The organism is Actinomadura sp. 9N407 (genome assembly GCF_044326315.1).
Taxonomy (GTDB): Bacteria; Actinomycetota; Actinomycetes; order Streptosporangiales; family Streptosporangiaceae; genus Spirillospora.
This window is the reverse complement of the sequence record NZ_JBIRAW010000004.1, coordinates 167,805-225,475: the sequence shown is the minus strand read 5'-3', so window position 1 is coordinate 225,475 and position 57,671 is coordinate 167,805. Positions and strand designations below refer to the sequence as shown.

The window sequence follows — 57,671 nt, the reverse complement described above, 5'->3', positions numbered from 1 at the left end:
GACCGAATCCGTCTTCCGCGAATACCTGGAACTGCGCCGCGTCCAGCCCCGTTTCGCCAACGCCCGTTCCGTACGCAACGCCATCGAACGGGCCCGCCTCCGCCATGCCGACCGCCTGGTCGCGGAGGGTGGCGAGGTCACCCGCGAGGACCTCACGACCCTGCGTCCCGAGGACTTCCGAGGCAGCCGCGTGTTCACCCGCTGAGCCCCGCAGGAATCGGAGGACGGATCTCAGGCTTTAATCTGGAGACTGTCCGATGAACATGTGGGGGAGACGGTGCTGAACCCTGAGGATCTGTACGAGCTGGACGCCGACCTCCCGGAGATGGCGGGGCCGGTGCTGCTGCACAGCCTCGACGGCTTCGTGGACGCGGGTTCGACCGGCCAACTCGTCCGCGAGCACCTGCTCGACGCCCTGGACCACCGCGTGGTGGCCCGCTTCGACGTCGACTCCCTGATCGACTACCGGGCCCGGCGCCCCCTGATGACCTACGACCGCGACCACTGGTCCTCCTACGATGCCCCCGAACTGGTCCTGCACCTGGTCAGGGACGAGGTCGGCAGCCCCTTCCTCTTCCTCACCGGGCCCGAGCCCGACCGCCTCTGGGAGGCCTTCGTCGCCGCCGTCCAGTCCCTGGTCAAGCGGCTGGGCATCGGCCTGGTGGTCGGCTTCCACGGCATCCCGATGGGCGTACCGCACACCCGCCCGGTCGGCCTGACCTCGCACGCGACCCGTCCGGAGCTGATCACCAGGACCTCCTGGTTCGACAAGGTCCAGGTCCCCGGCAGCGCCTCGGGCCTGCTGGAGTACCGCCTCGGCGAGGCCGGCCACGACGCCCTCGGCTTCGCCGTCCACGTCCCGCACTACCTCTCCCAGTCCGCCTACCCCGCCGCCGCCCTGGCCGCCCTGGAGGCCGTCGTCACGGCCACCGGCCTGGTCTTCCCCACCGACACCCTCCGCGAGGCCGCCGCCAAGACCGACGCCGACATCGCCGAGCAGGTCTCCGGCAACGACGAGGTCGAGAAGGTCGTCCGCGCCCTGGAGCAGCAGTACGACGCGTTCGCCGGCGCCGCCGACCGCGGCGGCCTCCTCGCCGAATCCCAGGACATGCCCACCGCCGACGAGCTGGCCGCCCAGTTCGAACGCTTTCTCGCGGAACAGGACGGCCCCGACACCCAGTCCTGAATCGACCGTTTCGCGATCGCCCCCGGGAACCCGGTACGCTGTCCCGGTCGCCGGGGCGCGTAGCTCAGGGGTAGAGCACTCGCCTTACAAGCGAGGGGTCGCAGGTTCGAAACCTGCCGCGCCCACCAGCGCAGGCCGACACAGAGACCCCGTTCCTGATCAAGGAAACGGGGTCTTCGTGCCATTAGCGTGCCATTTGCCCACCCGTGCGAGCACTCCCGACGGAGCGTACGGCGTGGGCGCCGGTCACCGGACGGCCGCGCCGGGCCGGGCATCGTGCCACCGCCGCCCTGTCCGCCGGCCGCCGGCGGTCACAGGGTCCGCGCCGCCGTCCAAAACCGCCTGGTCCCCCAAACGTACGGCTGCGACGATTGAGCGATGAGCGAGGAGTTCGACCAACTCGATGAGCTGATCGTCAAGGGCCGGGTGCTCGGCGCCCTGCTGTGGCTCAGAGAGGTGTTCGACTGCAGCCTCAGCGAGGCCATCGAGTTCTTCGATGCCCGGTATCGCAAGCTGCGCGACACGCGACCGAACGACTTCACCAAGAGCCCGGAAGAGTACGGCCGCGGCGTCTACACCTGAAAGCCATGCCTCCGGCGGGGGCACTCCGCCGTCCATGGCGATGACCCGCCGCATACACCCAGTGGTGAATTCATCCGTTCCCCACACGACGGCTCCATCCCGTACATCGGGATCCGTCGTCGTCACCCTGCCGGGCCATGCGATTCTGCCGGGCGATCGGGCATGTGCCCCGACTGGCAGAGGGGGAGTTCCGATGGCTCACACGCCGGCAGGTTTCCGAGTCGGATGCGTCGCGGTGGGCGTCCTCACCACACTGGGGATGGTCGTTCCCGCCGCCTCGGCCGACCCAGTGCGGTCTCCCGGAAATCCACCGTTCTCGCAGGTGTCGGTCGTTCGCGCGGCGGACGGTGCGTACCAGCTCGACTGGAGGGCGCGCAGGCCCGGTACGGCCTTCGTCTACGCCGCCACCGACGCGGGCGACCCCTCGCGCACCGGCGGGCTGGTCAGCGTGACGCCCTCCGGCCATGCCCGGGTCACCGGGCTCGACCCGGCGCGGCGCTGGTTCTTCGAGATCGCCCCCCGGCGTTCGGACCGGGCGCACGGCCAGATCGCCGGAGCCCGGCACATCGCGACACAGGGCGCCGACAACCTGCGAGACCTCGGTGGCTACGAGACCACGAACGGCCACAGGGTGCGGTGGGGTCTCGTCTACCGCTCGGACGACCTGGCCGGACTGACCGACGCGGGCGTACGGACACTGTCCTCTCTCGGCCTGGCGACGGCCGTCGACTTCCGTGGCCAGGAGGAGATCGACAGCGCCGGCCCCAACCGGCTGGCCGCCGGCACCGCGGCCGTCCACCTGCCGCTGCTGGACGAGAGTGGCAACGCGCTGTCCGCGGCCATCCAGCGGGCGCTGGCTTCAGGCGACCCGAGCGTCATCGAGGAAATGCTCGGGGACGGGAAGGCGGTGCAGATTCCCCTCGACGGTTTCCGGAGACTGGCCACCGACTCGGTGGCACAGCAGGGATTCAAGGACGTCCTGCAGCGGCTCGGCGACGGCGCCCAGACACCGCTGCTCTACAACTGCACGGCGGGTAAGGACCGTACCGGAGCGATGTCCGCGGTCATCCTGCGCCTACTCGGCGTCCCGGAGAAGACCGTCGTAGAGGATTTCCTGCTTTCCAACCAGTACCTGGCGGCCTCCCACGAGAGGACCTACGCCCATCTGGCCGGCAAGGGCATCGACATCGAACTGATCCGTCCCCTCATGGAGCAGCGGGCCGAATACCTTGAGGCCTTCTTCGACGGGGTGCGCGCCGAATACGGAAGCTTCGACCGCTACGTACGCGATGGGCTCGGCCTGGACCGATCGACGATCGCCGGTGTGAGGCGGGCCCTGCTGACGCGTTGAGGCGCGCCGGGTCGCCGCTCCATGGTGATCGTTTCGGGTATGACCGGGTTCCATGGACGTGAGGGGCATGTCATATCGACCGGGATCGGTTAAGGGAATGTGAAGGGCCTGGTCCGCGAACTGCGGGTCAGGCCCCTTCGCCGAAGCCATGGGCAAAGATCATCTTCTGGCGTCGTGAACATCGTCAGGGCACCGGGATGGGGTGCCCCTGCGGGCGCCACTACCGTCGTACGGGTGCGACTCGACCTGATCACGATCGTTGTGGACGACTACGACCAAGCCATCGAGTTCTTCACCGCCGCTCTGGGATTCGAGCTGGTAGAGGACTCGCCATCACTGACCGGCGGCGGCCGTCCGAAACGCTGGGTCGTCGTCCGTCCGCCGGGCGCCGAGACCGGCATCCTGCTCGCCCGTGCGGACGGCGAGCGTCAATCCGGCGCCGTCGGAGACCAGGTCGCCGGCCGCGTGGGGTTCTTTCTTCACGTGGACGACTTCGATGCCGCCTCCCAGCGCATGGCGGCCGCCGGAGTCGAATTCGTCACCTCGCCGCGCACGGAGGCCTACGGGCGGGTCGCCGTGTTCCTCGACATCGCCGGCAACCGCTGGGATCTGCTCGGGCCTGCTGGAAGGGAGCGCGGCAATGGTTGATCGTTCGAGGGACTGGTATCCGCCGGTCGAGCCGTACGACTCGGGGATGCTCGGGGTCGGGGACGGCCACGAGATCTACTGGGAGACGTGCGGGAATCCCGAAGGAAAGCCCGCGCTGTTCCTGCACGGCGGGCCCGGTGGTGGGCTACTGCCCGACAACCGGCGGTTCTTCGATCCGGACGCGTACCGGATCGTGCTGTTCGACCAGCGCAACTGCGGCCGGAGCCTGCCGTTCGCCGGTGATCCGACGGTGTCCCTGGAGCGCAACACCACCCCGCATCTGGTCGCCGACATCGAGCGGCTCCGTGAGCATCTGGGGATCGACCGCTGGCTGGTGTTCGGCGGGAGCTGGGGCACCACGCTGGGGCTGGCGTACGCGCAGGCTCATCCCGATCGGGTCACCGAGCTCGTGCTGCGCGGTGTCTGGCTCATCCGGCCGGCCGACGAGGCATGGGCGTTCACCCCGGCGGGCGCGGCGCACCTGTTCCCGGCGGAGTGGACGGCGTTCCGCGACGCGATCCCGGCCGGCGAGCAGGACGATCTCGTTGCCGCGTACGGCCGCCGGATCACCGACCCTGACCCCGCGGTGCACGTCCCTGCGGCACGGGCCTGGATGGCGTGGGAGCTCTCGGCGAACACCCTGCTGCCCGTGACGCCGCCCGACCTGGGAGACGACATGCTCCTGGCGTTCGCCCGGATCACCCATCACTACATCAGCAATGGGGGATTCCTGCCCGAGGAGGGACTTCTGGCGGGCGTGGACCGGCTGCGGCACATCCCGGCGGTGATCGTGAACGGCCGGTACGACATCAAGACGCCGCCGGACCAGGCCTGGGACCTGGGACGGGCCTGGCCCGAGGCCGAACTGCACATCGTCGAGGACGCGGGCCACGGCGGCTCCGAGCCCGGGACCCGCCACCTGCTCATCCAGGCCACCGACCGCTTCCGCTGAATCCGCGGGACGGCGAACGGAGCGATTCCCGCGCCGCAAGGACGTGAAGAACGTTCGTATTTTCGCGGCTCGAGGTCTTTACCGGGTGCGGCCGGCGATGGAGATTGGCAGGGAGATCATCCATCGGAAGGCGGAAGGACGATCATGCGGATCTCCCTGGTGGTCGCGGCGGCGGTGACGGCGGGTGCTCTGGTGGTTCCCGGGGTGGCTCGGGCGGAGGCTGGGGGGAGTCTGTCCCTTCTGACGTACAACGTGGCGGGGTTGCCGGGGGTGATCTCGGGTGGGGATCCGGAGCGGAACACCAAGCCGATCGGCGAACGGGTCAACGCCTACGACGTGGTCAATGTGCAGGAGGACTTCAATTACCACGCGGACCTCTACAGCACCGACCGCCATCCGTACCGGACGCCGACGAGCGGCGGGGTGCTGTTCGGGAGCGGGCTCAACACGATGTCCGATCATCCGTACAGCGATCTGAGGCGGGTGAAGTGGAACCGGTGCAACGGGTTCGACTGCTTCACGCCCAAGGGGTTCACGTTCAAGCGGATCGAACTTGCGGAGGGCGTGTTCGTCGATCTGTACAACCTGCACGCCAATGCGGGGACGACCAGTGCGGACCTCGCGGCGCGGCGGGACAACATCAGCCAGATCTCGGGGTACATCTCGCAGAATTCACCCGGGAACGCGGTGATCGTGATGGGCGACACCAATACGCGCTATACGCGGGCCGAGGACAACATCCGGGAGCTGGTGAACACGGGCGCCTTCACCGACGCCTGGGTGGCGGATGTACGGGGCGGGACGCCGCCGGCGGCGGGCGATCCGGCGCTGGTGTGCGATGACGCCGATGTGACCGATGCGTGCGAGGTCGTCGACAAGATCCTGTTCCGGGGCAGCGCGCGGGTCGGGCTGCGGCTGGTCGAGTACGCCAACGAGAACGCGCGGTTCCGTACCGACGGCGACGAGATGCTCTCGGACCACTACCCGATAGCGGCGACGCTGGCCTGGACGCTGAACGGGGCCTGAGATCGCCGGTCGGTGTAGAGTGATCTTGCCGGAGGCCGTAATTCGGTGGATGTGACCAGGGTCTCAGTGGCGTTCGGGCAGCTCAGCGGGCAATTAACACGGCGTTCACATACGGGCAACAGGTCCGAAATGGCCGGTTGTCAACCTCGTCAAGGCCGAAACCTGACGAAGGGACCCGACGTTGAGCTACAAGGCCGAGTACATCTGGATCGACGGCACCGAGCCCACCGCCCGGCTCCGTTCCAAGACCAGGATCCTTGCCGACGGCGCCGAGCTGCCGGACTGGGGTTTCGACGGCTCCAGCACCAACCAGGCGCCGGGTGACAAGTCGGACTGCGTGCTCAAGCCGGTCTTCAGCTGCCCCGACCCGATCCGCGGCGGCGACCACAAGCTGGTGCTGTGCGAGGTCTTCCTGGTCGACGGCACGCCGCACCCGACCAACACCCGGGCGCAGCTGCGCCCGATCGCGGAGAAGTACGCCGCGCAGGAGTCCTGGTACGGCATCGAGCAGGAGTACACCTTCTTCAAGGACGGCCGTCCGCTGGGCTTCCCCGAGCGCGGCTTCCCGGCCCCGCAGGGGTTCTACTACTGCGGTGTGGGCGCCGACGAGGTGTTCGGCCGCGAGATCGTGGAACGGCACATGGACGCCTGCCTGGACGCCGGGCTGAAGCTGTCCGGCATCAACGCCGAGGTCATGCCCGGCCAGTGGGAGTTCCAGATCGGCCCGGCGGAGTCGCTCGAGGTCGGTGACCACATGTGGGTCGCCCGCTGGCTGCTCTACCGCATCGCCGAGGACTTCGACGTCTCGGCCACGCTCGACCCCAAGCCGGTCGAGGGCGACTGGAACGGCGCCGGCGCGCACACCAACTTCTCCACCAAGGCCATGCGCGAGGGCTACGACGCCATCATCACCGCGTGCGAGGCCCTCGCCGTCAAGGCGCAGGACCACGTGACCGGGTACGGCGCCGACATCGAGCGCCGGCTGACCGGGATGCACGAGACCGCCCCGTGGAGCGAGTTCAGCTACGGCGTCTCCGACCGCGGCGCCTCGGTGCGCATCCCGTGGCAGGTCGAGGTGGACAAGAAGGGCTACATCGAGGACCGCCGTCCGAACGCCAACGTCGACCCGTACGTGGTGGCCCGCCTGATCTCGGGTACCTGCTGCGAGGCGCTGGAGAAGGCCGGCCAGGTCTAGTCATACGGCAAAGCGAAGGGGACCCCGGGACGCTCCCGGGGTCCCCTTCGCTTTGCCTAGGGCAGCGGGCGGCGGCCGGCGAAGCCGAGATCGGTCCGGTGGTACCAGCCGAGCTCGGTGTCGCCCTCCAGCCAGCACAGCCGGACCGAGCGGCCGTCCAGGGTCGCCGGGAAGTCGACCAGGAACGGGGCCAGGCTCTTCACCTCGATGCCCTGGGCGGTGAACCAGGCGATCTCCTCGTCCAGCCGGGCCTCGGACGCCTTCACCTCCGGGATCCCGCCCCGCTCGGACACGCCGCGCACGCGCAGGTCGAGGGTCAGTTCGGCGAGGTCGGCGCGCCGCCGTACGATCTCCGCCGCCCGGTCCCGCACCTCGGGGATCAGCGCGCGCGCCTCCGCCACGGTGAACTCGCGTTCCGTGGTCTCCATGGTCACTCCCGGGGGTCGTGGGCCGATCCCGCCACGTTACCCAGGGCTGGCGTACGCGGCGGAACCGGCGGGAGCGCGGACTTCGCCCTAGCGTGACAAAAAGTCCACAAACATCTGAACCGGCGTGGAGTCCCCCCAACGGGACCGGGTAGCACACTGAGCATGGGGGAGACGCCGTTCGAGTCGTTCTTCCACGATCCGCGCCGGCGGGGCAACGGGCGGGGATCGGGACGCCGGCCGCTGGAGCGATCGTTCCGGTGCCGGGCATCGCTGCGCGGTCACGCGGTGGCGCCGATGGCACAGTACGAGGAGTTCGTCCGGCTGCACGAGGAGATCTCGGCGCGGCCGGGCGTGCACGCCCGGCGGCTGTGGCTGTGCGGGCTGGGCGCGGCGACGATCGTGGCCGCGCTGATGTTCGCGGGTGTGGGGCTGATCCGGGGTGTCCTGGGCGTCCCGATGCCCGTGTTCATCGGGAGCGGGGTCGGCACGGACGCCGCCGCACTCGCCTACGGGCTCTGCGCCATCGTGGGGGCGCTGCAGGCCACGGCGCTGCTGCATCTGCTGATCGGGGTCGCCGAACGGCCCGTACGGGCGTTTGTGTGGGTCGGCGGCATGGCGGTGGCCCTGGCGACGCTGCTGCCGCTGACGCTGCGGGTCCCGGCCGCCGCCGCCCTGACGACGTCCGCGCTCCACCTGACGGGCGGTACGGCCCTCGTCGGCCTGCTGGCGGCGGTCGCGCCGGCCTGCATGCACCCCAGACGGCCCCGGCAGCCACGTAACCGGCGCCGGCGGCGGTGACGAGAGTCCCCTAAGCTCGCGCCTTGCCCACGATGATCGTGAGCGGCTCGGGGGCGCGGGTGGACGCGATCCGCACCGGGATCAGCCGCCGCCGTACGCGCAGCTCCAGCGGCCGGTCCGGTGCCAGGACCCGCAGTTCCCGGTGCATGCCGGAGAATCCGAGGATGAGGTAGGCCTCCCAGGCCCCGCGCGGCAGCGGATCGTCGATGAACGCGCGGGTCATCGGGACGGCGGCGGTGTAGCCGAGCCGCCCGGGCGCGTCCTGCAGCGCCGCGATGACCTCGAAGACCCGCTGCGAGCGGCGCTCGCGGAGCGTGAGCGTCGCCGAGATCGGGCTGCTCAGGGCGTCCAGCGACAGGTGGCCGGTGATCGTCAGCTCCTGGTCGTGCCCGTTCCAGGCCAGCTCGTCGGCCTGGATGGCGCGGCCGGGATGCGACTCGCCGCCGACGTCGATCGCCAGCGGCCCGTCCAGGCTGAAGTACGCGGTCACCGTGGTGTCGTCGGGCCGGAACCGGCGCTGCGGTACGAGGTCGAGGCCGGGGTCGCGGGACGGCCCGAGCGGCCGCCGCGTACCGTCGCCGGCCGCCAGCTCCACGTCCCACAGGCCCGTGGGCAGGGGGTCGCCGCTCGCCGCCGTGGCGGTGTCGACCTCCGCCTCGAACGCCTGCCCGCCGGCCGGTGCGCGGGCGGGGACGCTGAAGCGCCGCTCGCCGTCCCGCTCGCGGAGCAGGATCGACGGCTCGCCGGCGGCGGTGGTGCAGCGGCCGCGGATCCGCAGGGCGCTCCCGTTCCAGCTCACCTCGGTCAGGCAGGGTTCGTCCATGGCGGTGCCCTTCCCCATTGCGTGCGGTGGAACCGGAGGCGTCACGGTACGACGGTCACGGGCCAGTGCCCGGCGCGTACCAGGCGTACCGCCACCGAGCCGATCAGGCGGTGCCCGGCCTGCGCGGACGCGCCGACGACCACGACGTCGGCGCGGACCCGGTCGGCGACGCGGGCCAGCATCGTGGCCGCGTCGCCCTGCTCGACCACGAACTCGTACCGGACGGCGGGCCGGCCCCGGCTGATCGCCCGGTCGACCTCCGCGCGCAGCTCCCTCGCGGTCTCCTCGGCGGCCTCCCGCATGATCGCGGCACCGCCCGGGGTGAGGCTGGACAGCGAGGAGATCGGGGAGACGTGCACCAGCAGCAGCCGGGCGTCGTTGCGGCGGGCCAGGCCCCAGGCGTACGCGCCGGCGCGCATCGAGGTGTCGGACCCGTCCACCCCGGCCACGATCATCCTCGGGCCGTCGGTCCTGATCTCGAAGGACCGCTCCTCGCTCATCCGATCACCTCGCCGCCAGCCTAGCGACGGCCTTCCCCGCGCACCGGGCGCGGGGGAGCCAGGGCTTGTCTCAAAGTGGCCTCAGCCACCGCGCGAGCGCGCTACCTGGCCGGCGAGGTAATGCCGGAGGTGAGCCTCACCGGCCAGATCGCGAAGCGATGCCGCGCTCGCACAAGGCACGGTCACGGTGCGAGCCGCCAGGCGAGCACTGTGGGCCGGGTCTTATGAACACAGACGGTTAGGCGCGGGCGAACCGCGCGAGGAGATCGTCCAGGGCCAGCGAGCCGGCCGACAGCGCCGCGTACATCTCGTCGACCTCGCCGTAGCCGAGGTCGCGGGCGACCGCCAGCGAGTCACCGCGGGCCTCGGCGGCGAGCAGGTCGATCCGGCGGCCGGCCAGCGCCCGGACGAGGCGGCGGCGCCCGCCGGCGGCGGCCTCCTCGGCGCGGCGGCGGGCCAGCGACCGCTGGATGTGCACCCGGGCGCGGGCGGTCACCGCGAAGTCCAGCCAGTCCTCGGACGGGGCGCCGCCCGGCTCGGTGAGGATCTCGACCACGTTGCCGCTGCGCAGCTCGGCCGACAGGGCCGCCAGCCGGCCGTTGACCAGCGCGCCGATGCACAGGTCGCCGGTCTCGGAACCGAGCGCGTAGGCGAGGTCGAGCGCGGTGGCGCCGGCCGGAAGCGCCACGACCTCCCCGGACGGCGTGAACACCGCGAGGTCGCCGGCGGCCAGGTCGGCGCGCAGGCTGTCGAGGAACGCGGCGGACGGGGCGTCGGACTCCCAGGCCAGCAGCCGGCTCAGCCACACCAGGTCGCGCCGGCCCGCCACGGCGCCCGCGGCGGCCGCGCCGGTGCCGGCCTCGCGGATGTGGGCGACGATGCCGTACTCGGCCACCGGATGCATCGCCTGGCTGCGGATGATGACGTCGAGCAGGTCGCCGTCGGGGCTGATCACCCGGGTGTGCAGCGACCGGTACATGTTGAACTTGGGCAGCGCGATGAAGTCCTTGACCCGGCCCGCGATCGGGTGCAGCGCCGCGTGGACGGCGCCGAGCGCGATGTAGCAGTCCTGGTCGTCGCCGTCGACCAGGAGCAGCAGGCGGGCGGCGTCGCACGGCCGCAGCCCCGCGAGCTGGCCCTCGCGCTCCTGGTGGACCGCGTACAGGTGGCGGGGCCGGATGGACACGCGGGCGGGGACCCGGTGCGCGGCCAGCGAGGCGCGCAGCAGGCCCAGCGCGGCACCGAACGCGGGCCCGGCGCCGCGCAGCGCGGCCGTCACCGCGCGGGCGGTGGCCGCGTGGCCCTCGGGGTCGCGGGCGGCGAAGGCCAGATCGTCCATCTCCCGCTTGAGCATGTGGATGCCGAGCCGCTCGGCGAACGGGATCAGCAGCTCCTGTGAGGCCTTGGCGTACCCGGCCCGCTTGTGCGCCGGCCGGAAGCCCAGCGTGCGCAGGTTGTGCAGCCGGTCCGCCAGCTTGATCACCAGGACCCGCAGATCGGCCGCGGCGGCCAGCACGATCTTGCGCAGCGTCTCGGCCTCGGCCCGCTCGCCCCAGCGCTCGCCGTCGAGCTTGGTGACCCCGTCGACCAGCACCGCGACCTGCTCGCCGAAGTCGGCCCGCACCTCGCCGAGGGTGTACGGGGTGTCCTCGACGGTGTCGTGCAGCAGCGCCGCGACGAGCGTGGTGGTGTCCATCCCCATCCCGGCCAGGATCAGCGCCACCGCGAGCGGATGGGTGATGTAGGGGGCACCGGACTTGCGCAGCTGGCCCCGGTGCAGCCGCTCGGCGACCTCGTAGCCGCGCAGCAGCTCGCCCTCGTCGGCCGCGGGGTAGGCGGCGTGGTGGGCGGCCACCAGCGGCGCCACGGCGGGCATGACCCCGCCCGCCCGTGCGGAACGCCGGTGCTGGGCCCCGTACAGGGGGCGGCCGGGCTTGGCCGGGCGACCGGCCTTGGACGGGCCGGGCGCGGAGCCCGCCGGATCGAGAATCGTCATCGCCTACCCCGCCTGGCGGCGTGTCCCGCGCGTGCTCGCTACGGGCTGTGACCGACATTATGCGCGATGTCGCCGGGCGACGCGAGGGGGCGGGGCGGGCCGCACCCGGCCGGACGCCGTCCCGGCTGACCGGCCGGTCGCTTTTCCGGTCCCATTCCAGAGCGCCGGAGCCGCCCTGTCAAGCCGAATGAACATTGCCTTCACAGGCCCGCGATATCGGCCCTGCCGTGCGCGGTGTAAGAATGCGGGAAGCGAGCATGAACGATCGGGTCACCGCCCCCCGCAAGGTGATTGATCCAATTTCCTCGGGGCCCATCGAACGGAGCTGGATCCTCGGATGATGCCGTCCCCCCGGAGCCTGCGCGCCGCCGCGTCCAACGTCGCCCGCAAGCTGGTGCACGGCCAGGTGGCCGACCTGCGCCCGACGCCGATGGAGGTGATCGAGGAGGGGCCCGGCCGGTCGGTGCACCGCTACCGGGGCCCGCGCGAGCTGATCGCGGCGGGCCCGCCGGTGCTGTTCGTACCGCCGCCGGCCGCGCCGGTGCGCTGCTACGACCTGCGCCGGGGGTGCAGCCTGGCCGAGCATCTGGTGAACGCGGGACGTCGCAGCTACCTGCTCGACCAGCGGCCGGACGGCGATGAGGGGGCCGGGGCGGGGCTGCCGGAGGCGATCGGCGCGGTCAGCCGGGACGCCGGGGGCCAGCCGGTGCAGCTGGTCGGCTGGTCGCTCGGCGGGATCCTGGCACTGCTGGCCGCGGCCGCCGATCCGCCGCCGCCGGTCGCCTCGGTCGTGCTGGTCGCGGCACCCGCCGACCCGGCCTCGGTGCCCGTACCGGGATCCGTGCCGGGGTCCGCGCCGCGGTGGCCGGCCGCCCGGCCGGCCGGGAGCCTGGAGGCGGCGGTCGCGGGCGCGCTGTTCGGCGGCCTTGCGGTTCCCTCGTCCGATACGGCCCGCGGGCTGCTCGGCGTCGAGAAATACCTGCTGCGTCCTTACCAAATGTTGACTCACCTTGACGACGCCGATTTCCTGGCCCAGATCGAGGCGCTGGATCATTTCGCGAACGCGATGATGGCCTCTTCCGGCCGCCGCTCGGAAGGGCTTCGCTCGGCCTTTCTGCGCGAGACGGGAGAGGCCGGCGGCGAGCTGGAGGTGGACGGCCGGCGGATCGGCCTGGACGGGGTACGGGTACCGGTTCTGGCCATCGCGGGACGTGACGACCGGCTGGCGCCCGCGAGCGCGGTGCGCCCGCTGACCCGGCTGCTGCCCAACGCCCCCGAGGTGCGCTTCGAGGTCGCGCCCGGCGGGCACGTGGGCGTGCTGACCGGGTCGGCGGCGCGGACGACCACGTGGGCGCATCTCGACCGGTGGCTGGACGAGGGCATCGTCCGGCACGGGCTCCGGGCGCACCGCCGCCGTCCCGCCGCCATCTGACCCCTGGTTTCCCGGCCCCCGGCGGCGACGCGCGCGCCCGCAGGGACATTTCGGGATGCGGACCCGGGTGATCGTCGGTCACCCGGGTCCGCACCGTGTCATCGAATCCCCAGGCCGTGTCATCGAATCCCCAGGCCGTGTCATCGAAGCCCCAGGGTCAAGGGAAGCCCCAGGGATGCTTTTCGGTCCCCGTAATCGGCCCCGTCCCTGGTGTGTCGCCTGAGTGACGACCCGATCGCCGAACGTAGTGTGGCCCAGCGTTGTAGCAGCCAGGCGGTCAGGGGGCAGCGCATGACGGCTGGGATGGGTTCGGGCGGCGCAGGCGGCCCTGCGGGCGATCGCCCGGTGCCCCAGATCATCGGAATCTGCCCGTTCGGGCGGCCCGCTCCGCATCTGGTGGTGGCGGTGGCACGGGCCGGCGGGCTCGGCGTCCTGGATCTCGGAACGGACCGGGCGGCCGCCCTCGCGGCGCTGGCCGACGCGCGCCGCTGGTGGCCGGGGCCGTTCGCGGTCCGGATACCGGCGGGCTGCGGTGTACGGCCCCGCGACCTTCCGGACGCCGTCGACACGGTCGTGATCGACGCCGCCGCGCTCGCACCCGAGCCCACGCCCCGTACCGCGCCCGTCCCGGAAGCCCCGCCCGTGCCGGAGCGTGCGGTGCCGGAGCGCGCCGTGGCCGAGCCCGTCCCGGACGAGGAGCCTGAGGACGGGGACTGGACGGTACGGGTCATGCCCTCCGTCCGCGTCATCCCGCCCCCCAAGAAGCCTGCGGCCGACACCGCACCCGCCCGTCCGGAAGCGCCCGAGTCTGGACCGCCCGCACCGGAGGACGACGAGGCACCGGCGGACGGGCTGATCGACGCCGAGGCGTTCGCCCGGGGCCGCCGGCTGCTGATCGAGGTCGTCGATCCCGAGGAGGCGGCCGGGGCCGTCCGCAGGTTCGGCGGCACGGCCGGCGGCTGCCTGCACGGGATCATCGCGCGCGGCCGGGAGGGCGCCGGCCGGGTCGGCGATCTGACCACGTTTGTGCTGCTCCAGCGGCTGCTCGGGGACGCCAGGGTCGGCGTGCCGATCTGGGCCGCCGGCGGGATCGGCCCGCACACCGCCGCCGCCGCGGTGGCGGGTGGCGCTGCGGGCGTCGTGCTCGACTCCCAGCTCGCGCTGGTCCGGGAGATGGACCCACCCGCCGGTGTCGCCGCCGCGCTGGCCGCGATGGACGGCGGCGAGACCCGCGTCGTCCGGGACCACCGCGTGTACGCGCGGCCCGACCTGCCCCCGTTCGATCTGGAGGGACTGGACCTCGCCGGGATCAACGCCGCGCTCGGCGCCGGGGGCGGCCTGCGGGACCGGCCGATCGCGATGGGGCAGGACGGCGCGCTCGCCGGGCCGCTGGCCCGCCGCCACAAGACGGCGGGCGGCGTGGTCCGGGCGATCCGCGACCAGATCGCCGCGCACATCCGCGCCGCCGTCCGGTCCGAGCCGCTGGCCCCGAGGGACCTCCCGCCGGGCGCCGCGATCAGCCGCGCGTACCCGGTCGTCCAGGGCCCGATGACGCGGGTCAGCGACCGGGCGGTGTTCGCCGAGGCGATCGCGCAGGACGGCGGGCTGCCGTTCCTGGCGCTGGCGCTGATGAACGGCGAGGAGGCGCGCGAGCTGCTAGCGGAGACCGCCGGGCGGCTCGCGGACCGGCCGTGGGGCGTGGGGATCCTCGGCTTCGCGCCGCCGGAACTGCGCGCGGCGCAGCTGGAGGCCGTCCGCGCGGCCCGGCCCCCGTACGCGCTGATCGCGGGCGGCCGTCCCGCCCAGGCCGAGCCGCTGGAGGCCGCCGGGATCAGCACGTACCTGCACGTCCCCTCGCCCGGCCTGCTGGACCGCTTCCTCGCCGAGGGCGCCCGCAAGTTCGTGTTCGAGGGCATGGAGTGCGGCGGTCATGTCGGCCCGCGCGGCAGCTTCCCGCTGTGGGAGGCCCAGGTCGAACGCCTCCTCGGCTTCTGCGAGGACGGCGACGCCGCCGAGCTTTCGGTGATGTTCGCGGGCGGGATCCATGACGAGCGCTCGGCGGCGATGGTGGCCGCGCTGGCCGGGCCGCTGGCCGAGCGGGGCGCGGAGATCCGCGTCCTGATGGGCACCGCGTACCTGTTCACGTACGAGGCGGTCGCGGCCGGGGCGATCATGCCGGAGTTCCAGCGCGCCGCCGTCGACTGCGACGGGACCGCGCTGCTGGAGACCTCGCCGGGGCACGCCACCCGGTGCGCGCGCACCCCGTACGTCGAGGCGTTCGAGGCGGAGCGGCGCCGCCTGGAGGAGGCCGGGACGCCGCGCGAGGAGATGTGGCGGCTGCTGGAGGAGATCAACCTCGGCCGGCTGCGGGTGGCCAGCAAGGGCCTGCGCCGCGACGCCGACATCGATCCGCTGCCCGGCGGGTCCGGCCCGGCCGGCTCGACCGGCTCGGCCGACCTGAACGGCCTGGTCCCGGTCGACGCGGACGAGCAGCGCCGCGAGGGCATGTACATGCTGGGCCAGGTGGCGGCGCTGCGTTCGGCCACCACCAGCATCACCGGCCTGCACGAGCAGGTCAGCACCGGCGCCACGTTCTTCCTGGCCACCCGGGCGGCCAAGCTGGGCCTGATCACGCCCGCCGACGCCGCCGGGGACGCGGCCGGCACACCGGAGGACGCGGCGGGGCCGATGGACATCGCGATCGTCGGGATCGGCTGCGTGTTCCCGCAGGCCCCCGACGCGCCGTCGTTCTGGGCCAACGTCGTCGGCGGCGTGGACGCGATCACCGAGGTCCCGCGCGAGCGCTGGGACCCCGACCTCTACTTCGACCCGGCGGCCGTCGGGGACGGCGCGGGCGAGCGGACCCCGTCCAAGTGGGGCGGGTTCCTGCCGGACGTGGCGTTCGACGCGCTCGCGTACGGCATCCCGCCCCAGTCGCTGGCGGGCGTCGAGCCGGTGCAGCTGCTCAGCCTCGAGGTCGCCGCGCGGGCACTGAAGGACGCCGGGTACGACGAGCGCCCGTTCGACCGGTCGCGTACGTCGGTGTTCTTCGGCGCGGAGGCGGGCACCGACCTCGGTACCGCGTACGGGACCCGCGCGCTGCTGCCGATGTACTACGGCGAGGTGCCGCCCGGCCTGGACGAGCAGCTGCCGAGGCTGACCGAGGACTCCTGCCCCGGCGTGCTCACCAACGTGATCGCCGGGCGGATCGCCAACCGGCTGGACCTGGGCGGTGCCAACTACACCGTCGACGCCGCCTGCGCCGCGTCGCTGGCCGCGCTCGACTCCGCCTGCAAGGAGCTGGTGTCGGGCGCCAGCGACATGGTCCTGTGCGGTGGCGCCGACCTGCACAACGGCATCTACGACTACCTGCTCTTCTCGGCGGTGCACGCGCTGTCGCCGCGCGGCCGGTGCGCCACGTTCGACGCCTCCTCCGACGGGATCGCGCTGGGCGAGGGCGTCGGCTGCGTGGTGCTCAAGCGGCTGGCCGACGCCGAGCGCGACGGCGACCGGATCTACGCGGTCGTCAAGTCGGTCGCCGGGTCCAGCGACGGCCGCTCGCTCGGCGTCACCGCGCCGCGCGCCGAGGGGCAGCGCCGCGCGCTGGACCGGGCGTACCGGCGGGCCGGCGTCTCCCCGGCCCAGGTGGGCCTGGTCGAGGCGCACGGCACCGGTACCGAGGTCGGCGACCGTACGGAGCTGGCCACGCTGACCGAGACGTTCGAGGCGGCGGGCGCGCGGCCGGGCGGTACGGCGCTGGGCTCGGTGAAGTCGCAGATCGGGCACACCAAGTGCGCCGCCGGGCTGGCGGGGCTCATCAAGACGGCGTACGCGCTGCACACCGGCGTCCGGCCCGGCACCCTGCATCTGGAGCGGCCCAACCAGGCCTTCGACGCGGCCACCAGCCCGTTCCAGTTCGGCCGTACGGCACGCCCCTGGGCGGCCGCGCCTGGGGAGCGGTACGCGGGGCTCAGCGCGTTCGGGTTCGGCGGCGCCAACTTCCACGCGGTGCTGGCCGGGTACGACGGTGCTCCAGAGCCGGTCTCCGGGGTCGCCGAGTGGCCCGCCGAGCTGTTCCTGATCCGCGGGGCCGGGCGCGCTGAGGCCCGGGCGGAGCTGGACCGGCTCGGCGAGCTGCTCACGGCGGGCTCCCAGGAGCCGAGGCCGCGGCTGCGCGACCTCGCCCGCACGGTGGCGGGCGACGGGCACGGCACCGTCCAGGTCGCGCTGGTGGCGTCCGATCTCGACGACCTGGCCGCCAAGCTGGCCGACGCCCGCGAGTTCCGTACGGTGCCCGGCGTGTTCGTCGCGGAGGAAGGGCTCGGCGGGCAGGTCGCGTTCCTCTACCCGGGCCAGGGCAGCCAGCGGCCGGACATGCTCGCCGACCTCTTCGTGGCGTTCCCGCGCCTGCAGCGCCTGCTGCGGCTGGGCGGCGGGGGCTACGCGGACGCGATGTTCCCGCCCGTCGCGTTCACGCCGGAGGAGTCGGAGCGGCAGCGCCTGGCCCTCACCGACACGCGCGCCGCCCAGCCGGCCCTCGGCATCGCCGGGCTGGCCGTGCACCGGCTGCTCGCCGACCTTGGCGTACGGCCGGACCTCGCCGGCGGGCACAGCTACGGCGAACTCGTCGTAGCTGTGCCCGCCGGTGCCTTCGGTGAGGAGGACCTGATCGGCCTGAGCGCCGCCCGCGCCGAGGCGATCCTGGCCGCCGCCACTGAGCCCGGTGGTGGTGAGCCCGGTGGTGGTGAGCAGGGCGGTGGTGAGCAGGGCGACGTGGGTGAGATGGCGGCGGTCACGGCGCGCATCGAGGACGTGCGGGCCACGCTGGCCGATGTCGCCGGAGTCGTGATCGCCAACCACAACGCGCCCCGCCAGGTGGTGATCTCCGGTTCCACGGCGGGCATGGCGGAGGCCCTGGAGATCCTGGGCGAGCACGGGATCGCGACCCGGCGGCTGCCGGTCGCGTGCGCGTTCCACAGCCCGCTGGTCGCGGGCGCGTCCGCCGCGCTGCGCGCCGAGCTGGACGCGCGCCCCGTACGGCCGCCCGCGTACCCGGTGTGGTCCAACTCCGCGGCCGCCCCGTACGGCACCGACCCGGTGGAGCTGCGCCGGACGCTCGCGGGCCAGGTCGCGGCGCCGGTCCGGTTCGCCGAGCAGATCGAGGCGATGTACCAGGCGGGCGCGCGGGTGTTCGTGGAGGCCGGGCCGGGACGCGTTCTGACGCAGCTGACGGGGGCGATCCTCGGCGACCGGCCGCACACCGCCGTCGCCGTCGACGCGCCCGGCGAGGCGGGCCTGGAGCGGCTCCTCCTCACCCTGGCCGAGCTGGCCGTGGCGGGCGTCCCGGTGGACGCGCCGCGCCTGTTCGCCGGACGGGACGCGCGGATCGTCTCCGACGGCGGCGCGCCGCCCGCCCCCGGCTGGATCGTCAACGGCCACCTCGTCCGTACGGCCGACGGCGTCCATCTGCCGAACGGGCTCCGTCCCGCCGAGCGGATCGCGCCGCCGAGCCCGCCCGGGATCCGGCGGAGCGGCGAGGGCGTCCCCGCACCGGCCCGGCCGCCGCGCCGGGCGGCGAACGCCGCCGCCGAAGGGACGGTCGTGGAGTTCCTGCGCGCGGGCCGCGAGATCATCGCCGCCCAGCGCGACGTGGTGCTCGACTACCTCGGCGCGGGCTCGGATGCGGGCGAGCGGCACGCGATACCGGATTCGGCGCCGGAGGCCGTACCACCGTTCCCGGTCCCCGGGCCGCGCCGCGCGCTGCCGGGCGAGGTCGTGAGCGCCTCGATCGGGCCGCCGCGCGAGCCCGCGGCCGGACCCGTACCGGAGCCCCAGGTCTTGGACGAGGACCAGGTCAGGGCGGCGGTGCTCGGCGTGATCGCGTCCCGTACCGGCTACCCGGAGGCGATGCTGGCCGCCGAGCTGGACCTGGAGGGCGATCTGTCGATCGACTCCATCAAGCGCACCGAGATCATCGGCGCGCTGGCCGAACGGGTCGGGCTGGCCCCGGCGGGCACCCGCCTGGACGAGCGGGTCGTCGAGCGGCTCGCCCGGATCAAGACCATCGGGGAGCTCGTCGGCTGGCTGGGCGAGCATCTCGGGATCGGCGGCCGGCGCCCGGGGCTGCTGCGGCAGCTGGTGGCGACGGTGCCCCTTCCCGACCTGGACGCGGAGCTCGATCCCGGCCGGTTCGCCGGCCGCAGCTTCGTGATCGTCGATGACGGCGGCGGCATCGCGCTCGAACTGGCCGACCTGCTCGAACGCCAGGGAGCGGAGGTACGGACGCCGCCCGAGCCCGACGGCCCCTGCGACGGCCTCGTCCACCTGGCCGCGCTCCGTCCCGGCGGCGGGCCCGTGCTGCCCGGCGCGTACGGCGGGATCCGTGACGCGCTGGCCGGCGGCGGCCTGCGGTGGCTGCTGCTCGCCAGCGGTTCGAGCGGGAGGTTCGGGCGCGGGTACGACGGCAGCGGCGCCGGCGACCCGACCCCGGGCGCGGGGCTGCGCGGCCTGGCCAGGACGCTGGCGCTGGAGTACCCGCGCGTCATGGTCCGCGCGCTGGACGTCGACACCAAGGACACCCCGCGAGCCGTCGCCCTGCGGATCCTCGCCGAGATGGCCGACACGGGCGCGCCGGTGGAGGTCGGCCTCGACGGCGCGTCCCGGCACACGCTCACGGTGATCCCCGCCGAGATGCCCGCAGGCGAGGACGAGCCGCCCACCCTCGGCCTGGACGGGGACGGCGTCGTCCTGCTCACCGGCGGCGCGCGCGGCATCACCGCCCGCGTGGCGCTGGAGCTGGCCCGCCGTACCGGCTGCCATATCGAGCTGATCGGCCGTACGCCACCGCCCGACCCCGATCCGGACCCCGATCCCGCCCTCGCGGCGGCGCGGGACGAGGCGGAGCTGCGGCGCGCGCTGGTCGCGCGGGGCGGCGTCCGCACGCCGGTGGAGATCGAGGCGCTGATCCGCCGGATCCTCGCCGAGCGCGAGGTCGGCGGCACCCTGGACGCGCTGCGCGAGCACGCCGCCTCCGTCCGCTACCACGCGGTGGACGTACGGGACGCGCAGGCCGTCCGCGCCGTGGTCGAGGACGTCTACGCGCGGCACGGCCGCCTGGACGGCGTGTTCCACGGTGCCGGGATCGTGGACGACCGCCTCGTCCGCGACAAGGACCCCGTCTCGTTCGGCCGGGTCTACCGGACCAAGGTGGACGGGGCGCGCGCGCTGGCCGCCGCCGTACGCCCCGACGTCGGATTCTTCGTGGTGTTCGGCAGTGTCTCGGGCGTCCACGGCAACCGGGGCCAGGCCGACTACGCCGCCGCCAACGACGCCTGCGACACCCTCGCGCACGCGTGGCGTACGACGCTGCGCGGCCGGGTGCTGGTCGCGGACTGGGGGCCGTGGGCCGGAGGCGGCGGGATGGTGACGCCCGAGCTGGCCCGCGAGTACGCCCGGCGCGGCGTACCGCTGATCGATCCGGACGAGGGAGTGGCGGCGCTGCTGCGCGAGATCGCGTACGGCGACGAGCTCCAGGTCGTCTTCACGGGGACCCCATGAGCGGCGACGGGGACAGCGGCAACGGGGACAGTGACGCCGTCGCGATCGTCGGGATCGGGGCGGTGTTCCCCGGCGCCGGTACGGCGGACGCGTTCTGGCGCAACATCCGCGACGGCGTGGACGCGATCGCCGACGTCCCGGCCGACCGCTGGGATCCCGGCGTCTACTACGACCCGGAGGCCTACGACCGGCCGCCCGAGAGCGACCGGTTCTACTGCCGGCGGGGCGGGTTCATCGACGATCTGGCGACGTTCGACCCGGCCCGGTTCGGGATCATGCCGTCCGCCGTACCGGGGATGGAGCCCGACCAGCTGCTGGCGCTGCGGACCGCCGCCGAGGCGATCGCGGACGCGGGCGGCGAGGAGCGGCTGCCGGACCGGGAGCGGATCGGCGTGGTCATCGGCCGCGGCGGCTACCTCACCCCCGGTGTGGCGCGCTTCGACCAGCGGGTGAGCGCCCCGCACCAGCTCACCGGCGTGCTCGCCGAGCTGATCCCGGAGCTGGGCGCCGACCGGCTGGCCGAGATCGGCGCGGCGTTCCGGTCCCGGCTCGGGCGCCTGGAGGATCCGGTCGGGCTCGTCCCGAGCTTCACCGCGTCCCGGATCGCCAACCGCTTCGACCTGCGCGGCCCCGCCTACACGGTGGACGCGGCGTGCGCGTCGTCGCTGGTGGCGGTGGAGCACGCCGTACGGGCGCTGCGCGGCGGGCAGTGCGACGCGATGCTGGCGGGCGCGGTGCATCACGCGCACCACGTGACCGTGTGGAGCGTGTTCAGCCAGCTGCGGGCGCTGAGCCGCACCGAGCGGATCCGCCCGTTCGACCGGGCGGCCGACGGCACGCTCCTGTCGGAGGGCACCGGCGTCGTGCTGCTCAAGCGCCTGGCCGACGCGCTGCGGGACGGCGACCGGGTGCACGCGGTGATCCGCGGCGTCGGCTCGTCCAGCGACGGCCGGGCCGGCGGGACCATGAGCCCGCTGGTGGACGGCCAGGTGCTGGCGGTCGAGCGGGCCTGGCGGGACGCCGGGCTCGATCCGTCCGAGCCGGGCGCCGCCGGCCTGGTCGAGGCGCACGGGACGGCGACGCCCGCCGGCGACGAGGCCGAGCTGGCGACGCTGCGCCGCGTCTTCGGGACGGACCCGCCCGGCGGCGCGCCGCCGCTGTGGCTCGGCACGGTCAAGTCGATGATCGGGCACGCGATGCCCGCGGCCGGGATCGCCGGGCTCATCAAGGCGTCCTGCGCGCTGCGCGACGCGGTCCTGCCGCCGACCCTGCACATCGACGAACCGCACGCGGCGCTCGCCGGGACCCGGCTGCGCCCCGTACGGGAGACCGCGGAGTGGGAGCCCCCGGCGGGCGGCGTGCCGCGCCGCGCGGTCGTGAACGCCTTCGGGTTCGGCGGCGTCAACGCCCATGTCGTCCTGGAGGAGCCGCCCTCGCCCGCACCTGCCCGGACACGGCGCGCCACGTTCACGGGACGGTCCGTGCGGCGGGACGAGCCCGTCCTGCGCCTCGCGGCCTCCTCCCCGGACGCCCTGGGCGACCTGCTCGCGGTCCCGGACGAGGAACTGCTGACGCGCGGCGACCCGGATCCGGGCCTGCCCTGCCGGGTCGCGATCGTCGAACCCACGTCCCACAAGCTCGATCTGGCCCGCGCGGTCGTCGCCAGGGGCACGCCGTGGCGGGGCCGCAGCGACATCTGGTTCACGCCCCGGCCGCTGCTCGCCGGGGGCGGGCGGACGGCGTTCCTGTTCCCGGGCTTCGAGCCCGCCTTCGAGCCGCGCGTCGACGACGTCGCCCGGCACTTCGGGCTGGAGCCCCCGCCGCTGACCGGCCGGACCGATCCGCTCGGCCACGCCGCCGACGTCATCGCGGTCGGCCGGCTGCTGGCCGCCGCGCTGGCCCGGCTGGGCATCGAGCCGGACGCGGTCGCCGGGCACAGCCTCGGCGAGTGGACCGCGATGATCGTGGCCGGGATGTATCCGCCGGAGGCGGTCGCGGCGTTCACGGCCGCACTCGACCGCGAGCCGCTCCCGGTGCCCGAGGCGGTGTACGCGGCGCTCGGCTGCGGCGCGCACCGCGCCCTGGAGGTCCTCGGGTCCCGGTCGGACGTCGTCGTCAGCCACGACAACTGCCCGCACCAGTCGGTGATCTGCGGCCCGCCGGACGCCGTCCGCGAGGTGCTGGGACGGCTCGCCGCCGAGGGCGTGCTGGGCCAGGAACTGCCGCTGCGGTCGGGGTTCCACACCCCGATGGCCGAGATCTACCTGGAGCACGCGCGCCGCTCGTTCGAGGCGCTGCCGATCGGCGAGCCGGCCGTGCCGGTCTGGTCGGCCACGACCGTCGCCCCGTTCCCGGCCGATCCAGGCCAGGTGCGGGAGCTGATCGTCCGGCATCTGCTGGAGCCGGTGCGGTTCAGCGAGCTGATCGAGGAGCTGCACGGGACGGGCGTCCGCGCGTTCGTCCAGGTCGGGCCGGGCAGCCTGACCGGGTTCGTCGGCGACCGGCTGGGCGAGCGCGACCATCTGGCGCTGGCGGTGAACGTCCCCAAGCGGGACGGCATGGAGCAGCTGCGCCGCGTCGTGGCCGCGCTGTGGGCCGAGGGGTACGGGGCGCCGCCGTCCCCGGCCACCCTTGGCGAGCCGACCGGGATGCGCCTCGATCTGGGCACGCCGCTGGTCCGGCTGGCCGGGACGGTGCCGCCGCTGGCCCTGTCGAGCGAGTTCGACGGTCTCGGCGACACCGACGCCTGGCCGGAGCTGCCCACCCGCGACCCCGTCATGGCCGAGCTGGACGCGCTGCTGCGGGAGGCCACCGCCAGCGCGCAGAGCGTGGTGGAGGCCCTGGACACCGGCGGCGTCGCCGATCCGGACTTCGACATCGATCCCGCCGCCGAGCCCGAGGCGACGTCGCTGACCACGTCCCGCACGTTCTCGCTGGACGCCATGCCGTACCTGGCGGACCACTGCGTCATCCAGCAGCCGCCGGGATGGCTCGACACGGCCGACCGGTTCCCGGTGGTGCCGCTGACGACCCTGCTCGAAGTGATGGCCGAGACGGCGCGCGAGCTGCTGCCCGAGCTGGTCGTCATCGGGTTCGAGGACGTACGGGCGATGCGGTGGGTGGTGGCCTGCCCGCCGACCACGGCCGACATCCGGGCCCGCCTGGTCGACTGGAACGGCGGGCCGCGCCGGGTGAAGGTGGCCGTCCAGGGCCATGTGGACGGGACCGTCCTGCTGGCCGAGCGCTACCCGGCCGTACCGCTGCGGGCCCTGGACGACCGCACGGCGCTGGAGGCCGAGGGCCCGCCGCCGGTGACGGCGCGGCAGCTGTACGCCGAGCGCTGGATGTTCCACGGCCCGCTCTTCCAGGGCGTCGCCGAGATCTCCTCGATGGCCCGCGACGGGATGCGCGGCGTGCTGGCGTCGCTGCCCGCGCCAGGCGCTCTGCTGGACAGCGCCGGACAGCTGTGCGGGCACTGGATCCAGGTGTACGGCGAGAAGGACCAGATCGTCTTCCCTGTCGGCATCGGCCGGATCTCGCTGTACGGACCGCAGCCGCCCGCCGGGGAGCGCGTCGACATCACCGTCTGGAACCGCTCGGTGTCGGAGACCACCGTCAAGTACGACGCCGAACTCGTCCGGGCGAGCGGCGGCGGTGGCCTGTGGGGCCGCGTGGAGGGCTGGACGACCCGCCGCTTCTACACCGACGAGGCGACGTGGCGGATGAAGTTCACGCCCGAGCTGTCGGGGGTCGCCGAGCCGCAGCCGGAGGGCTGGAGCCTGGTCCGCCGGCACTGGGACGGCTCGTCCGCCCGCGACCTGCTGATGCGGCAGTACCTCGGCACGGCCGAGCGCGCCGATTACCACGCGCTGCCGCCCCGGGAGCGCGGACCGTGGCTGCTGGGCCGGATCGCGGTGAAGGACGCCGTACGGCACTGGCTGTGGGAGCAGGGCCACGGGCCGCTGTTCCCGGCCGAGCTGACCGTACGGGACGGCCCCGCACCGGACGGCACGGCACCAGACGGCACAGAAGCGGACGACACGGCACCGGACGGCACGGCACCGGACGGCACGGGGCGGCCGGAGGTGACCGGCCCGTTCGAGACGGCCCCGGTGGTGGCGGTCGCGTCCACGGCCGAACTGGGCGTCGCGGCCGTACGTCCCGCCCCGGGCCCGGCGGGGATCGCGATCGAAGCGGTGCGGGACACCGGCGACGAGGACGCCGTCGCGCGGGCGCGGCTGCGCGCCGCCGACGCCGCCGGGCGCCGGGCGGGCGCGGCCACGGCCGTGGAGACGCGCCTGCTGGACGGGCACATCGTGGCCTGGACGGTCACGTCACGTACGAGGCAGACGAGACAGAACACAGAGACGGGGGAGTAGCGAGAATGACACGCGCGGACGAGGTCCTCTGCGGGGAGATCCAGGCGGAGGTCGTCCAGATGCTGGTCGAGGTGGTCGGCGACGACTTCCTGCTGGAGACGGCGGTGGGCCCGGAGACCACGCTGAACGACGACCTGGCGCTGGAGAGCATCGAGTTCGTCGCGCTGGCCGAGCGGCTCGAGGACCGCTACGGCGACCGGGCCGACCTGGCCGCGCTGGTCGCCGGAATGGACCTGGAGCAGATCATGCGGATGACGGTCGGCGACCTGGTGCGCCACATCGCGAGGGCGGACGGGCCCGGCCGGACGGGCGGATCCGGTTCCCGGTCCGGCTCCCGGCCAGGGGCCCGGCAGCAGCCCGCCGGGGTCTGATCCGTTGCCCTTCGTCCGCGCGCGGGGCGTCCGCTTCCACGTCGTCGACCTGGGCCGGGAAACCGGCGTGGGCAGGGAGACCGACCTGGGCCGGGAGACCGGCCTGGGAACGGGCGCCGGCCAGGGTAGGGGCGCCGCCGCCGAGCCGTTGGTGATGCTGCACGGGCTGTTCACCGGCAGCGCCGCGTCCTGGTTCTTCAGCGTCGCGCCCGAGCTGGCCAGGACCCGTCCCGTCCGGCTGCCGGACTGGCGCGGCCACGGGATGAGCGAGCGCACCGCGACCGGCTACGACACCGCCACCATGACCGCCGACCTTGCCGAGCTGACCGCCGGGCTGCCGCCGTTCGCGATCGCCGGGCACAGCTACGGCGCCGTGGTCGCCGTCCGGTTCGCCCGGTCCCATCCCGGGCGGGTGACCCGGATGGCCCTGATCGATCCGCCCTTCGGCGGGGAGTTCCTGCATCGCGGCGAGCCGGCCGTCGCCACGCCCATCGCGGCCACGCCCGCCGGGGACGCGCTGTGCGGCCAGACGAGCGTGCTCGCCGACCTGGCCGCCGAACGCGCCGTCACCGGTGCTGAGCTGGCCGCACTCGGCGATCTCCCGGTACTGGCCGTCGTCGGCGCCGACTCCCCGTACCGCCCGGCCGGTGACCTGGTCGGCGGCGCGCTGCCCGCGTCCCGGCGGCACGTCCTGCCCGGCGGCCACGACCTGCACATCACGGCGCGGGCCCGGCTGGCCCCGCTGCTGGAGTCCTTCCTGACCGGTACCGAGGAGACCCATGCCTGAAGTGACCGCGCGCGGGACCCGCTTCCACGTCCAGACGATCGAGCCGCGCGAGAGCACCGCGACCGGCCCCACGCCCTGCTCGGCGGCGCCGCCGCCCATCGTGGTGTTCGTGCACGGGCTGGTCATGGACAACCTGTCGAGCTTCTACTACACCCTCGCCGGGCCCGTCGCCGGCGCGGGAGCCCGAGCCGTCCTGTACGACCTGCGCGGTCACGGCCGCTCGGACCGTACGAGCACCGGATACGGCGCCGGGGACGCGGTCGCCGACCTGTTCGACCTGCTCGACGCGCTGGGGCACCGCCGCCCGGTCTACCTGGTGGCCAACAGCTTCGGCGGCGTGATCGCGCTGAACGCGGCGCTGGCCCGGCCCGACCGGGTCGCCGGGCTGGTGCTGATCGAGGCGTACGGGCCGTCCGAGCGGCCCGGCGAGTGGACCGAGGACATGCTCAACACCCTCGGCAAGTCGGCGCTGGTCCTGGAGTACGAGGAGCTCGCGGACCGGCTCCTGGCGGCGGGCTGGCGGCGGTTCGGCCGGCAGGCCGCCACCGCGGACGCGCTCGTCAACGGCACCAGCCTGCTCGACGACCTGGCGGCCGTGGAGCCCGTGCCGCCCGCCGCGCTGGCGTCGCTGGCCTGCCCGGTCCTGGCCGTGTACGGGGAGCACTCCGACATGGCCGAGGCCGGGCACCTGCTGCTGCGCTCCGTACCCGATTGCACCCTGCACACCATGGCGGGCCATGCGCACAGCGTGCTGAGCGAGGGCACCGCCGAGCTTCTGGAGGTCATGTTGCCCTGGCTGTCCCACCACGCGGGCACGAAGGTCCCGGCCGCCGTGCCGGCAAGCCCCGTGCCGGAAAGCGCAGTGCCGGCAAGCCCCGTGCTGGAAGGCGCGTCGTCGCGCGGGGGTGCGCTGTGAGCGGACGCAGAGTGCAGGTCCCGTCCCTGCTGGGTCCCGCGGCCGTGCCCGCCCGTCCCGCCAAGAAGGACCCGGACGCGCGGCGGCGCTTCCTGTTCGCCGTCCCGCCGCTGACCGGGCACGTCAACCCGACCGTGGCGGTGGCCTCCGAGCTGGCGCGGCGCGGTCACATGGTCGCCTGGGTCGGCCAGCGGGGGTTCCTGGAACCGCTGCTGCGGCGCGGCTCGCAGATCTTCACGGCCGAGGACGAGGCGTTCGCGGCGCGGCTGGAGCGGGCCCGGCTGGAGTGGCTGGGCCTGCGCGGCCCGGCGGCCCTGCGGTTCCTGTGGGAGGAGTTCATCGTCCCGCTCGGGCACGCGATGATGCCCGGCGTCGAGTCGGCGGCGCGGCGGTACCACCCGGACGTGATCGTCTCCGACCAGCAGGTGCTGGCGGCGCCGGTCGTGGCCCGGCGGCGCGGCATCCCGTGGGCGACCTCCGCGACCACGTCCGCCGAGTTCACCCGCCCGCTGGCCGGGATGCCGCTGGTCGAGGAGTGGGTCCGGGAGCTGATCGGCGACTTCCAGCTCGACCACGGCATCGAGGACCTGATCGACCTGCGCTTCTCCGACCACCTCGTGCTGGCCTTCTCCACGGCGGCGCTGATCGGCGACACGTCGTTCTTCCCCGACCACTTCGCCTTCGTGGGGCCGGCGCTGCGCCGCCCGTCCTCGGGGGACTTCCCGTGGGCGTGGCTGGACGAGGGCGGCGGGCGCCCGGTGGTGCTGGTCTCGCTCGGCACGATCGACGGCCCGGTGGGGGAGCGGTTCTTCCGGGTCGCGGCCGACGCCGTACGGGACATGGACGTGCGCGCGGTCTTCGTCGCGCCGCCCGAGACCGTACCGGACCCGCCGCCGAACGTGCTGGTCCGCGAGCGCGTCCCGCAGCTCACGCTGCTCAAGCGGATGTCGGCGGTGGTCTCCCACGGCGGCCACAACACCGTGTGCGAGGCGCTCGCCGGCGGGCTGCCGCTGGTCGTCGCGCCGATCCGGGCCGACCAGCCGGTGATCGCGCGGCAGGTCGAGGCCGCCGGCGCCGGGATCACGGTCCGGTACGGCCGCGTCCGGCCGGACGAGCTGCGGACCGCGCTGCGCGCCGTACTGGAGCGGGACACCTACCGGGAGGCCGCGGCGGACGTGAGCGAGTCCTTCGCCGCCGCCGGAGGCGCCGCGCACGCGGCCGACCGTCTGGAGAAGCTGACGTGACACCGTTCGGCGTGGGAGAGCCGGGTGGCTGGCTCTCCGCGCTGCCCCTGCTGGTCGGTACGGGACTGGTCCTGAACGCGCTGCGCCTGCGCCACCGGCTGTCCGCGCTGCCCCGGGTCTCCCCGGCCGAACGGGCCGAGCCCCTGCGCTGGGCCGCCGACAGCCGCGAGGCGGAGGGACCGTACGGCCCGTACGCGATGCTCACCGCCGCGAACGCGGTGCTGAGCGGCCAGGCACGGCGCGCCGCGCTGGCCCATGCGCGCGAGCACGATCTGCAGGTTCTGGACCTGATCCCTGCGGATCTGCCCGTGGAACGAGCACTGGACCTGGCTCGTCACGTCGACCCCCGCACGTACCGGCTCGACCCTCTCGCCCTAGGGCGGGGCGCCGGTTTCGCCACCGTCGTCGCCTCAGGCCTGCTGGGACGTGCCGGAGTACGGCCCGGCGGCTTGGAACCGGGAGAGTACGGCGCCGTCACGGTGAAGCTGCGGCAGTACGCGCAGCCGTGCCGCCAGGGGGAGGGGTACGCGGCGGACTTGGCCGTCGTGCCATGCCACACCACTCCGCGTGCGCCCGCGTGCCGGGGGCGAAGGGCTTGGCTGGGGTCTCTAGGCGTCTCGCCCCTAGCGGCCCTCGGCGGATCGGTGCTGAGCTACGGCCTCGTGTGGCTCGCCCTGGCCGCCGATGTCGCGTGGGGCGTGCTGGCGGTGGCGGCCTACTGCGTCGCGCCTTACGTCACGTTCGCGGGCACTCCGCTTTCGCCCCGCGACCTGCACCGGACCGCGCTGCTACGTCTCGTACAGACGCCCTGGAACTGGTGGCGGACCCTGTACGACCCGCTGACGGAGTGGGAACTGCGCCAGACCCGACTGCTGGCGAAGGCCAGGGAGGGCTACCGGGACGACCTCGCCGAAGGCCTGGAACGCTTCTTCGAGCCTCGTCGCGGGGACTGCCCCTGGTGCGGGGCACGATCCCTGGCAACGCATCTGGTCAGCAGGGACGTCGTCCAGGCCAAGCCGGGGCGGTTCACCCTCGACCGCTGCGAGGAGTGCCAGCACATCTTCCAGAACCCGCAGCTCAACGAGGCGGGCCTGGAGTACTACTACCGGGATACCTATGACGGCCTAGGCGCCATGACCAGCGAGCGCCTCTTCGCCACGCAGGGCGACTCGTACAAAGCGCGCGCGGAGATGGCCGCTGCACACCTGTCGCCGCGCATGTGGCTGGACGTCGGTGCGGGCCACGGCCACTTCTGCCAGATCGCCCGCACCGTCATGCCCGACACCGTCTTCGACGGCCTGGACCTGAGCCAGGGCGTCCGGGAGGGCAAGCAGCGCGGCTGGCTGCGCCGCGCCTACCGGGGCCGTTTCCCCGAACTGGTGGACGAGCTGGCCGGGCGGTACGACGTCGTGAGCATGTTCCACTACCTGGAGCACACGCCCGATCCGTTCGCCGAGCTCGACGCGGCCGTCAAGATCCTCGTTCCGGGCGGGCACCTGCTGGTCGAGCTGCCCGACCCCGCGTCGCGGTCCGGGCGCCTGCTCGGCCGCCGCTGGGGCGCCTGGATGCAGCCGCAGCACCTGCACATGATCTCGATGGGCAACCTCGAGGACGCCTTGGCGGCGCGCGGGCTGCGGGTCGTGGCACGCGAGCGCCGCGGTGCCCATCAGCGTCACGACCTGGTGTTCTCGGTCCTGACCACGCTGACCGCGCTCGCCCCGTCCCCGTCCCGCCCCTGGGCGCCGCCGGGCCGGACCGCCGCCGCACGGATCCGCCGCGTGGCGGGCCTGGTCCTCGCCGTGCCACTGCTGGCCGTGGCCGCGCCGCTGGACCGGCTGGTCCTGCCGCTGATCCCGGGAGCGAGCGACGCCTACCGCGTACTGGCGCGAAAGGACGAGGGCTGACCACATGCTGACGAGCACATGCTGATCACGACATGCTGATCACCACATGCTGACGACCACACCTGAGAACCGGATCGTCGACGAGCGGGCCGCCGATCCGGACATGCGGATGACCGCGTACGTCTACGAGCGGGTCTTCGGCGAGGCACCCGGGTGCGTACGCCACGTCCCCGGAGCCCTGACCCTCATGGAGGAACCGGCGCTGACGATCGGCCTCCCCTGGGGAGTCATCGCCGCCGTAGGGCCAGGCCCCACCGACGTCTACTCGATGAACCACCACACCGACCGCTACACAGGCGGGCAGCCACCCAAGTGGGCCGTACCTGCCGTTGCCGCCTTGCGGGCACACGACGCCCTAGAGACCCGAGTCGTGGTGCACCGAGAACTGCCCTTCGAGACAGGTCTCTCCAATGGGGCTGAGACCTCCTGCGCGGTATCCCAGGCAGTGCGCGACCTATACGGCCTGCCTGGCGCACCCATCCCGTACGACCCCGCTTCTACGACGACCCTGCACGCCGCGCCAGGCCAGGCCCTCCTTGTAACCGGCGAGACCGTACAACGCCTGCCGTGCGATCTGGCCAGGGCGGGCCTACGACTCCTCATCATGGACCTGGGCGTGGACCGTACACACCCACCGGCCCACGGCCACGCGGAACGAGCCGCGTCCGCCCTACGCGCGGGCGACCTGGCGGCATTCGGTGCGGCGCTCACCCGAGCCCACACAACAAGCGACGCGCCCTTCGACCTCGCCTTGGACGCGGCTCAAGGCGCCGGAGCGCTGGGCGGTCTGGTGGTAGGGCGATGCGCGGTGGCCGTCGTCCCGCTCCAGGCCGTGCCCCGCGTACGGCAGCGGGTGCAGCAGGCCCTCACCGGCCACGTCAGGCGCCCGCCCCGCTTCCTCACCGCCGTCCCCTCAGGACGGCGCTGAGGGGCTCAGAGCTTGGGCTTGAACGGGCGGCGGTAGTCGGGGTCGTCGGGCTGGATCAGGCCGCGCAGCGCGGTCTCCACCAGTTCGATCCCCTGGAGCAGGGCGACCAGGCGGGCGCCCTCGCGGCGGTACGTGTCGAGCACGGCCTCGATGCCGTGCGGCGGGACCATGTCGGCCAGATCGACCCGGGCCGTACGGAAACCGTCCCGGGCGGCCTCGACGGACGCGTTCACATGGTGGCGGGCCATCCGCGCCAGGGCGATCGGATAGCGGCGCAGCACTCCGTAGCGGCGGTACTCCGGCGGCACGAGTTCGAGCAGCCAGGCCATCGCCGTGTCCTCGAAGCGCTCGGAGCCCGGAGGGTGGACCTGGGACGGCCAGCCGGGCGGAACGTACGTGCTCACACCGTCACGGTACCCCAAGTTCGAACACACGTTCGAGACAAAGCGGTCAGAGATTGCTTACGCCGGCGCGCCGGGACCCTGCGGCCCGCCCGCCGACCGCCGGATCCGGATCTTGCCGGACTGCAGGTCATCGCGCCCGTCCCGGTCGCCGGCCACCTCGTGGTCGTCCTGGCGGCGCGTCTTCTGCGCCTCCTGCTCCTCCATCTTGACCTTCTTGGAGCCCTCGAACGCCGAGGCCAGATCCTCGAACATGCCGCCGCCGAAACCGGCGCCGGTCTCGCCGTCGCCGCGGATCGCGCCCATCAGCGACCGGTTGCCGGTGCCCTCGCGGGGCCATTCCACGGGCTCGTGCTCGGCGGCGGGCTTGGCCGTACCGAGGGGACGGCCCTTGACGCGCTTGCGGCGACGGAAGGGTGACTTCACACGAACTCCAACGCGACGGATCTCCGAATTGATCCCGCCCGGGCGAAGCGGATGGGAGAGCAGGCGAAGTCCCCCCTCCGCGGGAGGTCCGGGGTCCTGCGGAGCACACACGATAGCCGGTGCCGGACCCCGTCCTCGTCCCGTGCCGCGGCACGGGCGTTCCGACTCGGCTGGAGCGGTCCGAGCCGGTAGCCTGCGGGACGTGCGCCTATCCCATGCCGTCGAGGCCCTCGAGGAGCTCTATCCGCCGTCCTGGGCCGAGTCATGGGACGCCGTGGGCCTGGTCTGCGGCGACCCCGCCCAGGAGGTCGGGCGGGTCCTGCTCGCCGTGGACCCGGTCGCCGCCGTGCTGGACGAGGCGCTGGAGTGGGGCGCGGACCTGGTGGTCACCCACCATCCGCTGCTGCTGCGCGGCGTCACCAGCGTCGCCGCCACCACGCCCAAGGGCCGGCTCGTCCACCGCATGATCAGGAACGGGGTGGCGCTCTACACCGCCCATACCAATGCCGACGTGGCCGACCCGGGCGTCTCGGACGCCCTGGCCCGCGCCGTCGGGCTCACCGGGGAACTGCGCCCGATGGTGCCCGCCGCCGACGACCCGCGCCGCGGCCTCGGCCGGATCGGGGACCTCCCCGAGCCGATGCCGTTGCGCGCGTTCACCGCACAGGTGGCCGCGGGACTGCCCGCCACCGCGTGGGGCGTGCGCGCGGCCGGCGATCCCGAGCGTACGATCCGTACCGTCGCCGTCTGCGGCGGAGCGGGCGACTCGCTGCTGGACACCGCGCGCGCGGCCGGGGTGGACGCCTACCTCACCGCCGACCTGCGGCACCATCCCGCAACCGAGTTCACAGCGTTCACCGACGGCCCCGCGCTGATCGACGCCGCCCACTGGGCCACCGAATGGCCCTGGCTGGCCGACGCGGAACGGCGGCTCGCCAAGGCGGGCACGTTGGAGACCCGGGTGTCCACGCGCGTCACCGACGCGTGGCGCCTGCACCACGAAGGAGCAATGTGAAAGCCGCACAGCACGCCCAGCAGCGCCTGGTCGATCTGCAGGACCTCGACACCACGCTGGACCGGCTGGCGCACCGCCGCCGTACGCTTCCCGAGCTCGCCGAGGTGGACCGGCTGCGGTCGCGCCTGACCGAGCTGCGCGACGCCATCGTCGGCGCCGAGACCGAGGTCGGCGACCTCGACCGCGAGCAGCGCAAGGCTGAGCAGGACGTGGACCAGGTCCGGGCCCGGGCGGACCGCGACCAGAAGCGGCTCGACTCCGGCCAGGTCACCTCGGCCAAGGACCTCAGCGGCCTGCAGGCCGAGATCGGCTCGCTGCAGCGCCGCCAGTCCGACCTGGAGGAGGTCGTACTGGAGATCATGGAGCGCCGCGAGGAGACCGAGGGCCGGGTCACCACCCTGCGTACCGACCGCGCCGCCGCCCAGGAGGAGCTCGACGCCGTCGTCCAGCGCCGCGACACCGCCCAGAAGGAGATCGACGAGGAGAGCGCCGCCACCGGCGCCGCCCGTACCGCCGTCGCCAAGGACGTCCCCGAGGACCTGCTGAACCTGTACGAGAAGCTGCGCGGCCAGTTCGACGGGGTCGGCGCCGCCAAGCTCTACCGCGGCGCCTGCCAGGGCTGCCACCTGGCCCTCAACACCGTGGACCTGAACCGGATCCGCGCCGCCGCCGACGACGAGGTGATCCGCTGCGAGGAATGCCGCCGCATCCTCGTCCGCACCCCGGAGTCGGGGCTGTGACCGCGGACAGGCGCGCGGCGGCTGGACTGAGGAGCCTGCGACGAGGCCGAGGAGGTCGGCGGGGTCGGTTGGTCGGGGCGAGCACGCCGTCGCGTAAAGGCGCCTGTCCGCCGCCGAACGGAGTGAGGCCATGACCAGAAAGTTCATCATCGAGGCGGACGGCGGGTCCCGGGGCAACCCGGGGCCCGCCGGGTACGGTGCCCTGGTCCGCGACGCGCTGACCGGCGAGGTGCTGGCCGAGGTGGCCGAGGCCATCGGCACCGCCACCAACAACGTCGCCGAGTACCGCGGCCTGATCGCCGGGCTGCGCGCAGCCGCGGACCTCGACCCCACCGCCCGGGTCGAGGCGCGGATGGACTCCAAGCTGGTCGTCGAGCAGATGTCCGGCCGCTGGAAGATCAAGCACCCGGACATGATCCCGCTGGCCCTGCAGGCCCGCGAGCTGGCCTCCGTCCTCGGCACCGTCACGTACACCTGGATCCCCCGCGAGCGCAACGCGCACGCCGACCGGCTGGCCAACGCGGCCATGGACGCCGCGGCCAGGGGCGAAGAGTGGAGCCGCGAGGAGGAGCCCGACGAGGAGGGCGACAAACCGGGCTGGTCGGCCCCGTCCGGCTCGCCCACCCGCACCCTCCTCCTGCGCCACGGCGAGACCCCGCTGTCCATCGACAAGCGCTTCGCCGGCGCCGGGGACATCCCGCTGACCGACCACGGCCTCGTTCAGGCCAAGGCCGCGGCGCTGGCCCTCAAGGAGCGCGAGCTCGACGCGATCGTCACCTCTCCCCTCCGCCGCTGCCGCGACACCGCCGCCGAGGTCGTCGCCGCCACCGGCGCCGACATCCGCGTCGAGGAAGGCTTCCGTGAGACCGACTTCGGCGACTGGGAGGGCCTCACCTTCCTCGAAGTAGGCCAGCGCTGGCCCGCCGAGCTCAGGGCCTGGCTCGCCGACCCGAACGTCGCGCCGCCCAACGGCGAGAGCTTCACCGCCGTCTCCCGCCGCGTCCGCACGGCCCTGGACAAGCTCAAGGTCCGCTACCGCCACCAGACCGTCCTGGTGGTCTCCCACGTCACGCCCATCAAGCTGCTGGTGAAGGACGCCCTGGGCGCCCCCATGTCCTCCCTCTACCGGATGCGCCTGGACGTGGCCGCCCTCTCCAGCATCGACTGGTACGACGACGGCCCCGCCACCCTGCGCTCGTTCAACGACACCCACCACCTCCGGTAACCTGGCCCGTACGGCGGACGAGCCGGCCGGGCGGCCGCGTCGGGGCGATGCCCCGCCGAGGAAGGTCCGGGCTCCACAGGGCAGGGTGGTCGGTAACGCCGACCCGGGGTGACCCGCGGGACAGTGCCACAGAAAACAGACCGCCACCTCTGGTGGTAAGGGTGAAACGGTGAGGTAAGAGCTCACCAGCGCCCACGGTGACGTGGGCGGCTAGGTAAACCCCACCTGGAGCAAGGTCAAGAGGGGCGCCTACGGGCGCCCTGCGCAGGCGTTCGAGGGCGGCCCGCCCGAGCCTGCGGGTAGACCGCTGGAGGCCGCCGGCAACGGCGGCCCGAGATGGATGGCCGTCCCCCGCGCAAGCGGGGACAAAACCCGGCCTACAGGCCGACTCGTCCGCCCCTAATGCTCTGACCTGGCCCGGAGCGCCGAGGGCTGCACCCGGTTCCGGCTGCGCTTCGCCTTGATCAGGCTGCGATGCCCACCCCCACGCAAGCCGGTCACCGTCCATGCCGTGCACCAGACGAGACAGGGGTCGGCGCGGTTCCTACGCGGGCGGCGCCGTGGTGCCTGGAGTTTCATGGGGAAGGGGCCGGGGTAGCGAGAAGTGGATCAGTGCAGGGGACGGGTCGCCCGGCCAGGAGCCGTCCGGCTGCGGGCCCGGTGGACGTCGGGGGGAGTGTGCCGTGCGGAGATCACAGGGGGCATGGCCGCGGTTGCGTGTCGCGGACTGGGTGGAGACCCGGGACACCCTGCACATGTGGACCCAGATCGTCGGCAAGATCCGGCTGGCTCACGCGCCGCTGATCAATCACTGGTGGCAGGTCACGCTGTACGTCAGTCCCCGGGGGCTCACCACTTCGGCGATCCCGTACGGGACCGGGACGTTCGATATGGAGTTCGACTTCATCGACCATGTGCTGCGGATCAGGGGCAGCGATGGTGAATCCCGTGCGGTGGCGCTGGAGCCCAAGTCGGTGGCCCGGTTCCATGGCGAGGTGATGGGGGCGCTGGGGGAACTCGGGATCGAGACGGAGATCCAGGCGGCGCCGAACGAGGTGGAGCCGGCGATCCCGTTCGCGGAGGACGAGCAGCACGCGTCGTACGACGGAGCGGCGGCGGAGTCGTTCTGGCGGCAGTTGTCGCAGGCCGCCAGGGTGATGGGTGAGTTCCGGGCGCATTTCGTCGGCAAGGTCAGTCCAGTGCATTTCTTCTGGGGCGCGATGGATCTGGCTTGCACCAGGTTCTCTGGACGGCTCGCTCCGCGGCATCCGGGTGGGGCGCCGAATTGCGGTGACTGGGTGATGGTGGAGGGGTACTCGCGGGAGTTGTCCAGTTGCGGGTTCTGGCCTGGGGGTGGGGACGAGGGTGCGTTCTACGCCTATGCCTATCCGGAGCCGGAAGGCTTCGCTGATTATTCGGTGGCGCCGGACGCGGCGTTCTACAGCCGTGAGAACGGCCAGTTCCTGCTGCCGTACGAGGCGGTGGCCGATGCGAGCGATCCCGACCGGGTGCTGGGGGAGTTCCTCAGGACGACGTACGAGGCGGCCGCGGTGCTGGGGGATTGGGACCGGGCCGCTCTGGAGGATGACCTGAACCGGTGGGATCAGTATCGCCGGCGTTCTTGAGGGGGGAAACCGATGGCTCTTCCGGCACCCGGCCAGGGGCTGGTGCTCACGCATTTCCTGACCGTACGAGATGTCGCGGTGTCGCGTGAGTTCTATGCCGGTGTCTTCGGCGGGGAGGTCGTGCTGGAGGAGAATCCGGCGATCGTCCAGGTCGCCAATGGCTGGATCATCATGAATCCAGGTGGCGGGCCTACGCCTGACAAGCCCGATGTCACGCTGTCTCCGCCTGAGCCCGGTGACCCGGTGTCGGCGTTCATGAACGTCCGGGTGGCCGACATCGCGGCCTTCTACGCCGATGCCAAGGCGAAGGGTGCGCGGTTCCTTACCGAGCCGCTGGATCGCAAGGCCGAGTTGCGGTGCTACCTGCGCGACCCGGACGGTTACCTCATCGAGGTGGGGCAGGCGACCGGGATGCTGGAGGGCGTCTTCGCGGACCGGGACTGAGTGTCGGTGGCCCGGCGTACCGTGGCGGGCATGGTCGATGAGGTTGATCTGCCCAGGGTCAGTGCTCCGGCTCGGCGGGCGCTGGTGGCGGCCGGTTATGTCCGGCTGGACCAGCTCGCCGGGGTGGACGAGCGTGAGCTCCAGAAGCTGCATGGGATGGGGCCCAAAGCCCTGCGGATTCTGCGGGAGGCTCTGGAGGAGCGCGGGCTCTCGTTCCGTACGTAGCGTTCGCTGGTGGCACGTGGTGTTCGCTGGTGGCGTGAAGGGGTGACGGGGACGCGCGCCGGGGGGCAGAGTGGCGGGCATGAGGCTCTTGATCTTGGGTGGGACGGAGTTCGTCGGGCGTGCCTTCGTCGAGGAGGCGCTGGCCCGGGGGGACGAGGTCACGGTCTTCAACCGCGGCACGCACCCGGCTCCGGAAGGTGTGAGCGCGCTGAAAGGCGATCGGCGCGAGGCCGGGGGACTGGCCGCGATCGAGCAGGGCGAGTGGGACGCCGTCGTCGACACCTGGTCGTGGGATCCGGCCGCTGTACGGGACGCGGCCAAGACGCTGGCGGGCCGGGCGGGGAGCTACGTGTACGTCTCCAGCCGTTCGGTGTACGAGTTCCCCACGGAGCCCGGCGCCGATGAGAGCGCGCCCGTGGTCGGTGTGGAGGGGGACGGCTATCCCCAGCTGAAGCGCGGCGGGGAGCTCGGGGCTCTGGAGGGCTTCGGGGAAAGGGCCCTGCTGGTACGGGCCGGGCTGGTCATCGGGCCGTACGAGAACATCGGCCGGCTGCCCTGGTGGCTCCAGCGGATCGCCAAGGGCGGCCCGGTCCTGGCGCCCGGGCCGATGGACCTGGGCCTGCAGTACGTCGACGCCCGCGACATGGCCGTGTGGAGTCTGGAGGCCGCGGACAAAGGGCTCGGCGGCGCTTACAACATGATCAGTCCGCCGGGGTTCACGACGATGCGGGAATTGCTCGAGGCGTGCGTCGAAGTGACCGGCTCGGACGCGCGGTTGCGCTGGGTGGAGCCGGAACGGATTCTCGCGGCCGGGATCGAGCCGTGGTCGGACCTGCCGATCTGGCTTCCGCCGGGGGACGTGCACGGGACGATACATCAGAGCGATGTCTCCAAGGCGCTGGAGGCGGGATTGCGGTGCCGTCCGGTGATCGAGACCGTCGCCGACACCTGGGCGTGGATGCGGAGCATCGGCGGGGCGCCGCCGCAACGGCCCGACCGCCCGGTGGTCGGGCTGGATCCTCAGGTCGAGGCGTCGCTGATCTGATTCCAGAACGCCGCGATCTCGTCCCAGGGAAAGCGGGGGCCGGGGTCGATGCGGCGCCGGACGAGGCGGGACGGGTCGTCGGAGGCGGGCACCATCGCCTCGTCCAGATCGCTGTGCCGCACGATCTCGCGCAGATTCGGAAAATCCTGCTTAAGGGCGTCCAGGACATTTTTCAAAGCGCCGATCTGGGCGGCCGTGAAGTTCTCGGACGGATCCTGGCTCCGTGAGTCGAAATGGTCGGGATGGCGGCCGGAATTGACGATCTCGATGCCGATCGACGGAGCGTTGTGGCCGCGTACATGGGACGCGACGCGGTCCAGCGGGACGAAGCGGTACGTCGCGCCGTCCCGGTCGATGTAGAGGTGGCCGCAGACCGGGGGGCCGTCCTCGGCGAGGATCCGGGCGGACTCCAGGTCCGGGGTCTCGGTCGCGTGCAGGACGACGGTGCTCACCTGCGCGGCGGTCCGTCCGGGAAGGTCGCGGTACCAGCCGACCAGACGGTCATGCATGATCCCATTCCATCACGCGTCTCCATCACGCGGGGTGGCCGCGGATGTCCGCTCGACGGCCCTCAAGGGTGGAATGGAGAAAGTTTCAGTATCTCTCCGTGTTCAGGTCACACGACACAAACGGCCGCCCGGACCGCGTCTAACGTCCAAGTAGAGCTGATCGCCATGGGGGATCGGCGGTGACGGCGGGGACGACCTGGGACCGGCCCCGCGGAGAGGAGCACCGATGATGTTCATCGCGGTAACGGGCATGGGGCTCATCGGCCTGCTGGTGTCACTCGTCTATCTGGTGGAGTTCGCACGGGCGAGCCGAGGGGACGCACTGTTCCGTCCGGCTTCCACGGGCCGCGCGCGCCGGGCGCGCCGCATCACGGGAATGTACGCACGCGGGACCGAGGAAATGGGCCCGCACGAGACCGACGGCCACGGGCAGCTGGTCGACCACTAGAGGGCCATGGGCCGTCCGCGGCGGGACGGCCCATGGCTCCGCCTCAGCCGAGCGCTCGGGCGCCGGTGTCGGGCGCCTCGTCCGGTACGGGGACGAAGACCTGCGCGGACTGGTCGAGGACGCGCACGTTGGCGGTCTCCAGGTCGAGGTAGAGACCGACCAGCTCGAGCTCCCCGGCCTCCACCTGGCTGCGGATCCAGGGGTAGGTGAGCAGGTTGTCGAGCTGCTGGATCACGTTCATCTGGCAGAGCCGGGCGAGCGGCGGCTCGTCGCCGTCACCGGGCTCGGTGGCGAGGAAGCGGGCCAGGCTGTGGTTGCCGTGCTTGAGCCAGCGCGACAGGCCCGCCAGGTGCTCGACCTCGGTGCCGCCGGCCAGCAGGGCGGCCATCGCGCCGCAGTTGGAGTGGCCGCACACGGTGATGGTCCGGATGCCCAGCACGCCGGTGGCGTACTCGACGGTGGCGGCCACCGAGTCGTCGGGGGTACGGGAGCCGCGGCGCGGGATCAGGTTGCCGACGTTGCGGTTGATGAACAGGTCGCCCGGGCCGCTGGCGGTGATGATGTTCGGGACCACCCGCGAGTCCACGCAGGTGATGAACAGGTGCTCGGGCTTCTGCTCGAACGCCAGCTCGGCCATGATCGGCCGGACCAGCCGGGCGGTACGGCCGTGGTACTCCCGTACGCCCGCCAGTAGGAGAGCACTCGGCGAGACCTCGGGCCCGTCGAGTTCGGCCACTTCGTTGCGCCGCCGTCGATTCGCCCACGGAGCCCACCAGCGGGCAGGCGGGGACGATTTACGCGGCGGAGACATATCTCCGGTCACAGCTCTTTCATACCAAGTCTCGTGAACCTCATCGATGTCCACCCTCCCCCCAAGCCGTTCGTGGGCCCGGCGCCACTCGTGGACGGCCTCGAACGCGGCGTGGTCCATGAAGTCCACGTTCAGGTCCAGATCGACGGCCACACCGGCCGGGATCCGCTGCAGCACGGCGGTCAGCTTCGGTACGCCGAGGAAGGTCAGCGTGCCCTCGACGACCACGTGCCAGCGGCCCGCCGGCGGCGACAGATCGTCGGCGGCGACCCGCCGCCCGGCCTCGCCGCCCAGGCTCAGCGTGCCCAGCTGGGCGCCGAACTCCGCCGGGTCGCCCTCGACATGGGTCAGGATGCCGGTGGTGGCGGCCTCGCCGGCGGCCGGCGCGGCCTCCTCGACCCGGACGGTGAGCCGGGTCAGCCGGCGCAGTGCCAGCACGGCCATGACCCCGAGGCCGAGCAGCACGCCCTCGCCCAGCCCGAGCAGCACCACCCCGACCAGGGTGACAAAGTACGCCGTGGCCTCGCGATGGTGCCGCAGATCGCGAAACCGGGCCGTACCGACCATCTTCACGCCCAGCGCGACCAGCAGCGCGGCCAGGGCGGCCAGCGGCACCCGCTCGATCAGCGGGCCGCACGAGATCGCGAGCACCAGCACCCAGACCCCGTGCATGACGGTGGACGCGCGGGTCCGGGCCCCGGCCTCCACGTTCGCGCTGCTGCGGACGATCACGCCCGCGATCGGCAGCCCGCCCAGCAGGCCGCTGACGGTGTTGGCGGCGCCCTGGCCGACCAGCTCGCGGTCCAGATCGGCACGCGGTACCCCGGCGGGACGGCGCCGGTCGATGGCCACGCAGCACAGCAGCGACTCCACCGCGGCCACCAGCCCGATGGCCACGACCGCGCCGAAGACCTCCGGCAGGGGGCCCTGCGGCAGCGCGGGCAGGTGCGGGCCCGCGATGAGCGAGTCGGGCAGGTCGACGCGCGGGACGTTCCACGCCAGCAGCCAGGCGCACAGCGTGGTGATCGCGATCGCGGGCAGCGGGCCGGGGATCCAGCGGGCCGCCGCGGCGACGCCCCCGCCGGTCTTGGGGAGCCGTCCCCACAGCAGCAGGACGGCGATCGTCAGCAGCCCGAGCATCGTCGCCTGCGAGTGCGAGGCGACCAGCTGCCCGGGCAGCTCGCTCAGGTTGGCCAGTGACGAGTGCTGGGGGCTGCCGCCCAGCAGGACGTGGAGCTGCGCCAGGACCAGCACGACGCCGACCCCCGCGAGCATGCCGTGCACCACGGCGGGGGACACCGCCAGCGCCGTACGGGCGACCCGGCAGGCGCCGAGCGCGAGCTGCAGCAGCCCGCCGAGCATGGTGATCGCGCAGGTGGCGCGCCAGCCGTAGGTCTGGACCAGCTCGGCGACGATCACGGTGAGCCCGGCGGCCGGGCCGCTGACCTGCAGCGGGGCCCCGCCGGCCAGGCCGGCGACGATCCCGCCGACGGCGGCGGCGATCAGCCCGGCGGCGATCGGTGCGCCGGAGGCCACCGCGATGCCGAGCGAGAGCGGGATCGCGACGAGGAAGACGACGAAGGAGGCGAGCAGATCTCGCCTCCATTCATATACGAAGAGTGGTTTTGTAGTCACGTAGCGTATGCAACCATGCGATCGCGGTGATGCTGGTGACGACACAAAAACGTGGCCCACCGGATATCCGGTGGGCCACGCCTCGGTCGCGCTCTGGTACCGCGGGTCAGCGGCGGTAGTCGCGGTGGCTCTCCCAGTCGTCCTGCTGCCGGTTGGGCTCGGAGTTGGGATAGGACGACCCGTACGGGGCCCCGCTCTGCTCGCCGGGCGCACCCGGGTAGCCGCCCTGGGACCCGGAGTAACCGCCGCCGTACGCCTGGGTGGCGTTGGGGTCGTACGCCTGCGTGGAGTTCGGGTCGCCGTAGCCGCCGCCCTGCGCGCCGCCCTGGCCCGAGTCGGAGCCGTAGCTGCTGCCGCTGAAGTCGCCGTAGCGCCCGGCCTCGCCGCCACCGGAACCGGCGTCGCCGTACGATCCGCGCCCGCCGCCGGTGGCGAGCGGGTCGTCGTAGCGCGGCGTCTCGCCGTACGCGGGAGCCGTGGGGTAGCCCTCGCTCTGGCCGCCCTGCCCGGAGCCGCCGTAACCGCCCCCGGGGAGCCCGGAGAAGCTCTGTGTCGCCCCGGCGGGCTCGCCGCCACCGTTGGGTCCGCCCGGCGCGGGCCACGGGCCCGTGGAGCCGGTGGAGCCGGTGGAACCGTACGAGGGGGACGGGGAGGACGAGCCGAGCGGGTCGTTCAGCGGGTCGTTGAGGCCGCCGTACGAGCCGCCCTGGTCGCCGCCGGACGAGCGCTGCCGGTCGTGCTGGATGCGCTGGAGCAGCTCGTCGACGGTCGGCAGCTTGTGGCCGTCGGTGTCGGTGGCGCCGTCGCCGGGCGCACCGGCCGCCGGTGCCGCGGGCGCCGGCGGTGCCGGAGGTGCGGCGGGCGGGGCCGGACGGGGCGGCTCGGAGTGCGAGCCGTAGCCCGGGTCGCCGTAGCCGCGGCCGCCCTGGTCGTCGGAACGTCCCAGCGGCAGCCCGAGCGGGTCGGACCCGCCGGCCGGAGGCGGCGGCGCCATCGGACGGTCGTAGCCGTCGGAACGGGGCAGGCCCTGGGCGCCGGGACGGCCTCCCAGCGGGTCGCCCGTGTCCGACGGGGACGGAGGCATGTAGGACGACTGGTTGCCACCGCCATAGGACGGCTCAGGCGCCCCATAGGACGGCTCGGGCGCGCCGTACGACGGCTCGGGCGTTCCATAGGACGGCTCGGGCGCGCCATAGGACGGCTGGTCGAGCCCCGAGCCCGGCCCCGAGCCGCCGTACGGCGACTGGTCGGCGGGCCCGTAGTCGGGCGTACGGAAGTCGGGACCGGCGCCGCCGTAGGGCGCCTGCGCGCCACCCATCGACTGGCCCATGACCTGTCCGAGCGGGTCGGCCGGCATCGGGTCGCTGACCGTGGAGCCGGGGTCGCCGTACGGGGAGGCGGGGGAGCCGGAGTACGGCTGCGCGGGCGAGGACTGCGGGCCGGTCGAGCCGTAGTCGCCGGGACCCGCCGCCGCGGCCAGCCCGTGCCCGCCGGAGACCGGGCCGCCCTGACCGCCGTAGCCCCCACCACGGGAGCCGGACATGTCGGCGCCCAGCGGGACCGGCTGGGTCAGCATGGGCTCGATCGGCATCGGCGGCTCGTTGCGCTGCGCGAGCAGCGGATCGGCGCCCTGCGCGTGCATCGGGTGCTCGTACATCGGCTCGCCGGGCATCGGCTCGCCGGGCATCATGTCGTCGGCGCGCGCGTTGAGCGGGTCGGCGGCCGGATCGGCGGCCTCGTCCCCGGCCTTGTCGTGCTGCCAGGGGAACTTGGGCTTGTCGAACGTGATCGTCGCCCAGTAGTCGTCGTCTTCCATCTCGTCGGTCGCCGGTCCGCTCGGCGCGGCCATCGCCGGGGCGGGGGTCGGCGCGGCGAGCGGGCCGCCCGCGACGCGGCGGTCGAACTCCGGCTCGGGATGGCCAGGACCAGGGCCGGGGCCCTGGCCGGGACCCGGGACCTGACCCTGGCCCGGGGGCGGTCCGTAGGCGCCGTCGCCCTCGTAGCCGTCCTCGTACCCGGCCTCGTAGCCGCCGCCGTAGCCCTGGCCGTTGTCGAAGCCCTGGCCGTTGTCGTAGCCCGGCCCCGGCCCCGGCCCGTAGCCGTCATCGGCCATCTGCTCCTGGGGAGCCTGCCGGTAGCCACGGGGTGGCTGCTGCTCGTCGTCGATCCAGTCGTCCTCGTCGCGTCCCGAGCGGCTGGCCCGCAGGCCCAAGACCACCAGGACGACCACCAGCGCCACGACCACAATGAGGCCGAAGATCACGATGTTCGTCATGCCACCACCCAATGCCTTGGCCCAGCGAGAGTCGCCACCGCGGCCCCCGGGATCGTCCCGATCGTCGCCAGCGGCCCGGCCTCGGCGGACCTGAACCGATCCTGGCCGACCGCTATGACCGTTGTCACACCCTTCGCGCGCATCTACCCTCACACGGCGCGTACCGATTGGCCAACCCGAGGCATCCGCCCGAAGCCGCCCATCCGTACGCCCCTCTCGCCTCCAGCCCCCCGAAGGGTCCGCGCCGGCCGCGCGTCCGGGGAACGATCGCCGTTCCCCGGTCGCGGAGTCGAACGCGCCTACTTGCTTCCGAAGTTCCCGGTGATCCGGCCACGCCCCACCGTGTGCTCGGCGATGGCGCCCAGGCTCTCCTTCAGCGGCGCACCGCTGCGGAACGGCACCTCGGCGTCCAGCGCGTAGATGGTGAAGCGGTACCGGTGCTCCTCGCCCTTGGGCGGGCAAGGCGGCGAGTAGCCCACCTTCTCGCTCGTGTTCAGTCCTTCGACGGCCCTGGTCGGCCGGGCGCCCTCGACCAGCTGCTGCGTGGTCCCGTCGATCCCGCCGATCACCCAGTGGACGAAGGCGCCGCTCTCGGCGTCCGGGTCGTCCATGACGATCGCGTACGACCGGGTGCCCGCCGGGGTCCCCGACCACCGCAGCGGCGGGGTCGTGGCCGCTCCGCCAGGGTACGTCGTGCAGGCGTACCGTGTGGGCAAGTCGCGCCCATCGCGGAAGACCGGGCTGAACACGGTGAACCACTCCGACAGTTCGGCACTGGCCTTCTTGGGCTGGCCGAGCCATCCGCAGCCGCTGAGGCCGAGGACGCCGGCGAGCGCGAGGGCACCCGCCACGGCCGTGATCGGACGCCGGTCCCTGCTCATCGCGCCCCCTTCCTCATTCGGGCTCATTCGGGCCCCACCTTAGAGGTTCGGCATCGATGGAACGGGTCTTTCGCCGCCGGGCGGCCCGCGGGGCGGGGAGCGGACCTGGAACGGGCCAGGCCGGACGGCGGGGCGGCTCTCCGGCGGGGCGGCTGTGACGTTGGTCATGTGAACCAGATCGCTTCCGATGGTGACATCCGTTAAGGAGTGGCATGTTTCACGTCGTAACCATCGGTCCATCTTGACCCGATGGAATCTTTCGCGGTTCTTTCATGGTTTTCGATTGGTGTTCCGCCCGAGCCGTCAGGTAGTTTGTGAATGTCTTCACAAGCTGATGGCTACCGACCATGTGCTTACCGACCATGTGACTGAGGAGGCCGTAATGGCCAGGATCGCCAAGGGCACCCCTGGCGCTCCCCACGTGCTCATCGTGGGTGGCGGCTACGTGGGCATGTACACCGCACTGCGTCTGCAGAAGCAGCTTCGCCGCGAGCTCAAGCACGGCGAGGTCGAGATCACGATCGTCGACCCCAACTCGTACATGACCTACCAGCCGTTCCTCCCCGAGGCCGCCGCGGGCAACATCTCGCCGCGGCACGTCGTCGCCCCGCTGCGCCAGGTGCTGCCCCGCTGCACCGTCCGCAACGCGCGGGTGACCGAGCTGCACCACGGCGAGCGCTGGGCCATCCTGCAGCCGCTGGCCGGCCCGCCGGAGCGGATCTCCTACGACTACCTGGTGATGGCCGCCGGCTCGGTGTCGCGCACCCTGCCGATCCCCGGCCTGGCCGAGCACGGCATCGGCTTCAAGACCATCGGCGAGGCCATCCACCTGCGCAACCACGTGCTGGCCCAGCTGGAGATCGCCGAGTCGACCGACGACGAGGAGATCCGCCGCAAGGCGCTCACCTTCGTGTTCGTCGGCGGCGGCTTCGCCGGCGTGGAGGCCCTGGCCGAGCTGGAGGACATGGCCCGCGGCGCGGTGAAGTACATGCGCAAGGTCAACCCGCAGGACCTGCGGTTCGTGCTGGTCGAGGCGGCCGACCGGATCCTGCCCGAGGTCGGCGCCGAGATGGGCAAGTGGACCGCCGAGCAGCTGCGCGGCCGCGGCATCGACGTCAAGCTCGAGACCTTCCTGCAGTCGGCGGTGGGCGGCTTCATCGAGTGCTCGGACGGCAGCGCGTTCCCGGCCGGCACGCTGGTGTGGACCGCGGGCGTCAAGGCGTCCCCGGTGGTGCGCAACTCCGACCTGCCGCTGAACGAGCGCGGCCAGGTCAAGGCCACCGAGTACCTCACCGTCGAGGGCGTCGTCCGGGCGTTCACCGCCGGCGACAACGCCGCGGTGCCCGACCTCACCCAGGAGGGCATGTTCTGCGCCCCCAACGCGCAGCACGCCGTCCGCCAGTCCAAGGTCCTGGCCGACAACCTGGTTCGCTCGCTGCGGGGCAAGTCCCTCAAGCCGTACGCGCACAACAGCGTCGGCTCGGTGGCCGGTCTCGGCCTGCACAAGGGCGTGGCCAACACTTACGGGTTCAAGATCAAGGGCTTCCCGGCCTGGGTGATGCACCGCACCTACCACGTCTCCCGGGTCCCGACCTTCAACCGCAAGGTCCGCGTCCTGGCCGACTGGACGCTCGCGCTGTTCTTCAAGCGCGAGACCGTGTCGCTCGGCAGCATCGAGCAGCCGCGCGCCGAGTTCGAGCTGGCCGCCCTGTCCGACGCCAAGCCCAGGGACAAGGCGAAGGAGAAGGCCACGGAGAACGCCGCCTGACCGAGTCACGGAGAACGCCGCCTTACCGAGGCGGCGACCCCCGGACGAAAACTCCATATGCGACGCCCCGACGGTCCATGGGATCGTCGGGGCGTCGCGCTTCTCGGGGGCGCGGCTGTTGGGGGCGTGGCTCTTAGGGGGCATGGCGCTGTACCGGGGGAACGGGGTCATTTCGGGTGGGGGATAGTCAAGGTGGGGGACAATCAACAGGTGCGGATCGGCATCCTGGGGCCGCTGGAGATCGACGCCGACGGCCGCCGGGCCGGGGTCGGCGGCGCCCGGCTGCGCGCCCTGCTGATCCTGCTCGCGCTGGAGGCGGGCCGGATGGTGCCCGCCGACCGGATCATCGACGACCTCTGGGAGGACCGCGTCCCGGCCGGGGCGCCCAACGCCCTGCAGTCGCTGGTGTCCCGGCTGCGTGCCGTGATCGGCCGCGAGCGCGTCGAGTCGCGGCCCGGCGCGTACCGGCTCGTGCTGCCGCGCGCGTCGATCGACGCCCACGACTTCGAGGCGCGGCTGCTCGCCGCGCGCCGTACACCCGACCCTGAGGCCCGCGCGGCCGGGCTCCGCGACGCCCTCGGGCTCTGGCGGGGCACCGCGCTGGCGGACGCGGGCGGGCTGCCGTTCGCGGACGGCCCCGCCGCCCGCCTGGAGGGCCTGCGCCGCGCCGCCCTGGACGAGCGGATCGACGCCGACCTCGCGCTCGGCCGCCACGACGACCTGATCCCCGAACTGCAGGCGATGGCCGCCGCCGACCCGCTCCGCGAGCCGATCCGGACCCGCCTCATGCGCGCCCTGTACGGCGCGGGCCGGCAGGCCGACGCGCTGGCGGAGTACGACTCGGCCAAGCGCGCCCTGGCCGAGACGCTCGGCGTGGACCCGTCCCCTGACATGGAGAGCCTGCACATCGCCGTCCTCCGCCAGGACCCCGTCCTGCTGCGGCCGCGCGCCGGGGCGGCCCCGTCCGGTGCCGCGGAGGCGAACGGCGACGAGCCCGCCGGCCCGCCCCCGGAACGGCCGCCCGGCAACCTGCGCACCCGGCTCACGAGTTTCATCGGCCGCGACGACGACCTGCACCGGGTCGGCAAGCTGCTGTCGGCCGAACGGCTCGTCACCCTGACCGGCGCGGGCGGCGCGGGCAAGACCCGGCTGTCCCTGGAGGCCGCCGAGCGGCGCTGCGGCCCGATGCCCGACGGCGCCTGGTTCGTCGAGCTGGCCCCGGTCACCGACCCGGCCGAGGTGGCGCTGGCCGCGCTCACCGCGCTGGGCCTGCGGGAGACCCTGCTGGTCCCGGCCGGCCACCGCGGGATGTCCATCGCCGAGCCCGGCGACCCGCTCGACCGGCTCGCGGCCGCGCTGTCCGGCAAGCGGCTGCTGCTCGTCCTGGACAACTGCGAGCACCTGCTCGACGCCGCCGCCCGGCTGGCCGACCGGATCCTGGCCGGCTGTCCCGGCGTACGGATCCTGGCGACCAGCCGCGAACCGCTCGGCATCACCGGCGAGACGCTCTGGCCGGTGGAGCCGCTGCGCCCGCCGCCGGAGGGCGCCGGGGTCGAGGAGGCCATGGCGAACCCGGCCGTACGGCTGCTGGCCGACCGCGCCGCCGCGGTCTCCCCGGCGTTCGCGGTGACCGCCGCGAACGTGTCGTCCCTGGTCCGGATCTGCCGGGCCCTGGACGGGATGCCGCTGGCGATCGAGCTGGCCGCCGTACGGCTGCGCGCGATGACCCCCGGCCAGGTGGCCGACCGGCTCGGCGACCGGTTCCGGCTGCTGGCCACCGGCAGCCGCACCGCGCTGCCCCGGCACCAGACGCTGCGCGCCGTCGTCGAGTGGAGCTGGGACCTGCTGGACGAGGCCGAACGGGCCCTGTGGCGGCGCCTGTCGGTGTTCTCCGGCGGCGCCACCGTCGCCGCCGCCGAACGGGTCTGCACCGGCCCCGAGCTCGATCCGGCCGACGTCCTGGACGTGCTCACCGCCCTGGTCGACAAGTCGCTGCTGATCGTCACCGAGGACGCCGCGCTGGGCGGCGCCGGCGCCGAGGAGCTCCCGCCGCGCTACCGGATGCTGGAGACCCTCCGCGCGTACGGTGCCGAGCGCCTCGCCGAGGCCGGCGAGCAGGAGCGGGTACGGCGCGCCCACGCCGAGTACCTCGCCGAGCTCGCCGAGACGGCCGAGCCACGCCTGTACCGCCACGATCAGCTGTACTGGATGGGCCTGCTCATCGCCGAGCACGACAACGTGCAGGCCGCGCTGCGCTGGGCGATCTCCGCCGGAGACGCCGCGCTGGCCGTGCGGTTCTGCGCGGCGCTCGGCTGGCACTGGTTCCTGCGCGGCGGCGTGCGCGAGGCCAAGGAGATCTTCACCGAGGTCATGGCCATGCCGGGACTGCCGGAGGACGAGACCACCGCGACCGCCCTGGCGCACGGCGTGATGATCAGCTTCGACGGGCCCTGGGAGAACGACGGCGCCCTGCGCTGGCTGGAACGGGTCAAGCGGATCACCGATGGGGTCGAGGAGCGGCGGCGGCACCCGGTGCTGCGCGTGATGCTCGCGATGATGGGGCTGTACGCCCAGGGCTGGAACGAGGACGCGCGCGTCTCCATCGGATCCCTGGTCGACGACCCCGATCCCTGGGTACGGGCCATCGGCCACTTCGTCGCGGGCCAGGTCGCCGTCAACTTCGGCCGGGTCGGCGACGCGGGGGAGGACTTCGCCGAGGCGCTGCGCGGCTTCCGCGAGGCCGGCGACCGGTGGGGCCTGTCGTTCACGCTGACGTCGCAGGCCGACGTGCTGGCCTGGCGCGGGGAGCACCGGGCCGCGGTCGGCCTGTACGAGGAGGCGCTGCGCCACAACGCCCCGCTCGGCGGCGGGGCGGGCATGTTCGTCCACATGCACGCCCGGCTGGCCAACGAGTTCCACTTGCTGGGCGAGCTCGACCGGGCCCGCGACCTGCTGTCCCAGGCCCTGCGCGACGCCGAGCGGACCGGGGCGTCCGAGGCGGTGGCGTACCTGCACATGCAGTACGGCGAGTTCGCCGAGAGGGAGGGCGATCGGGCCGAGGCCGTCCGCCGGTACGACCGGGCCGAGGAGCTGTCCGGCAACCTCGGCGACCCACCGCACATGAGAGCCATCGTGCTGGCCGGCCGGGCCCATTCCGACCTCGGCGCGGGAGACCTGGACGCGGCGCGCCGCCGGCTGGACACGGCGATGGCCGATGCCGTCAAGGCCCTCGACCATCCGATCGTCGCCGCCGTCCTGGTGGGCTTCGCCCATCTGGCCGTATGCGACGGCGACCCGGAGCGGGCCGCCGGGCTGATCGGTGCCGCCGACGGGCTGCGCGGCACCCGGGACCTGTCCCGGCCGGTCTCGGCGGACGTCGAGCAGGCCGTCCGCGAGGCCCTCGGCGAGGCCGCCTTCGGCACCCGTTACGAACGCGGCCGGGCCAGGACCTTCGACGACGTCATCGCCGGTTTCGGCCTGGAACGCCCCGTCCCGCCGGCCCACCTCGCCGGATCCGGCGAGGAGGGCCGGGCCGGGCCTTGATCAGGCGCGCGCCTTGAAGGCCCGCAGCGACAGCGGGGCGAAGACCAGGGCGATGCCCAGTCCCCAGGCCAGCGCGATCATCGCGTGGTCGAACACCGGACCGCCCACCAGCAGCCCGCGCATCGCCTCCACCAGCTGGGTCACCGGGCTGTTGTCCATCACCCAGGCCACCGGCCCGGGGATCCGGTCGGTGGACGGGATGAACGCGGTGCTGAGGAAGCTCAGCGGGAAGATCACCACAAAGCCGAAGATCTGCACCTTCTCCGGCTCGTCCACCTTCATCGCGATGTAGACCGACGTCCAGGAGAACAGCACCGCGAACGTGAGCAGCAGCAGGAACGCCCCCAGCAGCGCCACCGGCCCGGTCTCCAGCCGGAACCCGATGATGAACCCCACGATCAGCAGGATCACCATCGACCAGGCCTGCTTGGCCGTGTCGGCGATGATCCGCCCGGCCAGCGGCGCGCTGCGCGCGATCGGCAGGCTGCGGAACCGGTCGAACACGCCCTTGGTGATGTCGTTGTTGAGCCCGAACCCGGTCGTCATCCCGGCGAACAGCGCGTTCTGCGCGATGATCCCGGGGATCACCACCGGCAGGTACGCCTCCACGCTGCCGGCCATCGACGGGCCGAACACGTAGGCGAACAACAGCACGAACATGATCGGCTGGATGCTGAGATCCAGCAGCTCCATCGGGTTGTGCTTGATCTGCACCAGGTTCCGCCACGCCAGCGTGGCGATGTTCCGCGCCGCGGTGCCGGGCGGAACCCGCCGAGCCAAACTCGGCGGCGCCGCGATCGTAGGAGTACTCACGCTGTATTCCCCGTTCCACTCCGAGGCGCCTTGAAGTGACGCCTTCCCTCCTCGCTCGTACCTCGCTCGTCAGTCCAGGCGCCGCCGCGCCTCTCCGCTCCACTCACGCTGCGGCCTCTTCCTTCTTGGCGGCCTTGGCGAGCTTGTCGGCCTCGGCGTCGATGTCGTCGGTGTGCTGGCCGGTGAGGGCGAAGAAGACCTCGTCCAGGCTGGACTTGCGCATCGCGAGTTCGGCGAGCACGACGCCGGTCTCGTCCAGCCGGCGGACCATGGCGGGCATGATCGCCGGGTCGGTGATCGCCACCGAGATCAGGCCCTCGCGCAGCTCGGGCTCGGTGCCGGCCAGCTCGCCGGCGATCCGCGCGACGGTCACCTGGTCGGCGTCGTTGACCGGGCGTACCTCCAGGATCTGGCCGCCGACCTGCGCCTTGAGCTCGTCGGAGGTACCGTGCGCGATGGCCTGACCGCGGTCGATGACGATGATGTCGTCGGCCAGCTGGTCGGCCTCCTCCAGGTACTGCGTGGTCAGCAGGACGGTCACGCCGTCGCTGGTCAGCCCGCGCACGATGTCCCACAGGCCGGTGCGGCTGCGCGGGTCGAGGCCGGTGGTGGGCTCGTCCAGGAACAGGATCTGCGGCCGGCCGACCAGGCTCGCGGCCAGGTCGAGGCGGCGGCGCATCCCGCCCGAGTAGGTCTTGGCCGGCCGCTCGGCCGCGTCGGTCAGATCGAAACGTTCCAGCAGCTCGCGCGCGCGGGCCTTGGAGCCGGAACGGGGCAGGCCGAGCAGCCGGCCGATCATCACGAGGTTCTCGGTGCCGGTGAGCATCTCGTCCACCCCGGCGTACTGGCCGGTGAGGCCGATCAGCTGCCGGACCTGGTGGGCCTCCTTGACCACGTCGTATCCGCTCACCTTGGCGTGGCCCGCGGTGGGCTCGATCAGGGTGGCCAGGATCCGGGTCATGGTGGTCTTGCCGGCGCCGTTGGGCCCCAGCACGCCGAGGACGGTGCCGGCGTCGGCGGTGAGCGAGACCCCGGCCAGCGCCTGGGTCTCACCGAAGCGCTTCTCCAGGCCCTCGGCCTGGATGGCGTAGGTCATGTGATCTCCTAGGTACGGGTGTTCGCCGGACATCTCAAGGCCCTGGCGTGGCAGCAGGCCAAACTATGCGTTGTCCGGTGCGGTACGCATCCAGTTTTTCCGTGGTGGCTGTCAGAACGCTGACAGCTCACCGATGCCTGCCGTCAGGTTCGCATCCAGGTCTGACAAAACCCTGATACGGCGACTATTAATCCGGAAAGGATCGAGAATCCGGAAGGAATCGCGTTCGAGGGCTTCGGTGCCCGCCGCCGGCCGGGACGCCTCGCCGGAACGACGGTGTACGTTGACCGATGATCGCGGCGGCCCACCGCCGCCCGGTCCGCCCGCGCGCCGCTTCCGCGCGAGGGATTGCCGATGACGCTCCACTGGCGGGCGTCCTGGGAGATCTAGACTCGTGTCCGTGACGGCGGCGGGGCCCACCCACCCACCCGGCGGCGGGGAGCCTCGCCCGCCGAGGTTGCGGCCGCCCGCGCACCGGGTGTCACCGCGCGCGATCGCGCACTGGATGATCGAGGCCCTGCTGCTGTGGGGGCTGGCTTTCGGGCTCGCCTGGGGTGTGGCCGCCTGGTTCGAGGGCTCCGGCTGGACGGGGCTGCCCGGATGGCTGGAGACGGCCATCGGATGGCTGCCCGTCGCGGCGGCCGTGGCGGGCCTGCTGATGATCTTCGTCGCGCCGGTGTGGCGGTTCCGGGTGCACCGCTGGGAGGTCAGCGCCGACGTCGTCTACACCCGTACGGGCTGGTTCAGCCGCGAGTGGCTGCTGGTGCCGGTGAGCCGGATCCAGACCGTCGACACCAAGCAGGGCTGGATCGAGCGCCTGCTCGGGCTGGCGACGATCGAGGTCAACACCGCCTCGCACACCGGGTCCTCCGAGGTCTCCGGGTTGCCGGCGGACGTGGCGACCCGGTTGTCGGAGGAGCTGGCGCACCGGGCGCACGATCTGCGCGACGACGCGACGTGAGCGTTCCGGACGGGCCCGGCGGGCACCCCGAGCCGCCGCCCGCGGTGGACGCGCCCATGGTGGATGCGCCCGTGGTGGAGGTATCCGCGCAGCGGCTGCATCCGATGACGTTCGTGGTGGGGGCGACCCGGGAGATGCTCGCCCTGCTGGCCGCCGGGGCGACCGGCCTGGCGGTGGGCGGCATGTCGACGGCGTTCTACTTCACGCTGGCGGGTCTCGGCCTCGGGCTCGTGTTCCACGTGGCCAGGTGGTTCACGTTCACGTACACGGTGTACGACGACCGGATCGAGCTGCGGCGCTCGCTCGTCAAGCGGTCGGTGAAGACGATCCCGCGCGAGCGGATCCGCGGCGTCGACATGAGCGCCACCGTCGCGCACCGCGTGCTGCGCCTGGCGATCGTGCACATCGACGCCGGGGCCGACGGCGGCGAGGGCGAGCTGAACGCGGTGTCCCGCCGGGAGGCCGAACGGCTGCGCCGGGTGCTGCTGCGGCGCGAGGGCGCCGGGCCCGCACCGCCGCGCCGGGAGCTGGCCCGGATCCGGCCGCGCTGGTACGTGTTCGCCCCGTTCAGCGGTGCCTACCTGCTCACCCCGTTCGCGCTGGCCGGCAGCCTGCTGGGCACGCTCTACAATGTCGGCGACGATCTGGGCCTGATCACCGAGGACCGGCTCTCCGATGTCGGGCACGAGCTGGTCGGGCTGCCCACGACGGTGGTGCTCGTGCTGCTGGCGCTGCTCGCGCTCGCCATGCCGGTCCTGTCGGTGATCGCCTTTGCGCTGGTCAACTGGGACTTCACGGTGTACGCCACGGACGGCTCGGTGGTCGCCCAGCGCGGGCTGATCACCCGCCGCAGCGTCTCGCTGGAGCGGCGCCGGATCCGGGGCGTGGAGCTGGCGGACAACCCGTTCGAACGGCTCGCCCGGGTCGTCCGGCTCGGCGCCCTGGTCACGGGGCTGGGCGATGCGGCCCAGCGGGGCCGGCTGCTGCCCGCCGCGCCGCGGCGGACCGCTCTGGACCTGGCGGGCGAGGTCCTCGGCCCCGTACCGGGACCGCTGGTGGCGCATCCGCTCGCGGCCCGGGGCCGCCGCGTCCTGCGGGCGGTCGCGCCGCCGCTCGGCCTGAGCGTGCTGGCGCTGCTGGCCGACGAGCCCTGGGTGATGTACGGGTGCCTCGGCCTGGCCGTGCTCGCCGTACCGCTCGGCCTCGACCGCTACCGCCAGCTCGGGCACGCCACCGACGCCGTACGGCTGACGGTCCGGGCCGGGTCGCTGCGCCGCCGCCAGGTCGTCGTCGACCATGACGCGGTGATCGGCTGGCGCGTCCGCAGGACCCTCTTCCAGCGCCGCCTCGGCCTGGCCACCCTCGACGTCGCCGTGGGGGCGGGGGAGGGCGGCTACCCGGCCGTGGACATGGCCGAGGGCGACGCCGTCGCGCTCGCCGCCCGGATCACCCCCGAGTGGGTACGCCCCTTCTTGGACGAGCACAGCCTGGACGAGCACAGCCTGGATGAGCACGGCATGGACGAGCACAGCCTGGACGAGCACGGCCTGGACGGGGACGGGGACGGGGTCACTCGGGGCGGCGGGCCCCGAACATGATCTCGTCCCACGACGGGACGGACGCGCGCTTGGCCTTGGACTTGCGGCGGTTGCGGGCGGGCCGCTGCGCCGGAGTGTCGCTCGCCGACGCCGCGGCGGCCGCCGCGGGCGCCGCCGGAGCGGCCGGTGCGGGGGCCGGTGCCGGGGCCGGCTTCTCGATCGGCGCGGGCGGCATGGTGGGCCGTCCGGTGGACTTCTTCTTCGCCGGGGCACGGGTCGTCGCCCGCTGCGGCTTGGGGGCCGGCGGGGCCTTCTCCCGCGCGGCCGGCCGTTCCTGCTCAGGCTCCCGCTGCGGTTCCGGCTCGGCCTCGGGAGCTTCCTCCTCGTCCGCCTCCGCCTCGGCGGCCGGCTCGGATTCCGGGGCCTCCTCGGCGGCCTCGTCCTGAGGCTCCTCCTCCTGAACGTCCTCGACCGCCTCGGGAGCCTCCTCGGCCTCGGCGACCGGCTCCTGCTCTGGCTCGGACTCGGGCTCGTGGGTCTCCTCGGCGGCCGGCTCCTCCGGCTTGGCGGGCGCGTCCGGGGTCTCGACCTCGGCCGCCGGCTCGTCTTCGGGCTCGGGCTCGGCGGCCTCGTCCTCGGGAGCGGGCCTGGGGACGGGCACGGGCGCGGCCACGGCGGCGGGCGGCTCCGGGGCGGAACGCTCCTCCAGGGGCTCCTCCTGGACGTGCCGGGCGACCGGGCGCGAGGCGACCGGCGGCTCGCGGCGCAGCTCGGCGGCGGCGCGCAGCGGCTCGGGCGCGCGCTCCGCTCGCTCCGGCGCACGCTCGGAGGCCCGCTCCGGCTCGTACTCCACCGGACGGGACGTGCCGATGCCGCGCGGCGCCGGCGGGGGCGCGGCGAGGTCACGGGAGTCGGAGACGACCTTCATCGCCGGGCGCCGGGGCACCAGCGGGGTCACGGTGTCGCCGAGCGCGTCGTCGTCCCATTCGACGGCGGTCAGCCGGGCGGCGACCTCGTCCAGCGGGGAGATGATCCGGCGGCGCGGCTCGAAGACCCATTCGGCCGCGTGCGGCCGGCCGTTGTCGAAGAAGGACAGCCGGACCCGCCAGGTGCTGTCCTCGCACTTCCAGGAGTCCCACTCGACCTCTTCGAGATCGACTCCGCCACGGCCGAGCCGCTGCTCGACCGTCTCGCCCAGCGGCGGGCCGGGCGAGGACTCGCCGGGCCTGCGCACCGCGACGCGCTGGGCCTGCTGGGCCATGTACTCGCGTTCCTGCAGGACGGGACCCTCGAACCAGCGGACGCGTTCGACCGGGATGCCGGCCGATTCGGCGATCTCCTCCGCGGTCTCGCCGGACCGGATGCGTGCCTGGATCTCCTTGGGGCGCAAGGGACTCTCCACTTCGATCTCGAACTGGCCGAGGCGGGAGAAGTGCCCACGGACCGCTGCGCGCAGCCGATCGTCGACGGGCAGGGTGAACCGGGTGCCTCGGCCCGCGGTGGCCAGGACGAGGTACGTACCGTCCTCGCTGACCGCGACGAGGCGCAGCTCCTGCATGCGTGTCCTTCCTGCCCTTCCTTTGGCACCGGAGGGTGCCGAGGGCGCATGCGTGCCCTTCCCCCGGGTTCCCGAGTCTCTCTTTCGGACACACCTGCTGCCAGCACCGTACCCGGCATGTCCGAACATCGCCGCTCTCGAAGCCCTCTTCACGAGGCAGAAGAGGGCACCTGACCAAGCTTGCCGGTGCCGAGGTCCGGCGTGGGGCCGCCCTACCGATTCTTGTGCATCCTTTTCCACACTGTGCCCGACCCGACACTCTGCCCGACCCGACACTGTGCCTGACTCGAGACTGTGCCTGAGCCGACACTGTGCCTGACTTGAGACTGCGCCCGAGTCGAGACTGCGCCTGACTCGACACTGTGCCTGACTTGAGACTGCGGCTCCAGTCTTGTGACGTTGCCATCATCACGTCGCGAAATGGAACATCGCACGGTCCTCCGGTAGTTGCGACCTACGGGGTCTGATCGTGACGGGTGGACGGGGGACGTACGGATGCGGCGGAAGGCGCTGGATCTCAGCACGAGCCAGCTCATCGCCAGCGGGCTGGCGACGCTGGCCGCCGCTGTGGGCGCGTCGTTCCTCGGGGTGTACGGCACCATCATCGGCGCCGCCTTCATGAGCGTGGTCTCGACGGCGGGGGCCGCGGTCGCCAAGCACTACCTGGACCAGGGCAAGGAGCAGATCAAGGAACGCACGCACCTGCACGACGCCGTGGCCGACGAGACCGTGGCGCAGGGCGCCGCGACGCGCGCGACCAGCGCCGATCCGAGCCGTACCGTGGTGTGGCCGGGCGGCGACCCGGGCGCGACGCGCTTCGACCTGCCGTTGGGCGCGGGCGGCGCGGATCCGAGCGCGACCCGGCTCGACCGCTCGCCGGCCGAGACGGTCGCGGACGCGCTGGCGGCCGAGGCGGGGCCGGAGGCCGTTCGCCGGGCCGCCTGGCAGGACGCGTTCCGCGACACCCTGACCTGGGCGAAGCGGCGCTGGATCGTGCTGGCGGTGTCGTCGGTCGCGGTCTTCGCGGTGGTCATGACCGGCATCACGGTGCTGGAGAAGGTCACCGACAAGCCGGCGTCCGGCTGGGTCGGCGCGAACGACGGCCAGGGGACGACCTGGGGAAACCTGGGCGGCGGGGGCGGCGGCACGCCCGACGAGACGCCCGCCACAGAGAACACCGAAGAGGCGCCCCAGCCGTCCGACGCGCCGACGATGGACCCCGGGACGACCACGGAGCCGACGCGCGAGCCCGCGCAGCCTCCCACGACCGATCCCGAGCCCGGCGCTACGACGGCCCCGCCCACGTCCCAGTCGCCGGAGCCGAGCGTCACGCAGCCGTCCGAGACCACGGGCCCCGGCGGCGACGCCGACCGTGGGGACGGCTCCGGCTCCGCCCCGCAGGCGCCGTAGGGCGGCGGCGCGCTTAAGACCCGAAGACCTGGCGGGTGTACGGGTTGGCGAAGCGCCGTTCGGGGTCCAGTTCGTCCCGGAGCCCCTGGAAGTCGCGGAACCGGGGATAGACCTTCTCCAGGTACGTGGCGTCACGGGTGTGGAGCTTGCCCCAGTGGGGACGGCCACCGGCCGCCGTGAGGAGTTCCTCGATCCCCTGGAAGTAGTCCTCGTGCGCGTCGCGGTGGTAGACGTGGATGGCGATGAACGCGGTGCGCCGCCCGTACGCCATGGACA

Annotated in this window: 45 protein-coding genes, 1 tRNA gene and 1 other RNA gene (2 of these 47 cut by a window edge); 33 read left to right on the top strand and 14 right to left on the bottom strand. The window is 73.1% G+C overall.

Annotated elements, in window-relative coordinates; all coding sequences use genetic code 11:
- The 9 genes from cbbX to glnII form a co-directional block, all read left to right on the top strand.
- On the top strand, window positions 1-205 hold the end of the coding sequence (gene cbbX, locus ACH34Q_RS08715; RefSeq protein WP_395982272.1) for a CbbX protein. 737 nt of this gene lie to the left of the window's left edge; 205 of the gene's 942 nt are visible here — the last part of the coding sequence; its start codon lies off the left edge, out of view; its stop codon occupies window positions 203-205.
- Window positions 206-277: 72 nt separating this feature from the next.
- Complete coding sequence (locus ACH34Q_RS08710; protein ID WP_395982442.1) at window positions 278-1,186, top strand: proteasome assembly chaperone family protein; 909 nt, start codon at window positions 278-280, stop codon at window positions 1,184-1,186.
- Between the two features lie 53 nt (window positions 1,187-1,239).
- Window positions 1,240-1,314, top strand: a tRNA-Val gene (locus ACH34Q_RS08705).
- A 250-nt stretch (window positions 1,315-1,564) separates the two neighbouring features.
- Window positions 1,565-1,768, top strand: coding sequence for a hypothetical protein (locus ACH34Q_RS08700; RefSeq protein WP_395982271.1), 204 nt, complete (start codon window positions 1,565-1,567; stop codon window positions 1,766-1,768).
- 322 nt (window positions 1,769-2,090) lie between these two features.
- Window positions 2,091-3,119, top strand: coding sequence for a tyrosine-protein phosphatase (locus ACH34Q_RS08695; protein WP_395982270.1), 1,029 nt, complete (start codon window positions 2,091-2,093; stop codon window positions 3,117-3,119).
- A 234-nt stretch (window positions 3,120-3,353) separates the two neighbouring features.
- Window positions 3,354-3,767: a VOC family protein gene (locus tag ACH34Q_RS08690; RefSeq protein ID WP_395982269.1), complete on the top strand. Its 414-nt coding sequence runs from the start codon at window positions 3,354-3,356 to the stop codon at window positions 3,765-3,767.
- Entirely contained in the window at window positions 3,760-4,719 is a 960-nt protein-coding gene (gene pip / locus ACH34Q_RS08685) for a prolyl aminopeptidase (RefSeq protein WP_395982268.1), read from the top strand. The genes ACH34Q_RS08690 and pip overlap by 8 nt, the downstream gene beginning before the upstream one ends.
- Before the next feature lie 144 nt (window positions 4,720-4,863).
- Window positions 4,864-5,745, top strand: coding sequence for an endonuclease (locus ACH34Q_RS08680; protein WP_395982267.1), 882 nt, complete (start codon window positions 4,864-4,866; stop codon window positions 5,743-5,745).
- Window positions 5,746-5,926: 181 nt separating this feature from the next.
- Complete coding sequence (gene glnII, locus ACH34Q_RS08675; RefSeq protein WP_395982266.1) at window positions 5,927-6,940, top strand: glutamine synthetase; 1,014 nt, start codon at window positions 5,927-5,929, stop codon at window positions 6,938-6,940.
- Window positions 6,941-6,996: 56 nt separating this feature from the next.
- Here glnII and ACH34Q_RS08670 read toward each other — a convergent pair whose 3' ends face one another.
- The gene (locus ACH34Q_RS08670) at window positions 6,997-7,368 is read right to left on the bottom strand and encodes a DUF2203 domain-containing protein (RefSeq protein WP_395982265.1); all 372 of its coding nucleotides are present in this window, start codon (window positions 7,366-7,368) and stop codon (window positions 6,997-6,999) included.
- Between the two features lie 162 nt (window positions 7,369-7,530).
- Between ACH34Q_RS08670 and ACH34Q_RS08665 the strand changes: the two genes are divergently transcribed.
- The gene (locus ACH34Q_RS08665) at window positions 7,531-8,166 is read left to right on the top strand and encodes a hypothetical protein (RefSeq protein ID WP_395982264.1); all 636 of its coding nucleotides are present in this window, start codon (window positions 7,531-7,533) and stop codon (window positions 8,164-8,166) included.
- 10 nt (window positions 8,167-8,176) lie between these two features.
- Here the strand turns inward: ACH34Q_RS08665 and ACH34Q_RS08660 are convergent, their stop codons facing one another.
- The 3 genes from ACH34Q_RS08660 to ACH34Q_RS08650 form a co-directional block, all read right to left on the bottom strand.
- A complete protein-coding gene (locus ACH34Q_RS08660) occupies window positions 8,177-8,989 on the bottom strand; it encodes a hypothetical protein (RefSeq protein WP_395982263.1) in 813 nt (270 codons plus the stop codon).
- Between the two features lie 41 nt (window positions 8,990-9,030).
- Entirely contained in the window at window positions 9,031-9,489 is a 459-nt protein-coding gene (locus tag ACH34Q_RS08655; protein ID WP_395982262.1) for a universal stress protein, read from the bottom strand.
- A 238-nt stretch (window positions 9,490-9,727) separates the two neighbouring features.
- Complete coding sequence (locus ACH34Q_RS08650) at window positions 9,728-11,485, bottom strand: RelA/SpoT family protein (protein ID WP_395982261.1); 1,758 nt, start codon at window positions 11,483-11,485, stop codon at window positions 9,728-9,730.
- 337 nt (window positions 11,486-11,822) lie between these two features.
- Here ACH34Q_RS08650 and ACH34Q_RS08645 point away from each other — a divergent pair, with 337 nt between their 5' ends.
- The 9 genes from ACH34Q_RS08645 (at window position 11,823) to ACH34Q_RS08605 (ending at window position 31,003) form a co-directional block, all read left to right on the top strand.
- Window positions 11,823-12,917: an alpha/beta fold hydrolase gene (locus ACH34Q_RS08645; RefSeq protein WP_395982260.1), complete on the top strand. Its 1,095-nt coding sequence runs from the start codon at window positions 11,823-11,825 to the stop codon at window positions 12,915-12,917.
- A 291-nt stretch (window positions 12,918-13,208) separates the two neighbouring features.
- A complete protein-coding gene (locus ACH34Q_RS08640; protein WP_395982259.1) occupies window positions 13,209-20,474 on the top strand; it encodes an SDR family NAD(P)-dependent oxidoreductase in 7,266 nt (2,421 codons plus the stop codon).
- Complete coding sequence (locus tag ACH34Q_RS08635; protein ID WP_395982258.1) at window positions 20,471-24,853, top strand: type I polyketide synthase; 4,383 nt, start codon at window positions 20,471-20,473, stop codon at window positions 24,851-24,853. Before ACH34Q_RS08640 ends, ACH34Q_RS08635 begins: the two co-directional genes overlap by 4 nt.
- A gap of 5 nt (window positions 24,854-24,858) precedes the next feature.
- Window positions 24,859-25,224, top strand: a complete 366-nt coding sequence (locus tag ACH34Q_RS08630) for an acyl carrier protein (protein ID WP_395982257.1) — start codon at window positions 24,859-24,861, stop codon at window positions 25,222-25,224.
- A gap of 4 nt (window positions 25,225-25,228) precedes the next feature.
- Window positions 25,229-26,011 (top strand): alpha/beta fold hydrolase, encoded by a 783-nt coding sequence (locus ACH34Q_RS08625; RefSeq protein WP_395982256.1) that lies wholly within the window; start codon window positions 25,229-25,231, stop codon window positions 26,009-26,011.
- A complete protein-coding gene (locus ACH34Q_RS08620; protein WP_395982255.1) occupies window positions 26,004-26,927 on the top strand; it encodes an alpha/beta fold hydrolase in 924 nt (307 codons plus the stop codon). The genes ACH34Q_RS08625 and ACH34Q_RS08620 overlap by 8 nt, the downstream gene beginning before the upstream one ends.
- Window positions 26,924-28,171 (top strand): glycosyltransferase, encoded by a 1,248-nt coding sequence (locus ACH34Q_RS08615; RefSeq protein ID WP_395982254.1) that lies wholly within the window; start codon window positions 26,924-26,926, stop codon window positions 28,169-28,171. The genes ACH34Q_RS08620 and ACH34Q_RS08615 overlap by 4 nt, the downstream gene beginning before the upstream one ends.
- Entirely contained in the window at window positions 28,168-30,075 is a 1,908-nt protein-coding gene (locus ACH34Q_RS08610) for a methyltransferase domain-containing protein (RefSeq protein ID WP_395982253.1), read from the top strand. Before ACH34Q_RS08615 ends, ACH34Q_RS08610 begins: the two co-directional genes overlap by 4 nt.
- Before the next feature lie 46 nt (window positions 30,076-30,121).
- Window positions 30,122-31,003: a hypothetical protein gene (locus ACH34Q_RS08605; RefSeq protein ID WP_395982252.1), complete on the top strand. Its 882-nt coding sequence runs from the start codon at window positions 30,122-30,124 to the stop codon at window positions 31,001-31,003.
- Between the two features lie 5 nt (window positions 31,004-31,008).
- Here the strand turns inward: ACH34Q_RS08605 and ACH34Q_RS08600 are convergent, their stop codons facing one another.
- Both ACH34Q_RS08600 and ACH34Q_RS08595 read right to left on the bottom strand, forming a co-directional pair.
- Complete coding sequence (locus tag ACH34Q_RS08600; RefSeq protein ID WP_395982251.1) at window positions 31,009-31,407, bottom strand: hypothetical protein; 399 nt, start codon at window positions 31,405-31,407, stop codon at window positions 31,009-31,011.
- Window positions 31,408-31,464: 57 nt separating this feature from the next.
- A complete protein-coding gene (locus ACH34Q_RS08595; protein WP_395982250.1) occupies window positions 31,465-31,830 on the bottom strand; it encodes a DUF6191 domain-containing protein in 366 nt (121 codons plus the stop codon).
- A 202-nt stretch (window positions 31,831-32,032) separates the two neighbouring features.
- Here ACH34Q_RS08595 and ACH34Q_RS08590 point away from each other — a divergent pair, with 202 nt between their 5' ends.
- The 8 genes from ACH34Q_RS08590 to ACH34Q_RS08555 all read left to right on the top strand — a co-directional run bounded on the left by ACH34Q_RS08590 (window position 32,033) and on the right by ACH34Q_RS08555 (window position 38,149).
- On the top strand, window positions 32,033-32,845 hold the full coding sequence (locus ACH34Q_RS08590) for a Nif3-like dinuclear metal center hexameric protein (protein WP_395982249.1): 813 nt from the start codon (window positions 32,033-32,035) through the stop codon (window positions 32,843-32,845).
- Window positions 32,842-33,585: a zinc ribbon domain-containing protein gene (locus tag ACH34Q_RS08585; RefSeq protein WP_395982248.1), complete on the top strand. Its 744-nt coding sequence runs from the start codon at window positions 32,842-32,844 to the stop codon at window positions 33,583-33,585. The genes ACH34Q_RS08590 and ACH34Q_RS08585 overlap by 4 nt, the downstream gene beginning before the upstream one ends.
- Before the next feature lie 130 nt (window positions 33,586-33,715).
- The gene (locus tag ACH34Q_RS08580; protein WP_395982247.1) at window positions 33,716-34,810 is read left to right on the top strand and encodes a bifunctional RNase H/acid phosphatase; all 1,095 of its coding nucleotides are present in this window, start codon (window positions 33,716-33,718) and stop codon (window positions 34,808-34,810) included.
- 18 nt (window positions 34,811-34,828) lie between these two features.
- Window positions 34,829-35,206: RNase P RNA component class A (gene rnpB, locus ACH34Q_RS08575), an RNA gene on the top strand.
- 287 nt (window positions 35,207-35,493) lie between these two features.
- The gene (locus ACH34Q_RS08570; RefSeq protein WP_395982246.1) at window positions 35,494-36,435 is read left to right on the top strand and encodes a DUF5996 family protein; all 942 of its coding nucleotides are present in this window, start codon (window positions 35,494-35,496) and stop codon (window positions 36,433-36,435) included.
- Between the two features lie 12 nt (window positions 36,436-36,447).
- A complete protein-coding gene (locus ACH34Q_RS08565; RefSeq protein ID WP_395982245.1) occupies window positions 36,448-36,879 on the top strand; it encodes a VOC family protein in 432 nt (143 codons plus the stop codon).
- Window positions 36,880-36,909: 30 nt separating this feature from the next.
- Window positions 36,910-37,104 carry a DNA-binding protein gene (locus tag ACH34Q_RS08560; protein WP_395982244.1) on the top strand — a complete coding sequence of 65 codons (195 nt, stop codon included), beginning with the start codon at window positions 36,910-36,912 and terminating at the stop codon, window positions 37,102-37,104.
- Between the two features lie 79 nt (window positions 37,105-37,183).
- Complete coding sequence (locus tag ACH34Q_RS08555; RefSeq protein WP_395982243.1) at window positions 37,184-38,149, top strand: NAD-dependent epimerase/dehydratase family protein; 966 nt, start codon at window positions 37,184-37,186, stop codon at window positions 38,147-38,149.
- Here ACH34Q_RS08555 and ACH34Q_RS08550 read toward each other — a convergent pair.
- The gene (locus ACH34Q_RS08550) at window positions 38,125-38,658 is read right to left on the bottom strand and encodes an N-acetylmuramoyl-L-alanine amidase (protein ID WP_395982242.1); all 534 of its coding nucleotides are present in this window, start codon (window positions 38,656-38,658) and stop codon (window positions 38,125-38,127) included. The two genes, ACH34Q_RS08555 and ACH34Q_RS08550, sit on opposite strands and share 25 nt — an antisense overlap.
- 226 nt (window positions 38,659-38,884) lie before the next feature.
- Here ACH34Q_RS08550 and ACH34Q_RS08545 point away from each other — a divergent pair, with 226 nt between their 5' ends.
- Window positions 38,885-39,106, top strand: a complete 222-nt coding sequence (locus tag ACH34Q_RS08545; protein WP_395982241.1) for a hypothetical protein — start codon at window positions 38,885-38,887, stop codon at window positions 39,104-39,106.
- A gap of 43 nt (window positions 39,107-39,149) precedes the next feature.
- Here the strand turns inward: ACH34Q_RS08545 and ACH34Q_RS08540 are convergent, their stop codons facing one another.
- The 3 genes from ACH34Q_RS08540 to ACH34Q_RS08530 all read right to left on the bottom strand — a co-directional run bounded on the left by ACH34Q_RS08540 (window position 39,150) and on the right by ACH34Q_RS08530 (window position 44,735).
- Window positions 39,150-41,552 carry a SulP family inorganic anion transporter gene (locus ACH34Q_RS08540; RefSeq protein WP_395982240.1) on the bottom strand — a complete coding sequence of 801 codons (2,403 nt, stop codon included), beginning with the start codon at window positions 41,550-41,552 and terminating at the stop codon, window positions 39,150-39,152.
- A 106-nt stretch (window positions 41,553-41,658) separates the two neighbouring features.
- Window positions 41,659-43,827, bottom strand: a complete 2,169-nt coding sequence (locus ACH34Q_RS08535) for a hypothetical protein (protein WP_395982239.1) — start codon at window positions 43,825-43,827, stop codon at window positions 41,659-41,661.
- Window positions 43,828-44,126: 299 nt separating this feature from the next.
- Complete coding sequence (locus tag ACH34Q_RS08530; RefSeq protein WP_395982238.1) at window positions 44,127-44,735, bottom strand: YbhB/YbcL family Raf kinase inhibitor-like protein; 609 nt, start codon at window positions 44,733-44,735, stop codon at window positions 44,127-44,129.
- 355 nt (window positions 44,736-45,090) lie between these two features.
- Between ACH34Q_RS08530 and ACH34Q_RS08525 the strand changes: the two genes are divergently transcribed.
- Together ACH34Q_RS08525 and ACH34Q_RS08520 are read left to right on the top strand one after the other, a co-directional pair.
- Window positions 45,091-46,476: an NAD(P)/FAD-dependent oxidoreductase gene (locus ACH34Q_RS08525; protein ID WP_395982237.1), complete on the top strand. Its 1,386-nt coding sequence runs from the start codon at window positions 45,091-45,093 to the stop codon at window positions 46,474-46,476.
- Window positions 46,477-46,686: 210 nt separating this feature from the next.
- The gene (locus ACH34Q_RS08520; protein WP_395982236.1) at window positions 46,687-50,019 is read left to right on the top strand and encodes a BTAD domain-containing putative transcriptional regulator; all 3,333 of its coding nucleotides are present in this window, start codon (window positions 46,687-46,689) and stop codon (window positions 50,017-50,019) included.
- Here the strand turns inward: ACH34Q_RS08520 and ACH34Q_RS08515 are convergent, their stop codons facing one another.
- The gene (locus tag ACH34Q_RS08515) at window positions 50,020-50,832 is read right to left on the bottom strand and encodes an ABC transporter permease (RefSeq protein WP_395982235.1); all 813 of its coding nucleotides are present in this window, start codon (window positions 50,830-50,832) and stop codon (window positions 50,020-50,022) included. It lies immediately after the preceding gene.
- 103 nt (window positions 50,833-50,935) lie between these two features.
- Complete coding sequence (locus tag ACH34Q_RS08510; protein ID WP_395982234.1) at window positions 50,936-51,928, bottom strand: ATP-binding cassette domain-containing protein; 993 nt, start codon at window positions 51,926-51,928, stop codon at window positions 50,936-50,938.
- Between the two features lie 400 nt (window positions 51,929-52,328).
- Here ACH34Q_RS08510 and ACH34Q_RS08505 point away from each other — a divergent pair, with 400 nt between their 5' ends.
- Window positions 52,329-52,889 carry a PH domain-containing protein gene (locus ACH34Q_RS08505; protein ID WP_395982233.1) on the top strand — a complete coding sequence of 187 codons (561 nt, stop codon included), beginning with the start codon at window positions 52,329-52,331 and terminating at the stop codon, window positions 52,887-52,889.
- Complete coding sequence (locus ACH34Q_RS08500) at window positions 52,886-54,487, top strand: PH domain-containing protein (protein ID WP_395982232.1); 1,602 nt, start codon at window positions 52,886-52,888, stop codon at window positions 54,485-54,487. The genes ACH34Q_RS08505 and ACH34Q_RS08500 overlap by 4 nt, the downstream gene beginning before the upstream one ends.
- Here ACH34Q_RS08500 and sepH read toward each other — a convergent pair.
- Window positions 54,459-55,985 (bottom strand): septation protein SepH, encoded by a 1,527-nt coding sequence (gene sepH / locus ACH34Q_RS08495; RefSeq protein WP_395982231.1) that lies wholly within the window; start codon window positions 55,983-55,985, stop codon window positions 54,459-54,461. The genes ACH34Q_RS08500 and sepH overlap by 29 nt on opposite strands.
- A gap of 495 nt (window positions 55,986-56,480) precedes the next feature.
- Between sepH and ACH34Q_RS08490 the strand changes: the two genes are divergently transcribed.
- Entirely contained in the window at window positions 56,481-57,395 is a 915-nt protein-coding gene (locus ACH34Q_RS08490) for a hypothetical protein (protein ID WP_395982230.1), read from the top strand.
- A 13-nt stretch (window positions 57,396-57,408) separates the two neighbouring features.
- Here ACH34Q_RS08490 and ACH34Q_RS08485 read toward each other — a convergent pair whose 3' ends face one another.
- Window positions 57,409-57,671: the end of a D-arabinono-1,4-lactone oxidase gene (locus tag ACH34Q_RS08485; RefSeq protein ID WP_395982229.1), read on the bottom strand. 1,048 nt of this gene lie beyond the right edge of the window; the window shows 263 of its 1,311 coding nt (coding positions 1,049-1,311); the start codon falls outside the window, past its right edge; the stop codon is at window positions 57,409-57,411.

Coding starts and splice junctions, on each gene's coding strand:
- ACH34Q_RS08700 (WP_395982271.1), top strand. CDS start 1,565: ATGAGCGAGGAGTTCGACCAACTCGATGAGCTGATCGTCAAGGGCCGG.
- pip (WP_395982268.1), top strand. CDS start 3,760: ATGGTTGATCGTTCGAGGGACTGGTATCCGCCGGTCGAGCCGTACGAC.
- ACH34Q_RS08680 (WP_395982267.1), top strand. CDS start 4,864: ATGCGGATCTCCCTGGTGGTCGCGGCGGCGGTGACGGCGGGTGCTCTG.
- ACH34Q_RS08670 (WP_395982265.1), bottom strand. CDS start 7,368: ATGGAGACCACGGAACGCGAGTTCACCGTGGCGGAGGCGCGCGCGCTG.
- ACH34Q_RS08665 (WP_395982264.1), top strand. CDS start 7,531: ATGGGGGAGACGCCGTTCGAGTCGTTCTTCCACGATCCGCGCCGGCGG.
- ACH34Q_RS08660 (WP_395982263.1), bottom strand. CDS start 8,989: ATGGACGAACCCTGCCTGACCGAGGTGAGCTGGAACGGGAGCGCCCTG.
- ACH34Q_RS08655 (WP_395982262.1), bottom strand. CDS start 9,489: ATGAGCGAGGAGCGGTCCTTCGAGATCAGGACCGACGGCCCGAGGATG.
- ACH34Q_RS08650 (WP_395982261.1), bottom strand. CDS start 11,485: ATGACGATTCTCGATCCGGCGGGCTCCGCGCCCGGCCCGTCCAAGGCC.
- ACH34Q_RS08645 (WP_395982260.1), top strand. CDS start 11,823: ATGATGCCGTCCCCCCGGAGCCTGCGCGCCGCCGCGTCCAACGTCGCC.
- ACH34Q_RS08640 (WP_395982259.1), top strand. CDS start 13,209: ATGACGGCTGGGATGGGTTCGGGCGGCGCAGGCGGCCCTGCGGGCGAT.
- ACH34Q_RS08635 (WP_395982258.1), top strand. CDS start 20,471: ATGAGCGGCGACGGGGACAGCGGCAACGGGGACAGTGACGCCGTCGCG.
- ACH34Q_RS08630 (WP_395982257.1), top strand. CDS start 24,859: ATGACACGCGCGGACGAGGTCCTCTGCGGGGAGATCCAGGCGGAGGTC.
- ACH34Q_RS08620 (WP_395982255.1), top strand. CDS start 26,004: ATGCCTGAAGTGACCGCGCGCGGGACCCGCTTCCACGTCCAGACGATC.
- ACH34Q_RS08605 (WP_395982252.1), top strand. CDS start 30,122: ATGCTGACGACCACACCTGAGAACCGGATCGTCGACGAGCGGGCCGCC.
- ACH34Q_RS08580 (WP_395982247.1), top strand. CDS start 33,716: ATGACCAGAAAGTTCATCATCGAGGCGGACGGCGGGTCCCGGGGCAAC.
- ACH34Q_RS08565 (WP_395982245.1), top strand. CDS start 36,448: ATGGCTCTTCCGGCACCCGGCCAGGGGCTGGTGCTCACGCATTTCCTG.
- ACH34Q_RS08560 (WP_395982244.1), top strand. CDS start 36,910: ATGGTCGATGAGGTTGATCTGCCCAGGGTCAGTGCTCCGGCTCGGCGG.
- ACH34Q_RS08555 (WP_395982243.1), top strand. CDS start 37,184: ATGAGGCTCTTGATCTTGGGTGGGACGGAGTTCGTCGGGCGTGCCTTC.
- ACH34Q_RS08550 (WP_395982242.1), bottom strand. CDS start 38,658: ATGCATGACCGTCTGGTCGGCTGGTACCGCGACCTTCCCGGACGGACC.
- ACH34Q_RS08545 (WP_395982241.1), top strand. CDS start 38,885: ATGATGTTCATCGCGGTAACGGGCATGGGGCTCATCGGCCTGCTGGTG.
- ACH34Q_RS08535 (WP_395982239.1), bottom strand. CDS start 43,827: ATGACGAACATCGTGATCTTCGGCCTCATTGTGGTCGTGGCGCTGGTG.
- ACH34Q_RS08530 (WP_395982238.1), bottom strand. CDS start 44,735: ATGAGCCCGAATGAGGAAGGGGGCGCGATGAGCAGGGACCGGCGTCCG.
- ACH34Q_RS08525 (WP_395982237.1), top strand. CDS start 45,091: ATGGCCAGGATCGCCAAGGGCACCCCTGGCGCTCCCCACGTGCTCATC.
- ACH34Q_RS08510 (WP_395982234.1), bottom strand. CDS start 51,928: ATGACCTACGCCATCCAGGCCGAGGGCCTGGAGAAGCGCTTCGGTGAG.
- sepH (WP_395982231.1), bottom strand. CDS start 55,985: ATGCAGGAGCTGCGCCTCGTCGCGGTCAGCGAGGACGGTACGTACCTC.
- ACH34Q_RS08490 (WP_395982230.1), top strand. CDS start 56,481: ATGCGGCGGAAGGCGCTGGATCTCAGCACGAGCCAGCTCATCGCCAGC.